The following is a 57,671-nucleotide window of genomic DNA, read 5'->3' on the forward strand; positions in this document are numbered from 1 at the left end:
ATAATACACGACGTGAGCCTATAGGCAAACTATTAGGTGATATTTATTCTATGAATTCAAGCGATGCATTAAGCTATTTTAATATTCAAAAAGTATATAAGATAAGATGCAAAATAGTGCATGAGGGCAAGCTTATTAATCTAGATTCAGCCATTTTGTTATATCTACAAGACTTATATGTTGATTTGTTATTTCATATAATTGGCATTCAGTCTGAATTTAAAGCAAAGAAACATATAGTAAATGGATTAGATGTATTATTATACTTAAAATAATAACACAGTTTACTATAATTAATACCATGTCGCTCATAAATTAAAATACCGTAGTATTCGAAATTGGATTTTACGGTATTTTTACGTCGTATTTCAAATATAGTTTGTCATAACCAACTGTAAGAGTTATTAGATTGTTTGTACAGGTTGTGTCTAAAATGTGAAGGTGAATTTGTTAAAAGGAAAGGAGTAAATAAATTATGTGGATTGATAATGCATCAAAAATTGATATGTTAGCATATTATCCTTATTCAGAACTTTTGATGGATATAATTCGTGATGAACGAATGCAACCATTAACAGTAGGCTTATTTGGGAGCTGGGGCATTGGTAAATCAACATTGCTTCAAATACTAGAAAATAATATAAAAGTTGATTCAGATGATAAAGGGCTATTTTGTGTAAATCTAAATGCATGGATTTTTGAAAGCTACGATGATGCAAAAACATCAATAATGGAAAGCTTACTTAAGGAACTTCAGGAAAATAAGAATTTTGTAAAGAAAGCTGGAACGGAAATAATTAATTTATTAAAGAGAATTGATTATATGAAACTTGCTGCCAGTGCTGTTAAAACAGGAATTCCATTAGCAATAAGTTTAGCAACTGCAAATCCAGCGCCAATAATGCTTAGTTTATCTAAAACAGCTTGGGATTCCATTATTAAAAAACCGAAGGAGTCTATAGGTAAGATTTTTGACGAGGCATCTTCGTTTAAAAGTACTTATGTAAAAGATGCAGAATCGAATAGTATAGTAGATAATGTAAGATTATTTCGAAATGAATTTGCAAAAATGATTGAAAAAATAGAAGTTAAGAATCTTGTTATTCTAATAGATGATTTAGATCGCTGCAATCCGGATAGAATAATTGAGATTTTAGAAGCAATAAAATTGTTTCTTTCAGTTGAAAAAACTACATTTATTATTGCTGTTGATGAAAGAGTAGTAAAGTATGCGATCAAAGAAAAATATCCATTGCAATCAGATGACTCTACAGATATCTCAAAAGATTATATTGAAAAAATAATTCAATTGCCAATACGGTTGCCTGAACTATCTTCAATTGATGTAGAAAATTATTTAATGCTATTAGTTTATGAAATGTACTTGGGGGACAAATTCCAAAATATTGTTAATAAGCTATACGAAGATGGTGTTTTATTTAATCAGCAACGTATTACATCAGAGAAGATTGAGGATTATTGTAAAGATATTAATTATATATCAGATGAACTAATTCAGCTTAGGAATACAATAGTAAATATTAAAAATGTAGTGGCGGATTCATTAAAAGGAAATCCTAGACAAGCAAAAAGATTTTTGAATATGTTTTTAGTTCGCAAGAAGCTTGCGTTCATATATTTTAAAGGGACAAATGCTATAAAAGACGAAGTACTAGCAAAGTTAATGTCTTTAGAATACATAAATAAAGATAAATTTCAAGAGTTATATAATTGGTATCAGGAGTCCACGGTTGGTATAGAAAAACTAGAAAAGTTGTATGGCATTGTATCAGCAGACAAAATACCAGAGAATGAATTCTCTTCATGGAATGATGAACAACTTAAAAGGTGGGTAATGTCAGAACCAAAAGATATTTATAATATGGATTTATCCAAGTACTTTTACATAAGTAGGGATGTATTGAAAGAAAAAACATATAGTTTAGATATGCTAACTGCAGAAGATAAAGAAACTATAGAACATTTAATAAAAAATAGAGAAGATGCAGCTATACAGAAGGGAATTATTTCTAAGATGATATTACTTGAAAGAGATCGGAAAAATAATTTGGTTAAAGCCATTTATGAGCTATTCAAGAAAAATACATTGGGATTAGTTACTCTGGCTATACTATTTGATCTCGATAGCTCAATTAGATATGACATAGCTAAAACAGTTATACGAGCTGATACTAAGACGATAAATGCTGCAGAAGTGGGGTTCTTACAATCAATGTATAGAAAAGATGTAGATAGTATGAAGCCATGTATTGTAGAATTAAAAAGTAAAGGGAAGATTAATGATGCAAAATATAATAAAATTATAGAATAGGCGGTGAAATAATATGGGAACATCAAAAGGATATCAACCACCAACTACTCCAGAGTGGAGTAGAGCAAAAGGATCTTTGACAAGATATCTCAATAGTAATGGTGACAGTGGAAATAGAAGGAAGGCTGTTCTTGATTATGCTGCGGCGCATATGCAAACTTCTTCTTTTCAAGGAATGGCATCTGCTGGAGCAAAAATTGCTCAATTATATCATTTAATTGCTAGCATAGGAGCAGAAAAAGCATTTGAAGAACTTGGATTAGACCACTTAATTGGTAAAAGCTCAGATGAGGTTTTTAACGGCATTATTGATTATTTCAGTGATGGTAGCGGTGAAATAGAAGATGGAATTGTGAAAAGTACTATATCACAATTGTTAATTGATTTGAAGATAGATGATTTAAAAGACTTACAAAATTATTCTTTTGATTATTTCTTTATGAAATTTGTAATTACATATATCGAAGTAGATTTTAAGACTATGTACTACGAAAAGATAATGTCAGATAGAACTCCAGATCAAGCGAAAGCTCTTATTGATAATATTAATTCTTTTATTGCATATTCAATAAGTGATCAGTATGAAACTAAGGAACTAGCTAATATTAATTGGAGATCTGTGGAAGGACAAGCTATTATAGAGAGCAAATGTAAAGAGTGTTATGAATTACTAATGGCAACAGAGGAGGAGTAATATTGAGAATATGGATAAATAAACAGGAAACCGAGGAAATACCAGTTGCTTATAATAATTCTCTTGTATTCAATATGTTACAGGAGAATAATCTTTCAAATCTGAAAAGCGATATTGAAAAGCTTTGGAGAAGTTGTGGAAATACAGAATTATCAAGCATTAATGAAGATTTATTAGTTTTATCGATAGCGGTTTTTGCAGCAGATAAGAGAGTGAATCGTTCTAAAAGTATTGATGCATGGACAAGAGATATAGAACTGAATGTACCTGTATTAGAATATGAGAAGTGGTATGCAACTAAAGAGCGTCTTAACTCATTACTCGGTTTTTTAAGTGGAGATAGATGGAATGTACAATTTAGAAAAACACATTTGCATTATAGGAACAATTCAAGCAGAAAAAAGTATAACCAAGTTGACAAACACAACATTGAAATGGTTTCGTTATTTTCAGGTGGATTGGATTCTTTCTCCGGAGCGATAAAGTTACTTGAAGAAGGAAAAAAGGTATGCTTTGTTGGATTTAGAGAATATGGTCACTTGGAGATAAGGCAAAATAAAATATTTAGTATATTAGAAAACAACTACCCTAATGTTCAAAAAGATTTGATTGTGTTTAACAGTAACCCGTATTGTCCATTAGACATTTATGGAAATAAGTTACTAAACAATGGAGAAAACACAAGTAGAAGTAGATCTTTTATGTTTTTAGCTGGGGCATTGGCTGTAGCTTCTCAAATTGGAAGCACGATTCCAATAATGATACCGGAAAATGGTTTCATTGGAATTAATGTACCTCTTACTGATAGTAGGCGAGGTAGCTGTAGTACAAGAACAACACATCCTTATTTTATTAAGAAATTAAATGAACTATTGATTGAACTAGATATTAAGAATCCGATTGAGAATATGTATGCATATAGAACGAAAGGAGAAATTGTTGAAGAGTTGGAAAGTGTAACAGCATTTAAAGAAGGATATGATTTAACAATATCATGCTCACACCCTTGCCAAGCAAGGATGAACCAAAAAACTATACCTATGAATTGTGGATATTGTTACCCATGTATTATAAGAAAGGCTTCACTGAATCAAATTAATATTAAAGATGAAAACTATGATTATAATAACGTATTAAGTATGGAGTTTGTTAAAAAGCAGGGAGTATTTAAGGCTAAGAAATATAACCCAGATGACTTGAAAGCGATTTTATCGAGCATATATAGATTTAAGCATTTGAGTGAAAAAGCAGTAAAGGTATTAATTATGCAGACAGGAAAAATAAGTATTGATGAAGTTAATATGGCATATAGAGTCTATTCAAAAACTATGTTGGAGATTGAAAAATTAGTAGTTAAATCGGTTAGTAAATATGGTGGCGAGATAGCTAATTATGCTGGGATAGGCGAACATGAATAGCTTGATTGATACTCATGTTCATCTTTCAGATTTTAAGCAAACTGAAGAAATAATAAAAAAATTAGTTGATATTAGACAATATGCTTTGTGTGTAAGTAATTCACCGGAAGAGTATGTAAGCTTAGTAAAACGCAAATATCAAAACAGGTATGTAAAATTAGCCATTGGGTTTCATCCACAGTACAGTACAATAATGAAATTTAATAGTTTTTTGTTTATGAAAAATATATCCACAACTAAATATATAGGAGAGGTTGGATTGGATTTTTCTAAGAAATACATAGGGAAAAAGATAGAACAAAAAAAAATATTTGAATTTATATGCGATGTCGCATCTAGAAACAATAAACTATTAAATATTCATTGTGTACAGGCAGAAGAAGATTTGTTTGACATATTGGATAAAACAAATGTTACACATGCTATTATACATTGGTATAGCGGTAAAATTGAAGATGTATTTAATTTTATAAACCAAGGATATTATTTTAGTATAAATAGTAAAATGATAAAAACTAAAAAATTCAATGAACTTATAAGAATTATACCCCAAAATAAAGTCTTGGTTGAATCTGATGCACCATTTACTATTAAAGCGGAGGAGCAATATTTTAAAGCTATGAATTTAACATATGATGAACTTGAAAAATATGGAATAACACGCAAAATGATATATAATAATTATAGAAACTTGCTTAACGGAGTCAATAATATTTGCGATTAGAAATATAATAAAATTCATGTTTTTGCACAGTAAAAAAGGGCTTCATATAAAACAACTACACATTATCCCTATACCAATTAGGCTAATAATGGGCAGTTGAAAAAATGAATGCTTAATTGATGAGTGCAGTGAAAATGAATAACTTGGATATGGCGAACTAGTATAAAAATGTACATATACAATAAGTAAAACATCTCAATAAATAGTAATTTGTGATGATAAAGTAGAACTAGCAGAGTATGTGTAATTTAAAAGCTGTTCAATAGAAATTTAAGGAGGGATAGAATATTATGTATGATTGCTCGAAAGAATTTAATAAGTTTTATCGTACAGAAGTTGTACTTCCAGAAACGGAGCAGAGTGAACTTCGGGAAAAACGAAAGCTGAATATAAAGAGATTGAGGGATGGCTTATTAGAATATAATGAGGAAAAAGGCAAAGGCTATAAGATCGCAGAGAACAGAATCCAAGGCAGTATGGCTATGCACACCACTGTCCAAAATGACAAAAATGATTATGATATAGATGTTGGTATAGTATTTGAGTCAGATAATCTTAATGGAATGGGACCTCTTGCCACGAGGAATATGGTTGCAGGTGCACTAAAGAGAAAGACAAAACAATTTGCAGAAGATCCAGATGTAAAGACAAGTTGTGTTCGTTTGAAGTATGCATCGACAGGTTACCATGTGGACTTTGCAATTTTCAAGAGATATAAGGAAGATTCAGATGACAAGGACTATATTTATGAACATGCAGGCGCTGAATGGTCAGTTAGACATCTGAAGGCACTGGAAGAGTGGTTCAATGGAGAAATAAAGGATAAGAGTGATAATCTCCGAAAGGTTATACGACTATCTAAAATGTTTTGTAAATCACGAGAAACTTGGAAGAATATGCCAAGTGGTTTGATTCAGACAGTTCTATGTGATGAAAAGCTTACTACAGATTACTCACGTCTAGATGAACTATTTTATCATACTATGCAAGCAATTGTTAATCGAATTAATGACAGTACTGAGGTTGCGGCTCCGGTTGACAATGGGAGAGCATTGGTAACTCGTGATGTTGATCGCCAAAGAATGAATAATTGGAAAAACCGTCTTGAGTCTAGTCTCAAGGAGTTAAACATATTGTTCGAGTCGGACTGCAACTGCACTTATAGTAAGGCGGTAAAAGCATGGAACAAATTCTTTAATCACCCATATTGGACAAACTTGGAGATGGCGGTGGCTAGTGAAAGCTTTAGTATTCATAAATCACAAAAATTTGCTGATACAGAAGAATTTATTGAAGATTTATACCCTGTATATGAGCAATATGATGTAACGATTGACTGCAAAGTATCTGGTAATGGTTTTACATTAATGCCAATTTTAGAATATCTGGATAAATACGCGGCACGTTTTAAAAAGTATATTCCATATAACCTTTCTGTAAAATGCAAGATTGGATATACTAACTGTCCGTCTTATGATAAGGTTCTATGGAAGGTACTAAATGTGGGAGCTGAATCTGAGCGACGCAATGATATCCGTGGTCAAATTCAAGATAGGGGAAAGGAAATAACAGAGAATTCAAAATTCTTTGGACCACATTATATTGAATGTTACCTGATAAAGAATGGAGTATGTGTGGGGATAGGTCATGTAAATATTCCCATTGGAGTAAGTTGAGAGGGGAGACGATTGAAAATGAAAATAACAAAGATGTTTCTTTTGCTTCTAATTTCAGTTACATCTGCAATAGGTGCAATTTACTGTGAACTAAAGTCAATTTCCGTAGGACCTATGCTTGGCAGTTTGATTGCTGGCATATCAATTCCATATCTTATTTTAAGCATTATTGATTTAACTGATAATGAGAATTGGAAATCATCTCAACGAAAGTTGAAAAGGGCTGGTATCCTGCAAAAAGATACTTTTATCAGGATTTCATTTGCATATTTGTTTAGAATAAAAGTTGATGGAAAGTACTTCTTAGTACTGAATACTCGAACAAAGAAATATCAGCCAGTAGGCGGGGCATACAAATTTAACAAAGAAGAGGCAGACTATCTGAGAGATAATATTCCAGTTGAAAATGATGATAGAATTCCAGTAGATATAATCACAAAGCGCGATTATAGATTGTTGGTTAAAAATGAATACTTGAGGAAGTTTGTTAGGAGGTTTAATAAGACGCAGTATCGGGAGAATATATCAGATCTTTGTAGGGAGTTCGCTGAAGAGATATTTTCAACGAATATTTTGGATAGAAGTGGATTTGGTGCGTTATCGTACAAATATTGTGGAAGGCATATGACTAACGTTGAGTATGGTAGTGTGTTTGGTCATTATGAATTGCTTTTGGCGGATATTATTGAAGTTCAATTGTCAGACACACAGGAACAATTATTCAGAAATCTCATGGGGACAGATTGTAAAAAGTATCGTTTTGCAACTTCTGATGAAATCAAATCACTTGGTGTGAGGTTTAATACAAATGAGCTTGCAGACGATATTGCTAATCACACGCCTAAAATTCTGAATGAAAACACGGATAAATTAATGAGGCGAAACAAACACAAAGAGACAATAACAGTTCAGCCATAGAGGTTAATTTAATCATAAACATAAATTCCAATTTGTGTTAGTGAACAAAATGGGCATAATGATTTTACAGTAAAGATTTAAACTTCTAATTTGTAAGCGTCAAAAATTCTCCGTATGTATTTTCAGGAAATTCTTTGATAAACTAAATCCAGTAGTAAGCAGCAAGTGCTTTTCTACTGGATTTTATTTTAATCTTTTTTGCCATGAAGATTCCTATTTTGAAGTTTTACGGTTTCAGGTAATTCCTTGGACCAAGGCATGTATTTTAATAGCGTATTGTTATCCTTGTTTTCTAAATTACACAACACATCCATTAAATACACTAAATACTTTTCTACCACTAACCCATTTGCCTTAGCCGTTTCTACTACGCTATATATTGTTGCACTTGCTCTTGCTCCCTTAGGAGTATTACACATAAGCCAGTTTTTTCTACCAATAACGAAAGGTTTTATTGATCTTTCGGATGCATTATTATCGATTTCTAAGGATCCATCAGTTAAAAAAATTCTGAAGCTCGGTAATAGCTTTCGGCTATATTCTAAGGCTGCGCCCAATGGACTTCTTGGCAATGCACTATTTATTTCTATATCCACATACTTTATAAATTCTTCAATAATTGGTGTTGATTTTTCAAGTCTTGTTTCATAGCGCTTTTCGTAGTAATCATCTTCACCAGCATAGTTCTCTCTTAAATCTTTTTCGATTTTATAAAGTTGCTCGCAAAAATTAAACCCTATAACTGCTCGAGAATTTTTTAGGGCTTCTTTATCTAGCTTTGTAACTATATCAAAGTATTTTCTCCTAATATGAGCCAAACAGTACAGCCTTTTTACATTCTCTACAGAATTATAGCCGGCGTAGCCATCTGTTTGGATTATCCCAGAAAATCCCTTTAAAAATCCTTTAGGGCAGGAGCTTGATCTTGTCTTTTGATAGTCATACAAAATAATTGGATCTTTATATTCACCAGTTTTGTATAACCACATATATTTTTTAGCCTTGGAATCTTCTCCTTTAGAGTCCACAACTACTACAGTGGTTTCATCAGCCTGGATATAATGGCTTTTTAATAGTTCTTCCTTCATCATGTCGTAGACAGGTTCAAACTCTTTTGCAGCACCGATTATCCAATTGGACAATGTTTGCCTAGAAAGATTTGCACCAAGCATATCAAAATACGTTTCCTGTCTATAAAGCGGTAGCGCATATTGATATTTAAGATTTATTACATGGCTTATTAATTCGTTAGATGCCATACTTTTATATAGCAAGCTGTTAGGCGCTTTTGTAGTAATTATATTTGCTTTACCTTCAGCTTCTTCACAGGATTTACAAGCGTAGCTATAGGTTACATGTTCCTCTATATATAGCTCTGCTGGTTTATATTTTAGAATTTCTTTTGATTTTGATCCTATAACAACAAATTGCCCATTGCACTTATCGCAATTAGCCTTATCCTCGTCCAATTTATGCTCGATAATTACTCTTTCCAAATTAGCTAGATTATCTTTCTTTCCTACATAAGAAGAGGCCTTTTTTCTCTTATATGTTATTTCTTCAATGGTTGGCTCCGCCACTTTTGAATCACAAAACTTTTCTGCTTCGTCAAAAAGAGATATTTGGTTGCTATCCATCTGCTCGCTAGACTTACCGAATATTTTTTTATTCTTATTAAGAACTTGATTTTTTAAAAATGAAAGTTCATTTTTAAGCTCTCTAATTTCTTTATCCTTTAATTCTATCTCTTTTTCCATCTTAGAAATTATGTTTTTTGTTTTATAATCTAATTGTTCTTCAATATTTAAGTCATTCATTTCAATTACCTCTTCTAAAGTTTTTATACTTATATTATAGCAGAAAACCCTTGATTTATCAAGGGTCAAGAGGTTTTTTTATGTGGTTTTAATAGTAGTTTTTTTCCTTAATCGGCTTGAATTTTGAGGTTGTTCTTACCTCATAACCTTTTAGTAGCCAACCTAGTTCTTCTATATTTACTTTTAAGGCTTCCGCCTTTGTCATTGGCCATTTAAACCTACTTTTTTCTAATCTATAATAATATAACCAAAATCCATTATCAAAATGTAGTATTTTAAGCTTATTCATTTGTTTATTGCAAAACACAAATAATGCTTTTTCAAAGGGGTCTAATTTTAAGTCTGTTTGTACTACCATTGATAATCCATCTATGCTTCTTCTTAAATCTGTTACGCCGCAAGCTAAATATACAGTGTTAACCTTATCAATATTTAGCATGATTTACTTAGTTCCTTAAGTATATTTGATAATAGTTCTAGTTCATTTGCAGGTATAAATATATTAATTTTACCGATCTCGATTCTTATATCACTACATCCTTTTACACTTTTGTTTACTGCTTTGGGGTTGGATTTTTCATTATTAATTGCTATAGCATGAAATGTTGGCTTATTTGATTGTTTAAATTTATTTTTATAATAGTAGAACTGACTCTTGCTAATATTATTTTCTTTACAAAAGCTGGTTACAGTCCCTTCATAAGAAGAAAACTTTTCTAAAAATCCTCTCCAGGTTATATCATTATTTTTTTTTGCCATTACAGATAACCTCCTATTCTTACTATCTGTAATTTTAGCAAAGGTAACTTTAACTATCTAGGCGTCAATTCTTTTACGCTTACTCTAATTTGGCTAATAATTGCAAGTTTAGATAACCAGTTAAATAATAAAGATAAGGATGATGCATATGTAATTGCATCATTTACAAATCTTTCGAGCAGAAGATAAATAGTAATTTATCGAGTTGGTTAATATTAAATTATGAAGAAAATTTATAAACAATGAAATGTACAAATCAGAATTTATAAGATTGGAGAAAAAGCCGTGGAGTCTATCGAAAATAAGCATTACTTATACAAAGAATACAAGGATAAAGTTATAAATGTATATAAGGACGAGAGATTAGAGTATTATTACCATCCTAAAATACAAGAATTTTTGCAAAGTATCTGTTCTCACTATGAAAAAGTAATTAATGTTGGTGAAAATAAACAAAGAAATGGTATACATGCTAAGGCTAGGAGCGCATATGCGGACAATGGTGGGTTGCAGGATCTTATTATTGTTCCAAACAGTTATTCGTATGAGAATCCTACAAAACCATATGTAACTGTTGAAGTAAAAATACCAGATATCGATATTGAAATTGAAAAGGATACAATCACTAGATATAACAAATTAAAGGTTGAAAATCATATAGGACAATTGAACGAACAGTTTAAGAAAACATCATATATTATTTTTACAGATTGTATAACCTGGTATTTGTTAATTGCTCATGGTAACAGTATATCAACAAAGGAGGAGCTATCTTTAGTTGAGTTATCTCAAGAGGAATGGATATGGAAAAGAGAAATATACAAGTTTTCGGGTGAAGATAAGGAATTTTTCAAGAAAATTGGATTTGATTATGTAGGGGAACATGAAATCGAAAACGAGCCAATCGATTGGAAAGAACTGATAGAAAAATTAACAGAATTTCTAGAGAAATCAAAAAAAAATTATTAGACGTAGTACAAATTCTAATTTGTCTTAGCGAACAAAATGGGCATACTGATGCTGAAGTAAAGATTTAAACTTCTAATTAGGCTAATAATGGGCAGTTCGACCAATTAGCACTTAGTTTAAATACCGTAGTTAGCAGAAAGAATATTTATTAGAAGTTTATATTCTGTTTCATTTCATCAAATTTTTAATTATTAGGGGTAAAGACTCATAGCCATCAAGCTAAGCCACATTAAATAATATTGGACTATCACCAGCTACAATATTTTACCATTAATTTTTCTTTTGTGAATTTGAATGGTGTATTTTAAGTGCATATTAGTATTCAAATAATTTCATGTCACGCCAAAAAAACCACTATATAGTGGGAATATTCGCAATTTTATTAAATTGGTCTATGCTGCAACTTTAACCTGTGTTGATGTTAGTTTATAACAAACTCCGAGAATATCAAAAACAGTTTTCTTATCCTTTTTATGAGATTTCAGACCATTCCTAACTACATTTTCAAATATTAATTTTAACGTATTAAAAACTTTATTAGGAAATTTGATAAGCTCAAAATATATCCCATCAATATATTCATGAACTATTTCACAAGTCTTAATTTCACTGGCTTCAAGCCCTTTATTTTCTAAGGCTAAAGTCCTCATTTTAAACATTATAGCAGAGCTTATGAGTAGCAAAATAAGTTTCCCATAAAGCTGACATTGAAACCGTTCTATTTTAACTAACTTTACAACCTGTATACTAAATATGGATTTCCATGTTTTAAAAATTATTTCCACCTGCCATCTTAAGCTGTAAAATTCATGAACCTGTTTTGCACTTAAAACTTCTTCTGTAATATTGGTTATATAAATAGATATCCCTAATAATTCAATAGTATTATCACTTTTTTCTATACCCTTTTTCTTAGCGTTCTTCACAGATTTTTCTGTTCTTTTTTTCAATTGATCATTTGTTAGTTTATATAAAATAAGCCTTGTTTTTAGTGTCTTTTCCTTACCTACATAGACATCCTTAATTTCATAACGGTCCCCCTCTCCCATCTGTTTCATTATGTCAGAAATATAGATTCTTTTAAAAAGGCTTGATTTTTTGGGGGCGCCATTCTTATAGTACTCTATATCCTCATTGTCTATATATACAGCTATATTAGGTTTGAGTCTTGATATGAAAAAGGCTTCTCTATTTTCTATGTCCAAAAAATCTTCAAAGTTGAAATATCCAAGATCCCTTAAAATAAGATCCCCAGATTTGATAGTATCTCTTATTTTGCTCCCAAAAGTATTGTCGCTTCCAGAGCCAGCTCCTACTTGTATATTAAGAAGATTTCCAGATTTCAATTCATATTCTAGTTGTATTTTTACACCTGAAGCTTGAGAACAGCCACCAGATCCAGGGTAAATATCTTTATAGCTTTCTGGTACTTGAAAAGCAGTAGAATCAAGTATTCTTATTCGTTTGAAATGTTCATCCCATACACTTGGTATACAAGTATTATTTGTTATTGTTTGGCGCAACAGATTCTCAAAAATTTTCTTTAAAAATTCCACGCATTTTTCATTTAAACGTTGATCTAATGCTTGATTAGAAATAACTATTCCTATTTTGGCACTAAGTTTTGTACATAAGGTAACAAGTGTATTATTCGCAACCTCTGCATCCATAAAGCAGCATAAGCAAACGAATTCCCATGCGCGAATTTTACCTTTTCTTTTCACAAAACCTGTTTCTCTTGCTATTGCTTCAAGCTCCTCTTTTGAAAAACAACTTTTAAGTTCAGCTGCAAAAAGTTTCATATCTTTATCCAATTTTAAGTTTTCTTCTATCATTTGTAAATTACCCCCATTGATGTGTTTTTATTATCTTTCAAATAATAACATTTTCACAAATGGGGGGCTTTATTTTTATAGAATTTTCTTAGCTTGATGGCTATGGGGTAAAGACTATGGATAAAAATATAAGAGATATAACTAAATTAAGATATTACGAGGTATCACAAAAAAATCCCATAGAAATGAAATTAGGAAAAACCACAAGAAAAAAATTATATCATTATACAACTAGTGCTGGAGCAAAGGGAATATTAGAAAGTAATACTTTATTTGCAACACAGAGTAATTACTTAGATGATGTAACCGAAATAAGATATATTTCTACTGTTTTAAAAGGCGTGGTAATGTATTTAAAACAAAACGAAAAACTTTACGATAAAGGGGTTGCAGGTTACTCTATTATTTATGAAGCTATTATTGAAACATTTGAAGGACTAAGTGAAATATATAAATATGGAGCTCCCATTAGTGGATCAAGTCTTTATTTATTATCATTAACAGAAAATAAAAACAACAAATACTTATATGAAAATTATTGCAGAAAGGATGGACATAACGGGGCCGTACTTGAATTTAGAAATAACGTTGATGATATGTTTAAACACAACAAGCATGTAATGTGTATAGGTTCAGCAAGGGTAGAATATCACCTTAAAAGGCAGATGACATCAATATTAAAAGATATTAATGAATTTTATGCAGAGATCTTAACTACTTTAGTTAATGAAGAAACAATAGTTGATTATGTTGCAGCTATAGAAACGGTTAGGCGTGTAATTGAAATGAAAGTGATGAACTATTCTTTTTTCTTTAAACATGTGAATTACGCCAAAGAAGAAGAGTATAGAGCGGTATTTTTAATAGATGATCCTGATAATATATTTGTAAAACATAGAACAATATTAGGTATAAAAAAACCTTACATAGAATTAAACTTCAAGCCAGAAAGTTTAATTAAGACAAAATACATAGACTAATTTTTAATTCGAAATATTCATAAAGTGTGTCACACTGGTAAAAAATAACGTAGCAATTTTTTTAATTGATAATTTAATATACGTTAATTATCAAATGATTGTATGATTTGGAGGAATAAAAATGTTTGAATCAAGGTGTGGCGTATGCTGCAGTCGTTGTGTACAGAAGGAAAAAGTTAATTGTAAGGGGTGTCTCAATATGTCTGCTCCTTTTTGGGGCGGAGTGTGTGGTGTAAAAACTTGTAGTGAATTAAAAGGATGTCAAGCATTTTTGAAAATGTCCTCAAATATTTAAAACATTAGCACCAGTTTTTCTGGTGCTTTTATTAATTTGGGTTACTTAATGAATATTGCACAAAGTGGCTATAAGATTATTTAATTACTTTGAAATTTTCCTAAAATCTTTTCTAAATATCTTTTAGCCGTAGGCTTATAATTGGGGGTCCATTAAAGCTTAAAGGTCATTTTTGAAAATGTGTATGAATCCTTCTATTTATATTAGCGTAGCTAATGGATGAGAATCCATTTCTTTTTATTAATTTGATTTTATTATTTATGACTTCCATTGGTCAGTTTCTTAATCTATTATCAAAGTATATTTTGGGTTCACTTAATAAACCTTTGAAGATTGTCTTTTTCAAAGATCTAAAATGAACAGATTTTTAGTGTTTCTATGCTACATTATTGTTCCGGTGAGCCTGTTTCTTTAGATACCGCTCAAACGAATCTTGTTTCCAAGGGTGATTCATTGGTGGTATGTAGCGTTTGCTAGGTTGGGTATTGGGAACTGCTAAATCAAAGTTTTTGGAGGAGAGTTCATGTCCAGGTAATAAATCTAGCGCATAAACTTTCTCATCTACACACAAGAAAATCTCGCCATTAAATGATTGAATTACCGTTCCAACTGTTCCTTTGCGATAATGTACAGGATATCCATTGCAATCAACAGGCAAATAATAATTCTTTTTAAATTTGATACAACTTCCGTTATCCACCTTCCTACTGGTCAATACGGCAAGAGTTAAGTTGATTTTTTCAATATCTGGTTGCATTTCAAAGACAGATTTGATATTATCAACAGGTAATGCAAACTGAGCATTGAATTCTTTTATGTAGGAGTTTAAGAATTCGTTTGCTTGCTCAATTGTGTTTATACCACTTATCCGCATTTCCAAGGGGAGGCGTGATTGTAACGTCTGAAACATTCTTTCTACGCGTCCCTTGGCTTGTGGAACACTACTGGTTTTAATTTCAATACCTAATTGTTTGCATGCATAGCTAAATTGTGTAAATGTGTCCTCTTCAACTGAAGGGGAATTTTTTTGTTTATATTCAAAGACCGTACGCCTATCAGTGAATAACATGTAGGGAATACCATAGTTAGTAAGTACTTGGTGTAGTACATGATAGTACCCATTTAAAGTTTCTTGCGGATCGAAATAAGCACCCACAATAGCACCAGTAGCATCATCTACTGCGATATGCAACTGACTTTTATCGTTACCGAACCAAAGATGTACCGAAGCATCCATTTGAAGCATTTCGCCTGCATAAGCACATCTTGGACGTCTAGGATGTGCATCCTCGGCAGCAATTATGGAACTTTGAATTTTAGCAATTTCTTTTATAGAATTAGTTGCTTTTTGCAGTTCTTTTAATTCAGCCTTAATCCTTTTTCTTGTAGCACGCTTCGCCTTAGGGGACAGGATGAAATCTTGCATAAGGATAGAACGAATGGTGCTAGTAGAAACCGTTATATTCTCGTGCTTTTTTAGCAATTCGCAAAAATGGGTAATATTAGCTTCAGGGTATTTGGTGCAATATAAATCTAGGATTAACTGCTTGGTATTAGCATCAAGAGCATGTGCGGGCTTTCGCCCTCGATTACCATGAATAAAGAATTCCTTTCCACTTTCTTTATACCCCTTAATCATTCTGTTAATATGCCTAACCGAACAATTGAGAGCAATAGCTGCTCGCTTTTTATTGGCATCTGTTTCTATTAATTTTTTTATAGTAGAGTACTTATCCATTTCTTCCATAGTTAAATTCACCTTTCTTATTATCAGCACCTCATTTCTAGTCATGAGGTTTATTATACAATGTTTTCATATTTGGGACATAATCAAATGTGGTATAGTAAGACATTATCATAAACGGATCATAGTAAAAACTTGTAGTGAATTAAAAGGATTGAACCATTGTGGTGAATGTGATATATTCCCATGTGATATGTTAAGAAATATGGGAAAAGATCAAGGCTTTGACCCGTTACCTAAAATTGAGCAATGTAGGAAATGGATGATTGAACAAGTTTATGAGGAAAATCCAAAATAGTTTTATTAACATTTTTCTTAAATTGTTCATCAATTATAAATCTAAGGTTGATGAACAATCGTATTTTAAGATGAAGTAAGGATTATTTTTATAACAGAATCAAAAATAAGGAGTTGCTTTAATGATATATTTAAAAAAATTTAAATTACCTTCCTTTTCACAAGAAGAAGACAACAATTTAACGCCTCATGCATATCCATATGGCATATTCCCATTTAAAGAATTTGAAGATATTGGTTTTAAACCAATTACTATTTTTTATGGTGGCAACGGTTCTGGGAAATCTACGCTTTTAAATTTAATTTCGGGAAGATTGAATTTACCAAGAACAACTCCGTTTAATTCTAGTGAACTTTTCAGTGAATATATAAAAACAAAATGTGATTACGCAACTGATTTTGATGAGGATGGATTGCCTTTAGAAATACCATTAGGCAGCAAAATAATTACAAGTGAGGATGTTTTTAATCATATTCTTACAGTTAGAAATGAAAATTGTCGTATAGATAAAGCTAAGACTTTGCAGCAGCAACAATATTATGAAGCAAAGTACAGTAAAATTCAATTCAATTCAATGAACGATTATGAACAATTAAAAATGCAAAATACAGTTAGGAATCAAACTTGTAGCCGTTTTGTAAGAGATCGCACTGACCAAAGTATCGAGCAATTTTCAAATGGTGAAACAGCCCTTTCATATTTTGATAATAAATTTGAATCAGGCAATTTATATCTTTTAGATGAGCCAGAAAACAGCTTGTCACCAAAATTTCAATTGCAACTTGCTAAATTGATTATTGATTGTGCATATTATTGTAATTGTCAATTCATTATTGCTACGCATTCGCCATTCATACTATCGATAGATGGAGCACAAATTTACGATTTGGATTCCACACCTGTTAGAGTTAGAAACTGGCATGACCTAGAAAATGTAAGAATCTATTATGAATTCTTCAAAGAATACAATAATCTTTTTGAATAAACAAAACGAGAATAATCCGTAGGCGTAGACAAACCAGTAGCAAACATAAGTTGTCTATTTTATTTCCAACTTATGTCAGCATCTCCGAGGTGCTTCAAGAAATTGGAACTTAGTGAAGATTTCTTGTTATAAGTCGCCTAATATTGTACCGTAGCCGTCACACAAAAAAACTCATTACTTTTGTGACAGCTTGCATAATCTAATGGTATAATATTCCTATGAGTTACGTCAGATTTGTAAAATAGAACTAAACCGCTAAAAACGGTGGCAGACGAGTACTAATGCGCTTAATTTAATTTTTACATAAATAAAATATAAAGAAGTATCCTATTTACTAAGATACTTCTTTATTATAATACACACTTCCTATAAACTTTTATTGTCGAAATAAAAAATAAGGAAGTGTTATTATTTATGTCAGAATTAAGAGAAAAAATGAAAATGGATATGGAACTAAGGGGTTATAGTCCAACGACTATAAAAAGCTATATTAATCACGTTAGTAACTTTGCTAAATTTTACAACAAATCACCAAAGTATTTAGGTGAAAAAGAAATTTGTGAATATCTACATTATTGTATCATTATAAAGAAATTAAGTGAAGGAACAGTTAATTATATTAATTCAAGCCTTAAATTTTTTTATACTAAAACTCTGAATAGATACTGGAATTCGGACAAAATCGCAAGGATGAAAGAACCATCAAAATTACCTGCTGTATTATCCCCAGATGAGGTTAAGTCTATCTTTGATGTTACTGAAAACCTTAAGCATAAGGCAATTCTCATGACGGTTTACTCCGCAGGCTTAAGGGTTAGTGAAGTTTGCAATTTAAAAATAACGGATATTGATAGTAAAAACATGCAAATATTAATTAGAGAGGGCAAGGGTAAAAAAGATAGATATTCATTGTTGTCAAAAGCAAATTTAGAAATCCTTAGAGAGTATTGGATAAAATATCATCCTACGGAATATTTATTTTCTGGAAAGGGTCGTACAGATTCTATAAGTCCACGTAGTGTTCAGAAAATGCTCGAGAAATCTATAAAAAAAACTAAAATCACTAAGCATGCAACTGTCCATACGCTTCGTCATAGCTTTGCAACTCACTTATTGGATGCTGGTACAGATATCTGCTACATTCAAAGACTTTTAGGACATACCAGAATAACTACTACCACTATTTATTTACATCTTAGAAGAATGGATTTACTTAATATAAAGAGTCCATTGGATGTGCTCTTAGGAGAAAAAGATGATTGAGATTCAAGATATATTTAATCAGTATGGCGATGAATATAGGAGAAATCATCAGCTTCCGCTGCACATTTTGAAAACTATGATTGATATTGAAGCTTGTAGAACAGAAGAGCTTGGTGGTCATATAGATGAATGTGATGAATGTGGGCATATTAGAGTTTCTTATAATTCCTGCCGAAACAGACATTGTCCTAAATGCCAAACTTTAGCAAAGGAAAGATGGCTTGAAAAAAGAAAAGAGGATTTATTACCCGTAGGGTATTTTCATGTAGTTTTCACTATACCTCAAGAACTTAACTATATAACTCTTACAAACCAAAAGGAAATGTATTCTATCCTCTTTAATGCTGTTTCAGAAACATTATTTGAACTTTCAAGAGATAAAAAATATTTAGGAGCCGAAATTGGATTTATGTCAATTTTACATACGTGGGGTCAAAACTTAATGAATCACCCTCACATGCATTGTATAGTTCCAAGTGGTGGTTTAACTTTTGATGGTACAAAATGGATAAATTCTAAAAAGAATTTTTTTATTCCAGTGAAAGTTTTATCAAGAATATTTAGAGGAAAATTCTTATTTTATCTTAAAAAAGCTTATTATAGTAATGCTCTTAAATATACTACTGGAATTGAGGAATTAACAGAAAAACACATATTCCAAAGCTTTGTAGGTAAGTTATATAAAAAAGAATGGGTTGTATACTGCAAACCCCCTTTCGGGAGTGCGGAGTACGTACTTGAATACCTTGGCAGATACACTCATAGAGTAGCGATATCTAATCATCGAATTGTAAATTTAGAAAATGGATATGTAACATTTAAGTGGAGAGATTATAAAGACCATAATAAAGAAAAATTTATGACTCTTGCGGTAGATGAATTTATTAGAAGATTTCTCATGCATGTTCTACCAAGAAAATTTGTAAAAATTAGACACTATGGGATATTAAGCAATAGAAATAGGTCAACTAAACTTCAAAAGTGCAAAGAACTTACAGGTGCAGTACAAAGTAAAGGTGAAAATTCAGATGTTAAGTTAAGTGCAGCGGAGCTTCTTTTAAAGATGACAGGAATAGATATAAATACATGTTCTTGCTGTGGTAAAGGTAAAATGATTATAAAAGAGAAGTTGAATCGCCAAAATTTTTCTCCACCTTGTGAAAAAAAATGGAATAGCGTCTCGTAGAGTGTTTATTTTGGGGAGGGGGAAAGTACGTCTATTTTTAGAAAATAATCAAAATTTAGAAGAGTTTAAGATACATTTATGGAAATTAAAGTGATTAATCTTAGTGTTAAAGCAAATTTCAGAAAGAGGGGAAAGATTGAATCTCCATAGTAGTGGAAACGCGGCATCGTTCTTTTGCTTGTTTCAGAAATTGAGCAGTTTTAGTGGCTATCATCATTTAAGTATATACTTATGGTGATAGTTTTTATCGGCTCAACATCTGAATCCAAACCTATACAAACTGCGTAGTAAGGATTATTTATATTTTGTGTGCAAGGAGGGATTATTATGAAAGATAATATGAAAAGTTCAAAAGTAGGAATAATCATTTCTGTATTTACAATTATTATTGCTTTAATAACCTTTGTATATGCAAGAATTAAACGAATGCCAAGTTGGACTGAGGGTATTATATTAGTTTCTGTTACTATCATTTTTTGTAGTAATATTTCAAACTATAAATCGCATAAAAATAAAGACAACAATTCTAAAAAGAATATTTAATTTGTACAAAATATTCTTTTGTTTTTAAACATTTAATTTTTGAACAATTTATAATCAAAAATTAAAAGGAGGTTTTAATAGTGGTATATTTTAGTCTATTTGGGGCATCTGTTTTTATGATTATTGGAAGCTTTAAAGTTAAAAGACAGGATATGAAAGTAGTTAAATATATATTACTAACAAGTGGCTGCGTAATGTTTGTTTTAACTATATTAATTAAATTACATTTATTCTAACATCCTTATCTATTTCAATTCAAAATGGATTACTACTTATTTTGAATTGAAATATGAATTAGGTTACTTCGAAATCTTCATAAGTTGCGTCACAACTGTTTAAAAATGCGGCTTATGAACGATGTAAACAACTCAATAAATAGTAAGTTGAAAGGAAGTTCTATTATGGGAGAACTATCAAAACTACCTAATATCGGAAAAGAAGTTGAAAGTCAGTTGAATAAAGTAGGTATATTTACTTATGATGAATTAAAAGATATTGGTGCAGAACAATTGTGGCTGAAAATACAAGAAATTGATACTTCTGCATGTATTCATAGATTGTTAGCACTGGAAGGTGCAATTCATGGTGTTAAGAAAATAGCATTGCCACAGGAACGTAAAGCAGAACTAAAAGATTTTTATAATTGGCATAAAAGTAAATAGGGATTTGTATTGAAGATTTAAAAGGAGGAGGAAATGGCTTGAATTATGTATGGACAATTCAAAAAAAGTCAGTAGTTGATATTAGTAATAGCAAGGGGGGGTACTATCCAAACTTTCGATATGACCAGAAAAAGTGCAATAAAGCCTATCAATTTGTGTTGGATAGTTTCAATCAAGTAAATGAGAGCGATTATGCTGGGTTAGTATTTGGTTTTGCCAAAAAAGGTGTAGCACAATATTTTGAAAATATAGATGAACTCTATGAATATTACATGGATAATCCGCTTGTTACCGATGCATTTCATTTATGGGATAACACGTATGTTATATTGCAATTACAATATAATGAAGGTTTCAATAAGATTCCAGTTGATTTTAATGATTTCATACAAATAATGCCTCCAGTTTGGAATAATAATGCATACAATATTATTAGTTCTCGTATAAAACAAGGAACCTATTTAGGTGGATATACACTACCAAGTTTTACACAAATCCATATTCCTTTTATAAAAAAAGAGAACATTGTTAAAGTGTATGGTAACTTTGATAAGGTTAACAGTGACCGTACAGGTATGTTAACTACATTCTCATTTGAGTAACACAAATACCTAATTATTTAATTAAAACACCAAATATAGGAGCACTGCAATCGAATCAATCAATTCGAATGATAGTGTGTTATTCTATGTGGTGAAGAGAGAATGTAGCGAGGGGGTATAATAATATGTCGGCTAAACGATGTGCATTATGTGGTCAAACAAGGGAATTGGAATTAAGCCATATTGTTCCTAAATTCGTAATCAGATACTTAAAAAAAACCTCACCAGGAGCTATCAGGAACAAAGAAAATATTAATAAAGTGGTGCAAGATGGAGAAAAGCATTATTTGCTTTGTGGAGATTGTGAGGATTTATTTAGTATATATGAGACTAAATTTGCAAATAAATTTTTCTATCCGTATATGAAGGATAATGTAAAAGAGTTTAGTTATGATAGTGATTTATATTATTTTTTAACTTCTGTGAGTTGGCGAAGTTTGTATTTAGATATTTTAGATTTTGTTGAGCATTCAGAGGAAGTAGGGATAGACTTACAAATTTTAAATTGTCTTATTGAGAAAGAAAGGGGCATGAGAGACTATCTTTTAAAAATACAACCTAATGTAAATGGTATAGAAAATCACATACTCTTCTTTGAAGATATAAAAAGCATCTCTAATGAGTTAGTAAGCACAAGACCGCACACTACTTTTCACAGGAGTGTAACAAGCTATACTTTCTTTTACAAAAAGTTAAAAACATATGCAACTTTAACCAATATGATGGGTATTATTCTCTTTACACTTTACAATAAAGGTGAAAATGAGAGATGGGAAAATACTGAAATTACTAATGGAGTAGGTCTAATAAAAGCTGAAAAACAAATAATAGAGAGTGCTTGTGCAGATGAGTTGATGCTAATACTTAAATCTGCAGAGAAAGACGCAACTAAAATAAGTGAAAAGCAACAAGAGTTAATTAATAAAAAATTGAAAGATAGACCTGAGGAATTTATTAAATCAAAAGTATTTGAAGATTTGAAAAAGGATTTTGAATTAAAAAAGGATGACATTGATAAAAAAAATTAGTAGTAGAGTGCATCTAGGATGTAATAGAGCACTCGCTTTTACTCACAGTCTGAAAACTGTTATTTGAATATATTTAGATCTAGGTCAAATGATAATAGTAAGATATCTGCAAATTCAGTACCTAAAAAACTTTAGGTAATTATTAGTAGTGCTTAAGTACTTTAAACTAAATTTATAGATGTAAATCATTAAGATTTCTAATATTATGGGTGCAGTGGTTCTGGTTTTAAGTAGTTAAAGGTTTGAAAACTACTTAAGATTAGGTCCATATACAGTATATAAATTGAGTGTAGCTATACAAATATATTTCAAGCTCATGGGGTAGTTGGGTATTAAAAGGTATATAGAGTCTTAAATTATGTTGTTTCATTTAGAGATAATAAATTACATATTAAGAAAGTACAGACTTAAAATCAGATATTCTTTAAGTTTAAACTCTGGGGTAATCTTGGAGTTTTAAATTTTTACCTATTTCTATAAATATTGCAGGGGAAAGTAGCTTTATGTTGAACTAATGTATTATAAAGTATGAAGTGAATGGAGATACATACTTAATGGAAAGTAGGCAAGTATATAGTATGAATGTGGAAAAATGAGCACTTAATTGATGAAATAACGGGTCTATGGTTAACTTGTAAAAAGACCGTGTAAGGTTATTTATATAATATGCAGATAAATAGTAATTTGTTTATGTGAAGCTGAATGAGTGAATGGGGGATATAGATGATTATGCCTAATATGATTTACGATATTCGCACAAATGAATATGCTCAACGGACATTAACCAATCTCACTGGCATACCAATCTCAGTGTGGAAACAATATCTTCGTCACGAGCGCGAATATGAATATACGGATTATCTTGTGGCAGATGCGATCAACTCTCATGGATATCTACCACGTAGCTACAGAGATTTCCAATTTGTATACTTTCATGTGACGACAAGTGCTAATGGATGCGCATCTTTTCGGAAGCATGGAATATTAGATTTAAAACAATCTTATTCGTGCCATGACTCTGAGCTGAGATTGTTCTTGGAAAAACGCGATATCCATATCAATTTAGATGAGAGAATACTGATATATCGGGAACAAGAATTCGATATTACCTTCGGAGCTTGCCCAAGACAAGACACAGAGGCTTATAAATATTGGTCCATAGGGAGAAAGTTTTATTTCGATTACACTACATGTGGGTTCTTATCGGTGAGGGAACGAAGCTCTTATGGTGGACAAGTTCATCGTCGACCAGAAATTTTAATGAATATTGACGATCTTCTTGGATTGAATTTATCCAGAGAATGGATGTCTACTCATGATTCTTATGAGATAGTGGCTAAGGTTAGCGGTGAAAAGGTTATCTATGATAGTGATTACGATCAAAGTGATGAGGATAAGGTTCTGAATTATTTGACTAAGGCATATTGGACTGCCTTTGGTGAACCGAGTGAAAATATACTTCTGATTAAAAACCATATACAGATCCAGCCTATGGATATTCTTGAAATAAAGCCAATGGAGCATTGGAAAGATTGTTGATGTTTTATGTATTGAAGCGTAATACTTTCATAGAATTAAAAGTAAAGCAACAAATTCCAATTGTGCGCCCAGCTAAGGGTAATTAACCTAGCAGGTGGAAATCCTGTCTGAGTAAGGTCTAGCCAACCAACAGTAGCGAGTCTTGAGTTGTCATCAGTAATGGTGGGAGCTAAGCGTAGACAGCGAGAAAGTAGGGTTGAAAAGCTATTGAGCCTCGAAATTTTGTATATCAGAGGGCTGACGTCTTAATTGGTGCGGAAAGCAAAATCACATAGGTCGTAAAGGCAAGAACTATGTGGCACTGCGGGGTCAAAGGGCCAATCATGCTTTACATTATGGTTAATTGTCAACTGGGGAGAGCCTGTCGTTTCTTAGAAATAAGTATGACAAACAACAATAAAACGTAGAATGTCAAATGGACGACAGGCAGTCGGATAGTCCCATAGTACTGTTGAGACTGGGTAATGCCAGTGGAGGGAAGGGGACTACGTAATAACAATCTTTCTGAGGACACATCATCTGTACTCAGGGACGGGAGAAATGATGGGAACAAAATTAGAAAGAATAGCAGAAATATCAGCAAATACACGCAAACCAGAATTTACTTCACTATATCATCATATTAATGATGATATGCTTAGACAGTGCCACAAAGAGCTAGATGGAAATAAGGCAGTTGGCATTGACAGAGTTACAAAAGCAGAATACGGAGTAAATCTGGAAGAAAATATATCTAATTTAGTAAAACGGTTAAAGAACAAGGCATATAAGCCATTACCATCATTAAGGGTATTTATACCAAAAGGAAATGGTAAAACGCGACCGTTAGGAATTGCGTCCTATGAAGATAAAATAGTACAACTAGCAGTAAAGAAGATACTAGAAGCAATCTATGAACCAAGATTTTTGGGAAATATGCATGGTTTCAGACCGAAATGTAGTTGTCATGATGCTATCAAAGAAGTTTATAACAGAATGTATCAAGGAAAAATAAACTATATTGTTGATGCGGACATCAAAGGCTTCTTTGACAACATGAGTCATGAATGGATAATGAAATTTTTGGGGGTATACATAAAAGACCCAAATCTCCTATGGCTTATTAATAAATACTTGAAAGCTGGAGTAATAACTGACGGAGTATTTGATGAAAGTACAGGCGGCTCTGCACAAGGAAATATCATAAGTCCAATAATAGCCAATATTTATATGCATAACGCTTTGATGTTGTGGTATAAGGTTGTTTTTACAAAAGGTATAAAGGGAGATAACTTTTTGACAGTTTATGCAGATGATTGTGCGCCACGAAAGCGTGGTAAGCAACTCGTAAGAGTGGCTTAATATAGCTGTGCTATACAGATGATGGAGGAGGGCCCTCCGAAATCGCCATGCAGGTGGAGATTTCAAACTACCTTAAGGTGCTGTAATCAAAAGTTATGGTGCTTAGCGTTAAGGAAAAGGCAGAGGTAAATCTGTCAAGTATGTACTAAAGAGATGAATGAGCATGTGAATCACTTACGAAAATGTCGAAAGCGTAGAGACTCCATCAAAACCAGGGGGTAGTCGTTAACTTGGGATAAGCCTAGAAGAAACCTGTTTACTGACTAGGCGGTGGGCGGCATAAAGGTGACATGAATTTAGTACAGGCATTTGTATGGAACGTGGGAACCTACGGCTTGATGTTAAGAGAGTATTTCAAGCAGAAGAACTGTGAGAAAAGAGTATCGATGCAAGCATAGGGGCAGATTGAGTCGTAGTAGTGAAGAAACTTCTGCAATGGAAGTGGAGCGAAGGACTTCGAGTTATTCAGTTTCAGAAATAAGTCAACTTTGAAAAGGAGGAGGAACTTATGACAGAAACAAAGCCGTTTAATATTTCTAAAAGAGCTGTAGTTACAGCTTATGAGAAAGTTAAAGCAAACAAAGGAACGTATGGAGTTGATGAACAGTCAATCGAAGATTTTGAAAAGAATTTGAAAAATAATCTATACAAAATCTGGAATAGGATGTCATCAGGAAGTTACTTTCCTCAACCTGTAAAAGCTGTTGCAATTCCAAAGAAAAGTGGAGGAACTAGATTACTAGGGATACCGACTGTTGAGGATAGAATTGCACAGATGGTAGTTAAATTATATTTTGAACCAGAAGTGGAGCCTATGTTTTACGAAGATTCCTACGGATATAGACCTAATAAATCTGCAATACAAGCACTTGTAGTTACAAGAGTAAGGTGTTGGAGAAAAGATTGGGTTCTCGAATTCGATATAAAAGGACTATTCGATAATATCAAACATGATATTCTAATGAAAATGGTAAGGAAACATACAAATGAAGAATGGATTATTCTATATATTCAAAGGTGGTTGACTGCACCATTTCAAATGGAAAACGGAGAATTAGTACCAAGAACCTCTGGCACTCCGCAAGGGGGTGTCATAAGTCCAGTACTTTCGAATCTGTTTCTACATTATGTGTTTGATGACTTTATGACAAAAGAATTTAGAGCAATTCCGTGGGCAAGATATGCAGATGATGGAATAGCACACTGTGTATCACTAAAACAGGCTAAATATCTACAAAGACGATTGCAAGAAAGATTCGAAGAATATGGATTGCAGTTGAACCTTGATAAAACAAAGATTGTATACTGTAAAGATGATGATAGAAAGGGAGATTATCCAAATATATCATTTGATTTTTTAGGATACACATTTAAACCTAGAGGTGCTAAGAGTAAATTCGGCAAATATTTTACAGGCTTCTTACCAGCCATAGCAGATAATGCAAAGAAAAGAATTCGAAAAGAAGTAAGAAGTTGGAGAATACAGTTGAAAGTAGATAAAGATTTGTGGGATATATCAAGTATGTTTAATAAAAAGATACAGGGTTGGATTAACTATTATACACATTTCTATAAAACAGAAATGTATGCAGTATTAAGATATATCAATAATGCTTTAGTAAAATGGGTTCGAAGAAAGTATAAGAAAAGAAAACACAGACGAAGAGCAGAATATTGGTTAGGATGTATTGCAAAAAGAGATAGAAATTTGTTTGCACACTGGAAAATGGGAATATTACCAACAGCCGAATAATGGGAGCCGTATGAGCCGAGAGGTTCACGTACGGTTCTGAGAGAAACTAAGGGTGAAGTTCCCTTGGTTTACTTACTTTATAGCAGGATTCCAGTATAAATGGGAAGCTGAGAAATACTATGATGAACTCAAGGAAAGAATGGGAAAGTTCAACCTAGAACTGGAGGAGAGCAAAAGCAGATTACTGGAGTTCGGTAAATTTGCAGAAAGTAATCGGAAAGCAAGGGGAGAAGGTAAACCAGAAACATTTGATTTCTTAGGCTTTACGTTTTATTGTGGGAAAAGTCGCAGAGGGTATCCATGTGTCATGTTACAAACAAGTAGCAAGAAATTTAGACAAAAACTAAAAGACACTAAAAAGTGGCTCTATGAGAATAGAACTATGCGAGTTAAGGAAATGATAAAGTCATTAAATCTCAAATTGGTTGGACATTATAGGTACTATGGAGCATCTTTCAATGGTAAGATGCTAACAAACTTTCTGCATAGAGTACAGCAATTTATATTTAAGACACTGAATAGACGAAGTGATATGAAAAGCTATAGCTGGGATGGCTATTTAGAAATGCTGAAATATTATCCTTTAGCGAAACCAAAGATATATTTTAAGTTGTTTTAACTGTGAATGTTATTATGAGGAGCCGTATGCGGGAAAGCCGCACGTACGGATTCTGTGAGGGGCTTACATTGTGAGGTGTAAGTCTACTCGACTGTAGAGTTGAATTAACATAATTTTAGACACAGTTATTTCGTATCTTTCTAAACGGACGACACAACCAACTGTTACAATTACTAAAGTAATGGAGTAATTCTGCGTTTTTTATATATTCTTCAGCTTCCCATTATTCTTATTATAGGTAGTTGAAGTTACTAAGAATATGGAATGTTAGTAATAGAGGTAAAATTAAAAATGATACTAGAGGATCTAAGAATAAAGATTTAGTTGATGACAAATGCGAGTGCAAAAATAATAAGATTAATATTGTTGAGGAAAATAAAAAAGGTGTGCAAACTGTCCAAGTGGAAGTTGTAGAAAAAAATGAAGGGAATAACGATTTTAAAATATTTATAGGGCGTAGATCAACAACAGGTGAATTGGTGTTTTATGACCCTAAAAGAGAAGGCTCAAAGTTATCAAATATGAATATAATGATAACAGGTAGTTCAGGGAAAGGGAAAACTCAATTATTGAAATCAATGATAATTCAAGGTAGAAAAAAAGGAGCTAATTATTTGATTTTTGATTTTAAAAATGATTTTGGCGACGATGAATTTTTAATTGGTGCAGATTTAGAATATGTTGATCTAGAGTTTAAATCATTACCTTACAACCCATTAATACCTCCCAAAAAAAATAATATGGGCAAGAAGTTTATTAATATTGGAGCACATGTGTATGAAATTGCAGGTGTATTTAAAGATGTTTATAAATTAGGTCCACAACAAGAAGCAGCATTAAAAGATGTTCTTAGAGAAATTTATAAAAAGCATGGATTTAATGTAAATAGTAAAAATATTGAGTTTAACAATGACTTGCAATTTCCTATTCTTGATGAGGTGGGTGATTTGATTAAAGAGAAAGATATAAAAGCTTATAATAGATTAGAACCAGTCTTTAATTATGGGTTGTTTTCAAATGAATCTAGACAGATAGCTTTATCAGATATTTTGAGCAAATCTTATGTTTTGAGTCTAAATTCTATAACAAACGATGAAATTAAAAGGGCAATATCTAAATTAATAGTCGTGAGTGCTCATCAGTATTTAAATACTTTAGAGCATAGTGAAAAAATAAAAAATGTTTTTGTATTTGATGAAGCTCATAGATTTTTAAAAGAACCTAGACTTAATACTTTAATAAGAGAATGTAGAGCATATGGATTAGCAATTTGGTTATCATCGCAATATCCAAAAGATTATATTAAAGAAATAAGTGGAAACTTAGAAACAAAAATTGTACATGGGAATGATAATAGTGATGAGAATGTAAATGCCATTAAAGAAGTAACAGGATTTGATGGACCAACAGAAAAAATTATAAACTTGGGGCTTTTTGACTCGATTGTTGTTAATGGTCAATATAATAAAGCATTCGTTGAAACTTTATCTTATCCCCATGCTTTAATATTGCTTGAAATTTTAAAAAATGGCTCAATTGATTCTGATTCTATAATTGCAGGGGTTAGAGTTGAAATGAAAAATGAGTTGTTAATGCATCTAGAGAAAATGGAATTCATATCATTATCAATTAACAATAGATATATACTAACAGAATCAGGAGAATTAGTTGTAAAGTATTTCTTATAGCAACACCAGTTCCTTTGAATAATTAAGAACGTTAAAATAGCGCTTAATAAATTATTATAGAACAAAAATTGTTCACTACGTTTCAAAGTGGGGGGGTACCTGTGAAAACTCCCAAAAGTAATCAGTCAAACATTAGTTATAACATCTGCTGTGCTTTAAGATATAAATAATTAAATCTATGGTATATTTGAATTTGAAGTAGATACTTTTTCCGAGTACGTTTCACCAATTATACTTTTATCTAACAAAATTAAAACATTAGAAAGCCCTCGACTAATTAGTCGAGGGTTAGTTTATTTAGTATTATTTTATAAATGCTTATTAAGAATATCCATCGCATTAGTAACAGCATCTTTATTAATAGAACTTTTATATTCTTTCATATTTAGTACTTGAACCTCATTATCTTCATCATCACTTGAATTATTATGGTCATTATAATTTGTTTCTAAATTAATATTAGGAGCTATCACATTATCATTAGAATCGATAAGATTACAATTAGCTAAAAGTATACTTAGGTTTTCTTCATCCAAAGACCTTATAAGTCCTTGGTCTTTTAAGTATTTCAACATTACACCTTTCTCACTAAATTTTTTAAATTTTTCTAGTTTATTAGATTGTGTTTTAGTAGCATTATTAACATGCATCAAATCTTTGAGTTTTTCATTTAGCTGCTTATTTTCATTATCTAATTTGCTTATTTTAGCTTCGTATTTAAGTTTTAATGTTTGAAGGTCTAAAACTTGTCTATTAAGGTTTTCATATTTATCGGAGAATCGTCTTAGTACTATTTTCATCATTTTAGGATCATTTTTGTATACCTCTAAAAACCTATCAGGGTTGAACGCTACTAAAGTATTTTCATTTTTTGTTGTTTGATCAAATTCATAGATATTATTTGTTTCATGTATCCTAGATTTGATTTTTTCATTCCTGTTAAAATGGTAGTACTTAATACCTTCAATTCCTAGTGTTTTTTCTGCATATTCAGCGATTTTTGTTGCAGTAGTTTGCCCATAGATTTTATTATTATCAGGATCAAAATAAGAGTCTAATATACTTTTAAGTACTTCATAAGTGAAACGCTGCTTTCTTCCAACTTTTTTTTCGCTCATAACTTAATTGCCACCTTTTACTATTACTATTATTATTAACTATTCAGCTCCATTTATTATATAGTCGCTAATCATCTCTGCTTTATTTAATACCTTGGAGTGTATTTTATTTAAGGATACATTATATTCATTTTTGGAATTTTTTATTGTCTTATAATTTTGTGCCAAATATTTTAGTGTTGATATTTCAGAACTTATTTCATCAGATATTGTCACGAATTCTTTTTTTATCGTTGGTAGGGAATTGTCATATGGAATAAAAAATTTGCATCTTCTATGATTTCCCCTAAGAATTTTACAAGGCATTAAATCTGATTTTTGATATGAGCAATACCCCTCATCTAGCTCCAAGAATTTATATTTCTTATTTATTTTTTTAGCTTTGACCATGTTATATCTTGTATTTCCGTCGCCTTCATTACCTAATATAGACTCGAAAGACATATCCAATATGTCTAACTTAAATGCAGAATTTTTAGCAAAAGCCATTTGTTTCGCAATAGAAATAATGTAGCAATTTGTAAAAAGTTCCACATGGTTGTAATAAGAATAGGATGTTTGTATATTTTTATGGCCTACAATTCTTTGAATGGTAGATGGCTCATAGCCCATATAAACCATGTTCATTATTGCAAAATGTCTTGTATCCATTAAAGAGATATCATTAATACTGTCACCGAATAGTGCATTAGTAGGATCATAATATGTTTTTCCTTTAGGAACGATATCTATTTCAAGTTCAATTAAAAACCTTTTTAATAACTTGTTAAGTTGTGAAGAAGATAAATAATCTAAAGTATATTTGTTAGCGATATATCTATCTTTGTTCCTATTAAATTTATAATAACTTCTAGCAGATAGCAAGAATTGTCTATCTATTACATCCCCCACGCCGTCGGCATAGTAGTTTTCTGAAGAATCATATGTGGACACAATGTTTTTATATTCATTTATCAAATCTTTTATTTCGTTGGTAATAGGATGGGGTGAAAGTTTATAAATAGAATTAAAGTCATGATTATATATTTTATTATGATTTCCTTTGATAGTACTTCTATATACATTTATATACCACTTGTTTTTAATAAGTACCAAGCAATCTTTGGGAATTAAAGTAAACTCTCTACTCCTAAGTGGTAATATACTTGTGATTTTCCACCATAGTATAAGTGGAAAAAATTTTTCCCTTTCAGCACCTTTTGATTTTTCAATAAAATCGTTCATAATATCATTAAATTTGAACATGGTATTAAATGTTGGTAAAGCTCTTTTACTGATTTGATTAGTTACTTTCATAATATCTCTATAGTCCATATAGTCATCCATTAATGCATCCAATACCTCATCATTAAAAGAGAACATTTCATAATACGTAAAAAAGTCCAATACCAAAGGAGCATAGTCCATTAAAGTATTTTTCTTTTTTACATTTGTAGAAAGTTTGTTTTTAGATGTAAATTCAGTTTGTAACATAACAGATTTTAATATATTAACATATTGCCTCAAAGTAGATGTAGAATATGAACTTAATTGGTATAAATAAAAACTTTTAACAGCTAATATAAAATCTACATATTTTAAAGATATTCTTTGTTTTTTAATCATCTTTAAAAACATAGGCTCACTAAAATCAAATAACACACCAAACCAATCAGCGCCTCTTTTAGTCAACCATTTAACATCATAAAATTGAGAGTTTTTATTGATTAAATTATCTTGTTTTAATTTATTGAACATTGTCATGTATTCTTCAATATTATCTGGTGAGAATTCTACAATTGTTGTCGTTGCTATAGGGGTACCATCAATGTATTTCCTAATTGCAATCATAATTAACTCCTTTCAAATTTTAGGCATATTTTATTTTCTTTCTGTAATGAATTTAAATTGTGATGTATACTTGCTACATCAATAAAAATATTAATAGTTTCATTACCTAAAACCTCTTGTGCTTCATAGAGAATGGGCAAATAAGCGCTAAATATTATAGTGCTATACATATAACGTTCATAATTGCTATTGCATATTCCAAGAGACGTAATAGCATCTTGTATGACCTCATTAAGCTCATACAAGAAATACAGTTCACCTATTAACATTGGGCAACCAAAACAACTATCATATTCTGGCATTAAGCAAGTACTTAAAGCTTTATAATCTTTGAGAGTATCTAAGGATTCTTTTTTTAGAGAATCATCTACAGCGCTATTTAATATAGCCTTTAAAAGGCACTTGGTATATTTGTGTTTTGCTGCCGTTTTTCCGAAATTCAATTCTTTGAATATCAATTTTAATTGGGTAGGTTCTGTTATCATTTTAACTAGAAGTTTTGATACAATTTCACGTTGTATAAAAACATTTTTAATAATTAACTCAGATTCAGAAGGGGAGAGCGATAATTGCATCATTAGTTCCGTTTGTGTTGATGAATCCTTTTCCCCAAAAGAGTTGTTACTTAATGATAAAAAATTAAATTTAGTAAAAGCAAAAGTACCCATTTCAAATAATTTGCTTTCTATTGCTTCAATAGTCCCATCTACTTGTCTTGTTTCATATATTGGTGTTGTATTAGAGATACCCTGGATATTTACTACATGCCCTCTCATAATAGATAAAATATGACCACCTAAACCATCTCCATTATCTTCACTATAGTCTATGGTGTAGTCAGTAAAAGATTTATTTGCTCTAAGGTTAGAAAATACTGTATTTCCCATAATATTGACATATTTATCACCGAATAATTTGAAATAGTTTAGATAAACACATTCCACACCTGTAAATAAAACATTAGCATTTACTAATGTTTTTTTATTTGTTATTTTTTTTTCTAGAGCTATTTCCCTATGAGCTTCACAAAGTGCAAGTAGTAAGCCAAGGCCTCTAGACATAAGGAGACTAGGTTCAAACTCCAAAGGCTGCTTATTTTTAGACGATTTTATAAAAAGTGAATCTATTTTTCTTTTTACGCCATCACATATTTTGAGTCCCATTTCAATAGAAAAAATATTAGATGGGTCTTTAATCCATTTCATAAAAGCATGTGCATTATTAAAACCTATAATCTCTAGGTTCGGTAAAGCAATATTGCTTATAGAACTAGCTCTCCAAAATATAACATAATGCAAATACATATACAACCAAACCGTAGCACAAGATCTAGATTTTATAGCTATATCAAGATAAAATTTATCATCTAAATTAGTATATAATAAGCCGAATAAATTGAGAAACTGAATTTTTGTATATGCACTGGTATCTCTTGTTGATTCACGGATATCAGTTTTAGATATAAAAAGTTTTTGTTTATCTTTTATATTATATTTTTTCAACAAATAATTATAGAAATAAATAAACTCAAGCTTAATTTCTTGATAATATTCACTGTTGTATATAATAGACATTATCCTATCAATATCTTCAGCAGAATATTCAATTAAATCTTTACTTATAGTATTGATAATGAGTTCATATGTTTTAGATAAGGTAATAGAAAGATCAGGGGATTTTACTTTATGGAATCTATCATAAATAAAATCATCATTAAAATCGCTTAAAGTTTTTAATATTGATGTTTTATTGTTTGGAATAATAGATATTAAAAGCCTATATTTTTCGTATCTGTTTGTTTCACCCAACAGATTACTTCTAAAATTGACTTTATTTTTGATTTTTTCTACATCACTTAAATATACTAAATCTAAATCACAAAAGGGATGTTTAGATGCAGGAATAATTTGTATTTTTTCGTTTTTAAATATTGTTTTTAATGCACATTTCCCTATGTCTACATCAAACTTCTTTATTAGTTCAGGTATACTTATAGTTTTGTTTTTTAAATCAACTAAGTATTCAATATTTTTTTTGGAATAATAAATTTTGCCATTAATTTTGTATTCAGTTGTGTATTTAGATAGATAGCGACTATAACATGTTAAATCGAGTTGTAAGTGGTAAACTAAAACCATGAGATTTAGGAAAATAAGAACCCGGAATAATTTCCAAATAACCACAAAAACAAACACCTTTTCTGTACAATAGAATTGAAGAGGTGATGAGAATTGAAAAGATTGAAGGGCTGGAAATTGTTTGGTGAAATTAAAGAAATGAAGGAGAGAGGATTTAATAAATCTCAGACATCAAGAAACTTATTGATTGATTTTGAAACGGTATCAAATTATTGGAATATGACACCTGATGAATATGCTAAATTACTGGAAAAGAGAAAAAGTAGAGTTAAAAAGCTAGACCAATATGAGGAAGAAATTATATCGTGGTTGAGGGATTATCCAGATATGAGTACTTCGCAAATATTTGACTGGTTGGAAGAAAAGTATGGAAGTATGGATTGCACTGATAGGAGTGCTAGAAACTTTTTAAGCTGCATAAGGACTGAATATAAGATTCCAAAAATAAAGCATATACGGCAGTATGAAGCGGTTGCTGATCTCCCAATGGGATATCAAGCACAGGTAGATTTTGGACAAATATGGCTTAAGACAGATAAGGGCAATAGAATTAAACTTTACTGTTTCACGATGGTTCTTTCCCATTCTAGATACAAATTTGCATTATGGATGGATAGGCCATTTACAAGCATAGATTTTGTACAAGCTCATGATATGGCTTTTAAACACTTAGGAGGTATGCCTATTGAAATTGTGTATGACCAAGACAGAATTCTAGCGGTGAATGAAAATTATGGTGATATCATATTTACTGAAGAATTTCAAAAATACATAGACATAATGAAATTCAAAGTATACTTATGCAGAGGATTTGATCCAGCTAGTAAGGGCCGAATTGAGGCCGTGGTTAAATTTGTTAAATATAACTTTGCTGAACATAGAATATTTTCTGACATCGCTACATTTAACGAAGAATGCCAATCATGGCTTGAAAGGACAGGAAATGGAAAGATACATGGAACAACAAAAAAGATACCAAGAGAAGTGTTTGCTCTAGAAAAGGAACATCTTCTTCCGATACCTAATGTGGTTAATGAATTAACATCTAATACAAGTTTAACCTATGTTGTAAGGAAAGACAATACTATTTTGTACAAACAAAACAGGTATGGTGTTCCTAAAGGGACCTACTCACCAGGCAAAAGCGTTAAGCTTGAAATAGATAGTGATTTAGTAATAATCACTGATATAGAAACAAAAATATTGATTACAAAACATAAATTAAGCAAAGAAAAAGGCAAGCTGATAAAGATAACTCATCCAGAAAGAGAGAGGGATACAAAGCTTGAAGATATGTATAAAGAGGTTTTAGTTCTACTTGGCAGTGGTGATGATTCAATACAGTTTTTAAATAGCATAAAAGAGCTAAAACCTAGATATATGAGGGATCAACTAAGTGTTATTAAAAAATCTGTTGCAGCTACTTCCGCAGCAATAATAAGGGACTCTTTGGATTACTGTATTAAAAGAAATCTATTTAGCGCTACTCTTTTTAATGACACAATATTATTTATGAAGGATAAACAAACTACCTCTGAACATGTTAAACAGCCTCAAAGTAATCCTATACCTGAAAAGTACAGAAATATTAAGACACAGGTTAGAGATACCAATGAATACAAACAGGCAATGGAGGGATAAAAAATGAGCAAAATAGAGGATTTAAAGCAGCAGGGACAAACACTTAAGCTTTACAATCTATGCGAGTGTGTAGAGGCATTAATAAAGGATGCGGAGCTTAAGGATAGCTCTTACCAAGAGTTTTTGGAAACAGTGCTTGAAGGGGAAATAAAGACTAAAGAAAAGAGGGCACAAGAGATACGTTTAAAGAATGCCTGTTTCCCAACTATAAAGACTTTGGATAATTTTGACTTTGATTTTCAAAAATCAATCTCTAAGAAAAAAATCAATAGACTTCTTGATATGGATTGGATAGATGACATCTTTAATTTGATTTTTTTAGGGCCGCCAGGCGTTGGTAAAACTCACATTTGTCTTGCTCTTGGATACAAAGCTATTGAGATGGGATATAGAGTTACGTACACTACGATGGATCATCTAATGTACGCGCTGAAGACCTCTGATATATCAAGGAAAAGTAAGAGCAAAGTAAATAAAATTCATTCCTCAGAACTCGTAATTATTGACGAAGTCGGGTATCTCCCTATAACACGTGATGAAGCCAATCTGTTTTTTAAACTTGTATCAGAGCTCTACGAGCAAACATCCATAATTATCACATCAAATAAAGGATTTGAAGACTGGAATGAATTATTAGGTGACCCTGCTTTAACCACTGCAATACTAGATAGACTGACTTATAAATGTGAACTTTTCAACATTACTGGCAAGAGTTATAGATTGGAACATAGACAATTATTGATTTAAATGGGAATTATTAACTGGAAATTATTCAAGGAAATTATTTTCCTAAATTTCACGGAAAGTACTTGCCATTTACACGAGTATTTTTAATGTTTCTTTATAAGAAATATACTCACTCTTATCATTTAGATTGGGATGATCTTTATAATATTCATCCTTTATAGATTGCAAGTATTTTACATTAAAGAAAGTTTCTGTACCGAAAGGATGCTCGTTACAGTAAATAAGTTTAATTCCGTGTCTTATTAAGAAATTTTTTACATCAGAATTGTTTTTAACATTTAAAATAGTACGTAACTCTTTTAGTGGAGCTAATTGTTTCTTCCACTCAAGCATTTTTTCTATATCTTCTTTTTTATATAGAACATTTTTATCTTTATTATAATGTGGAATAAAATCTTCTAATTTTATTTTGGTATATAGTCCAAGTAATTTATATGCATAATTTCTAGTGTAATAAATTTCATTATCAATTGTCAATTTGATAATTTTCCCTGATTTAATATCATCATATTTGTCAATTTTCATCTTAATAGATTCTAAGTCTTTTATGTAAAATAATGCCTCACCACCAAAGGGATGGTTACTAGAACAAACAACATCAAAACCATATGACTTTAAAGCTTTTATTCTTGGTCTGTTAGATGTGTACCCTAAAACAGATGATAAATCAGAAATTAGTGCCAATTGATTTTTCCATGTTAATATTAATTCTACATCCTTTTTCTTGAAATATGTGTGTATCGTTCTAGTATAACTAGGAATGTATCTATTTAATGGAGTGGAACTTGTAGGGCTTGTACCTAGTAACTTGCAAGAAAAGCTATTACTATAATAATCATCTAAAGAATCAGAATCCAATAAAGGCTGAGATACTACATTTTCTTTTAATTTAAACACGTTCACTCCTCCTATAAAGTAAGCCCAGTAAGGTTATGATATGAATCTGCAAAACTGTCCTGCAATTTATGAATATACTTGACCTTATGAGCAGAATCCTTTAGATAGGTTAAGGCTGTATTCATATTTAAATCACCTCTGTACATTGCAAGAGTATGAGTAGGTTCTCTTTGTGCAACATATTGAGTAAAAAAGTATCTATTTGAGTGTGGCGTCATTCTGTAGTTTAATAGTAAATCTTTATCTAAAGTAGCTTGGTAATTTCCCTTATTAGCCATATCTAAAATTCTATTCATTAAGCGATGAATTAAATTGTCAAACCTTACAGCATACCTATTTGTTTGCATAGATTTACCATTGTCACCAATAATCATAGCTCCATACTTATTTGTATCATATCCTCGTTGTTTTAAAATAACTAGATGGTCTCTGAATAACTTGTCTAAGTAAGGTAGAAAGGCTTCATAAACCAATTGGATTCTAGGTCGTTTAATCATTCCGGTTCTTACGCCATCATCTCTCAACATTAATTCTTCCTGTAAATCAATGCAGAAACATATAGACCTACCAAAAGGTTGAGTGTTTATAATTCTTTGTCTAGCCATTTGGCATACCTCCCCACGCCTCATACCAGCGAAAGCCTGCAAAGCAATAGGGAATGCTAACATTGGGTCAAATTGTTTTGCTACTTCAATTAAAGTTAAAATTAAAAATTCACTTGGCTTTTTTAACTTTGCTTTTTCTACTTTATCAGGATATTCTACTGTGAAAATACTATCCAAACATTTCTTCTCAATTCTAATATTAGTATTTAAACCCCTGTTAACATAAGTTACCGTCTTAATAACGAACATGTCTTTTCTTATATTTTTTAATTTATACTTAGGTTGATTATTCAACCAGTAATAAAAGGATGTTAAACTATTTTCTGCTTTCATTATCGTATCATTGGATTTAATAATATTCCGACCAATATCTCCATATACGTATAAGTTTAAGAATTCTTTACCAATATCTAAACTTATATCTTCAATAGATTTAAGTTGGTTATCTCTATTAAAGAAAATATAATTTAAATACAAAAGAAGAATAGTACCATAATTATTTTTCTTTGTATTAATGCTCTTATTTAATCTATCTTTATGATAAAAGAAGTCAGTAAATTCAGATGTTACTATTTCTAAAGTTTCTTGATTCTCTAACATTAAAAAATTATACCATTTAACATTTTTGTTTTTTACAAATGTAAGTTCTCTTTGAACATATTTATAACACAATGGATTATTCAAAATTAACTCTTTATCGCTTAACATAGGTAATACCTCCAATGATTTTATTAGTTTTAAAACCTCCTATCGTTTGTCCCTTCACCGAATGTTTATTACCCTTCTGCTACTATGACCTGTGCTGACTTCTTAGATTTCAACTTTACATCACTGTAAAGATTACTATTTCAAAATTCATTTCTATAACATATACCTAAGATCTCTCCAGGTAAGAACGCAATCCTACACTTCATCTATCTGCTAAATTTACACCGCCTGTTTCGAATGGTTTAGGGTTTCGTTTTATATTGCAAATTTACTCATAGACATATGCATTATATGTAATTCCTGTTCGTCAGACCAGAGTTTTGACGCCGACTTCCTTCAGATTCCACGCCACTATGGACACCTTGTCATAAGCTAGGCACTTGGCACTATTAACCCATGCTATGGACTTTCACACTTTGGATTGCGCCCATGCTTGGCGCACAATAATAAAAGTTTATGACGAAATGTTACACACCTTTTGATCCATCTATATTAAACTATTCTTGTTTATCCTCCACCTCAGAGTTTACAAAGTATTTATTTGTTGAATCTATACTTCTGTGACCTGCTATTGCTGCTATTGTCTTTATATCTATACCATTCACAACCATATTATTTATTGCAGTATGTCTGAACATATATGGTGTTACCAGTCTAATATTGCATTGGCTACTATAATTCACTAACAATTTATTAATAGCAATTCTAGTAAGTAAACCCCTTTGTCCATGCAATAACCTACTATCATTGCTCAAAGGACGTACCTTCATGTATTCAATAAAAGCATTTACTACGTCACTGTTTAATGGTATTTCTCTATTCGTATTGCATTTATTTACTCTTAAATCAATATATGAATACTCGTGCTTGCCATTCATAACATTCAAATGTATATCATCTATTTCAATATGTATCAACTCACTAGATCTGATTCCAGTATTTAGAAGTAACTCATATATTAATATGTCACGCTTATTTTCACTAGCGTATATTGTTCTCTTCAATTTATATAAATCTTGTTTTTCTATAATCTTAAACCCTACATCTTCAACACGCTTTTGTTTAACCTCACCGGTATTAATTATAATATTGGATACGTTAGTATTATTAAGGAATTTAGTAAATTGAACTACTGATTTTACTTTCCTATTAATTGTACTGACTGCCCTCTTTTGAGTTATATTCATATATTCCACATATTGATTTATGTCAACCAGTGTAATGCTATCAGTATTAGTACCTATGGTTTCATATAACCACTCTTTAAACTGCTCTATATCTGTTTTATATGCTGCTATGGTATTATCTGATTTACCCAACCTGATTAATTCATTTATAAATTCATCTAAATTATTCATAATAACACCTCTTTCATAAATATTATACAACTGTATACATAACTTGTATACAAAATTATTAGTTATGTATACAGTTATTAGTAAACTATCATTTTGAATATATTTAAAAATCAAGAGAATACGATATGCCTTTAAACGTTTATTATTATCTAAAACTAAAAACTCCCAGAACATCCGAGAGTTTTTAGAACTAATAGAACATTTATTTTTATTGAACCAACTCAAACATTAAAAGGATGTCAACAACGCATTTCACATTAAATTTTAAAATTTTATTGGTCATTTTGGTGTTAGTATAATATTGTAGACACGGAAAGCCGAACACATTAAAATATAAATAAGATAAGGATGTGTTTAATATGGCAAGAGGTCAAAACCAATATACAAAAGAAGTGTTAGCAAGGAAAGAAGGGATTATGTCATATTAGTAAAGCAAATTTACAAAAGAAGTAAGTCTTCCATGTTATCAGCTTACCACGTTCCAATAACCTTATCTTTATATATATCTTTAGGCAACTCCTATGAGCCTGTGTGCTTGATACTACCACCTTTAATAGTATATGGTTTTTCATAACGAGAATTTTTACTAAATCTACCCGACAAAAAAAGAAGAACTATTTTAAACCTTCTTCTTATTCTATAACTTTTCTATAAACTATATCTTTATTCTTAATAGCACTTTAGGTATTTTTCACCATAGAGATTTTTGATCCCTTTTTTATATGTAGTTATTTTTTTATGAGAATTCATTTCGTTTATAATTATATATTATTATTAAAATCACACTCTTTAAATATGTTTATTTCGTTTATACAAAAATATTTAAATTTTATACTGTAAAGACTATATAGACTAGCTTTATATAAATTTATATATGGATATAGAATACGTTTGCTTACAGTAACTCCCCCACTATTTTTCTACAGCAGCTTGGAAGAGGTTTAAGAAAATATAAGGACAAGAAATATGTAAACATTCTAGACTTTATAGGTAATTATAAAAAGGCACATTTGATTCCATTCTTTTTAAGTGGGGATTTAAAAGATATTGAAAGGAAAGCTAAAGGTGGTAAATTACCTATAGAAGAAGAATATCCAGAGGATTGCATAGTAGATTTTGACGTTGAAATAATTGATATATCCAAGAAGATGGTAGAGCAGCAAAAGAACATATTTGATCTAGTAGTAGATGAGTTTAATAGAATAAAAGAAGACTTAAAAACTAGACCAAGTAGGCTTCAAATGTATACTTACATGGATGACGATCTTTATAATGTAATAAGATCCAGAGCAGAGTTAAATATCTTTAATGATTATTTAGGATTTCTAAATAAAATAAATGAACTTTTAGAAGAAGAGAAGTCATTTTTAAACACGAAGGCTTATGGATTCTTAAATAATATTGAAAAAACTTCAATGACCAAGACTTATAAAATGCCATTACTTTTAGCTTTTTATAATAATGGTAAGATAAATTTAAAAATAGATGAAGAATGTATTTTCCAAAGCTTTAGGGATTTTTATACTAAACCTTCTAATGCAGTGGATCTTTTGAGACATGATGCAACTAAAGACTATAAGAGCTTTGATAAAAAGGATTATCTAAGAATTGCAGAAAATCCAATAAAGGCATTTTTAAATTCCGGAGAAGCTTTCTTTTATAGGGATAAATCATATTTTTGTTTAAATGATGATTTAGGTGAACTTAGTGAAAGTGCCGTATTTGTAGCTCAGTTTAAAGATGTTATTGATTATAGGACTAGAAGATTCTATAAAGAAAGACTTGAGAAGTTAGAAAAATAAATATGATGAATTAACCCTCCATAGAGAAATGATATGGAGGGTTTTGTCTATTCGTATACTTTTTCAAGGACTATGCCTTTTTCAAAGCCGCCTCTTTCTTCTTTTTTTGCATTTCTCTTGTTAATTAAATCTTCCTCTGAATATCCAAGAGCATTTGCAAGACCAAATAAAACTTCCATAACATCAGCAAGTTCTTCTAGGTTTTTATCTTCGAGGTATTCGGATACTTCTTCATTTAATTTGCTATCAAGTAAGGGAAAGAGTTCTTCTTTTTTAGCATAGTGAATATCAAAGTTTTTGCCAGTAGCTTTGATGATTTCAGGGATTTTGTCGCGGACTAGTTTTTTGTAGGTTTTCATATGGGGCCTCCTTTGGGTTATAGTATGGGTTTATTATAGCATAGGTGTTGGTAATGTGTTGTTTATAATGTAATAGGGGCAAAGCCATTTTTAGTAGGTAAGAAATTGGAATTATAATACCCACCTATGAATTTACTAGGAAGTTTATTAGAAGCATCTCAAATTATTTATAATGACTTTAGTGATTTATATGATATAGCATTATTTGTATATGAGGATGTTAAAGAAGAAATTATCTAAGCATAAGGGAACTTACTATAACGGATAGGCATTTACTGTTTATCTGTTATATTTTTTATCAATTGCTAAGATTAAAGTGCTTTTGGAAAAGAATTGCTTTAGTGTTTTTTAATTTACAATATGACAGCATTCGCCTAATTTAGCAATGTTAATGTGATAGTATGGGATTATTGGGATTTTTAAAAATAAAAATGTAAAATCTTGAAGTGAGATAGATATGGTTAAGAATAAGAAATGCCACTTGCCACGTGGGTGGCAGCAATGAGAAGAGTGGAAAAATGTAATTGAAATAGAGGAAGAGACTTGGCATAATCGTTCTAACACCTTACGACTTTGGGCTACTCCAGCGAGAAGCGATGTTGAAGATATATTAGATCAGTTCACAAGCTGGATATAAAAACAGCAGTAGAAAGTGGAGAGTTAGTGCCTACTAAATGTATAAGAGTTAAACCAAATGTGGATTTATCTTCTGTTAGAATTGGCGGAATAAAATATAATTCACAAGACTCAGAAAGTAAGCTATCTGTACTTAAAGAGAAATAATCTCTTGGTAGATACTTATATACAATATGTAAAAGAAAAAAAGACTGTAGTTTTTTTGTGCTTTAGTATTTCGTAAAGAGAAAATAGTGGATAAGGGAGTGGTGTGTGGAGAGGTTAAGGGGGTATTATAATAAATTAGGCTGAAAGGGTACTTCTAATTATGTATACAATTGGAAGTTGGGCGAAAATAAAAATTTATACTTATGAATAGACTTAATAATGGTTTGTCGATTCACTAGATAAATGGCGCTACTATACTAGTATAAAAAAATATAAGATGAAATTAATGAGGTGTTAATATGCAATTATCAATAATATATCGTGATAATACTGGAATCAATAATAATATAAATAAGGATATACCTTATTTAGCATTAATTAAGCATATGGCTATAGCTGGACAAGGATATTTACCATTAGTTGCAAATCTAAAACGTTGTAGTGGAATGTTTTTGAATTATTCAAATTACCTACAGTCAGATGCATTTAAGGAGGATCATTTTAGCACACCACAAGGTTATGCTTACGATCCAACAGAAAAAAGTCATTTCTCTAATTTAATTGGGAAAGCTGTAGCAGATTATTTATCTAAACAAATAAGTGGTGGAAAAATAACATTTAATTATGAGGCTGCAATGAAAAAAGGCGGGTTTAAAATTAAAGGTGAAAGACCTGACTTATTGTGTGTGAATAAGAACCAAACGTTCTCTATTGAAGCAAAGGGATATTCAAAAAAAACAGTATCTGAGAATGAAATGAAAGAACATAAATATCAATCTAAAACAGGACCTATAGCAGTGAAGTTTTCGATTGCATCAGTTGCATATAATATTTTCTCAAAGGTAGAAGTGAAGTATTATGATCCTAGTAACGAGAAATATGAGCATAACACTAATCTTATTAAAGAGCTTTCTAAGCAATACTATTCTGGCCTTTTTCAGTATATAAATAAAGATTTATTTGATATTCAGGAAAAAGAAATTAATAATAAGAATTATTATGTAATCAATATAGATTATGGCAGGCAATTAACTTCTTATATGTGCTGTATGTGCGGACCTAAATTATCATTATTACTTGATACCAGAATAAAGAATTTTAAAGAAAATGGGTTTGATGATTTTGACTCAAAACAATATAGTGAAAAAAACATTTATATAGATACTGATGGAGTGGGTATTATGATAGAGGCATAGTTTAACACTGATTTTTTGTTAAGTTATTGATATGAACAAATTAAAATTTATAAGCGGTCGTGGTCATATTAATTGACCCGGGCTAAAATGAAATAAATATGGTTAATTAAACCATGTTATTATCCGGTTAAATAAGAAACAAAAATAAATTAGCTTCTAATTATTAATATAATGGCAAATATTCAATTCTTAAACACGAAGCATACAAATCCAGTTGTGAATTTTGTTCGGATTAACTTTAAAATTAGGAAGAGGGTAAAACATGGGATTGTTAGATTTGATTTTTGGAAAGAAAAGAAACAATAATAAAAACACTTCATTAGCTGTGCTAAATAAAGGTATTGAAAAAAATACAACAGACGGTTTATTTATTCATCAAGATCTTGAAGATTTAATATGGGTAGCAGATGGTATAAGAAAGAACTATACAAGTGATAAAAAACAAGATGTGTATGAGTTTGGAGGCGTTAAAATCACTTTTTCATCAATGCAACAAGATGAACCTAGTTTAATTTATACTAAATTACCCTTGGCACAGCTTGATAATATTACAGATGTAGAACGTCCATCATATTATCCAACCTATTCACAGTTAACACCACAGCAAAAGGGAGTATATTGGAAACTTTTGTTCAATCCATATAATTCTAAGATTGACATAGGATTTGTGTTCATTCTTTACTATGGGTTAGAAAGGCATTTGCTAAATGGTAATTATGAAAAAGCATTTAGGATAATACTGAAACTTCGTGGTATTCATACAAATAAATCATTTCAACAGTACTCAGCTAACGCGTTAATACTAACTTGCTTGTGTAAACAAAGATCTGATTTGGCATTTGAATTTATACAGTCACTTAATAACGCTTACGAATTACAATTTTCCGATAATTTGTTTATACTTTGCAAGTATAATTTAGATATTCCATTAACCTCAAAAGATATAATGAGATTGGCAAAATCGTTTGAGTTTAGTAATACAAACTACATAAAGAACTACCCTGAAATATTTGAAGAAATATTGTTAGAAAATATAAAAAATAAATGTAGATCTGATAGTGTACTTATAAGAAATTTTATTACACAAACTGAAAATAAAAAAGCAAGGAAACAAAGTGTTGCTATTTTTGCAAATATGTCAATTATTGATAAAAGTATAGAAGTTCCTATGTTGATAGAGAACTTTAAATTTAAAAAAGCAATGCATGATTTGATTGAAACAACTCACAATCAAGTAAAAACAAAGATTGCTGAACTGAGAAAAAGTGGGGAATTAGAATCAAAAGAAAAGAAATCTGAAAAAGTTGTTGAGATTTTAAGTTTTGATGAAAAGGCTGAAAGAGGGCTTTTATTAGATTTAGATAAAATAAAAAATGATTTTTTGCATAGACACTTTGCTTTGATTAGTTTACAAGATTTCTATTATGAGTATCGAGATATAGATAACAAATATTTAGAAAAATGCATAGAGTGTTGCTATATAGATATTAATTCGTTGGGACAAATGCAAAGATCACATTATGACAATGAAATAAAACAAATAAAGCAACTTGCGAATATCTATAGCAAAAAGGAAACAGACAAGCAAATTTCAGAGATTACCAAATTTAACGGCAATATTCCTGCTTTCAAGAGATTGGCTATAATATTTGAAAAGAAAAAGGATTTCCAAAAGGCAATTGAAATTTGTGATACTTCAATTAATTATTATAAAAGTTTACAGATGCAGTCAAGTGTGACGGAATTTGAAACAAGAAAAAATAAGTTGCGAAGTAAAGTGAAATGAAAGATGGAATTGTAGGCGATAAATTCACATTATCCATAAAATTGGACATGGTATGTCTAAAATGAGAAGTGTGCGCCTTGTTTCCGAACAATATATATAGAAATATATAATAAAATCGGACTACTAGTGAAAGATAAAAGCAAGTAGAACTCGTCATTTGAATCGGTAGGGGAAGTACCTGCCTGACCCCGTGTGAGGGGTTACAAAATTTCTAATACTCCGACGTGCCCAAACAATATAATGTTTGATGTGCGAAGCTCGGTGAAGTTGTGGAAAATGTTATCTGTGATGATAATAAGTACGCTGGAAGCTAAAAAACAGTCATGCTTAGAATGTCTTAAAGACTGACGAATACCCAAAAGTACGGCTCGTAAATTTTAGGGTTTCAAAATGAGAAGAAACTCGCCCCATGTGGGGTACTGTCGTTGAATTACATATACTTCGGTGGAATTCAACTGAAAACCGTAAAGGTCCAAGGCTTTCAATATAGAAATCACACTGATTGAAAGTGGCAGTTGGGTTAAAGGGTGGAGCTAAAACTGTTATGCAAAGCTAAAGCGATGGGAACAAGGGAACTGCAATAGGATACGTAAGATAGCGTAATGGGTGATATATCAGTCCTAACCAATAGGAAATGATTGGTGAAATTGTAGGGCAGCAGCCTGTAGTAGTGATGAAGCTTCTGTAATGGAGGTAGAGCGAAGGGGCATAGTTTGTACAGTAAAACATGTGACCAGTCTGTTAAGGAAGCCGTAGGCAAAACTGACTAAAACCATAAATACCAAATCCAAAGGAGGCGGTGATTGTGGCACAAAAATTTGACTACCTAAAATCTGAAACAAGATTGCGAAAAATACTAGATGAGTTATATAATACTTCAAAATTGGCGAAATTAGAAGCTAAAAGACCCTCGATTAGAGGGCTAGTTGAAATCATGGCATCAGAAATAACAATAGTTACTGCTATACACAATATTAAATCCAACAAAGGTAGTAAAACACCTGGGATTGATTCGAAGACAATGCAAAAGGATTACTTGGAAAAACCCTATGAATGGGTTATAGAAGATATTCAAAGTGCGTTTATAAGATTCGCTCCACAGAAAATTAGACGTGAGTATATTGATAAACCAGGAAAAGCAGAAAAACGACCATTGGGTATCCCTTCTATAAGAGATAGGATTGTACAAGAGTGTATAAGGATAGTGCTTGAACCAATTCTTGAAGCACAATTTTTTAATCACTCATATGGTTTTAGACCTATGAGAGATGCGCAAATGGCAACGCAACGATTGACTGATTTAGTTCATAAAACAGGATATTATTGGGTAGTAGAAGGGGATATAAGTAAATGTTTTGATAAAATTAATCATGGCATATTACTCAAACGCTTATATCACATGGGTATTAAAGATATACGAAATACGCCAAATCATTAAAGCTATGCTTAAAGCAGGTATTGTGGGTGAATGTGAGGTCAATAAAGATGGAACTCAACAGGGGGGTGTCATTAGTTCGGTACTTGCGAATCTGTTTCTACACTATGTATTTGACGACTTTATGACAAAACAATTCAAAACAATTCCGTGGGCAAGATATGCAGATGATGGTGCGCCACGAAATCGTATTAAGCAACTCGTAAGAGTGGCTTAATATAGCTATACTATACAGATGATGGAGGAGGGCCCTCCGAAATCGCCATGCAGGTAGAGATTTCAAACTACCTTAAGGTGCTGTAATCAAAAGTTATGGTATTGAGCGTTAAGGAAAAGGCAGAGGTAAATCTGTCAAGTGTGTACTAAAGAGATGAATGAGCATGTGAACCACTTACGAAAATGTCGAAAGCGTAGAGATTCCATCAAAACCAGGGGGTTGTCGTTAACTTGGGATGAGCCTAGAGGAAACCTGTTTACTGATTAGGCGGTGGACGGCATACAGGTGGCATGAATTTAGTACAGGCATTTGTATGGAACGTGGGAACCTACGGCTTGATGTTAAGAGAGTATTTCAAGCAGAAGAACTGTGAGAAAAGAGTATCGATGCAAGCATAGGGGCAGATTGAGTCGTAGTAGTGAAGAAACTTCTGCAATGGAAGTGGAGCGAAGGACTTCGAGTTATTCAGTTTCAGAAATAAGTCAACTTTGAAAAGGAGGAGGAACTTATGACAGAAACAAAGCCGTTTAATATTTCTAAAAGAGCTGTAGTTACAGCTTATGAGAAAGTTAAAGCAAACAAAGGAACGTATGGAGTTGATGAACAGTCAATCGAAGATTTTGAAAAGAATTTGAAAAACAATTTATACAAAATTTGGAATAGAATGTCGTCAGGAAGTTACATTCCTAAGCCTGTAAGAGCTGTTGCAATTCCAAAGAAAAGTGGAGGAACTAGATTACTAGGAATACCTACTATTGAAGATAGAATTGCTCAGACGGTAGTTAAACTATATTTTGAACCAGAAGTTGAGCCGATGTTTTATGAGGATTCTTACGGATATAGACCTAATAAATCTCCAATACAAGCACTTGAAATCACAAGGAAAAGGTGTTGGAGAAAAGATTGGGTTCTCGAATTCGATATAAAGGGACTATTCGATAATATCAGACATGACATTCTAATGAAAATGGTAAGGAAACATACAAATGAAGAATGGATTATTCTATATATTCAAAGGTGGTTGACTGCACCATTTCAAATGGAAAATGGAGAATTAGTTCCAAGGAGTTCCGGTACCCCGCAAGGGGGTGTCATTAGTTCGGTACTTGCGAATCTGTTTCTGCACTATGTATTCGATGACTTTATAACAAAAGAATTTAAAACGATTCCTTGGGCAAGATATGCAGATGATGCAGTAACACACTGTGTATCTTTGAAACAGGCAAAATATCTACAAAGAAGATTTCAGGAGAGATTTGAAGAATACGGATTGCAACTAAACCTTGAGAAAACAAAAATTGTATACTGCAAAGATGATGATAGAAAAGGAAATTATCCTAATATATCATTTGATTTTCTAAGATACACATTTAAACCTAGAGGTGCTAAGAATAAATACGGCAAATATTTTACAAGTTTCTTACCAGCGGTAGCCGGTAAGGCAAAGGAATCAATTCGTAAAGAAGTAAGACGGTGGAAATTGCAACTAAAGGTAGATAAAGACTTATGGGATATATCGAAGATGTTTAACAAAAAGATACAGGGGTGGATTAACTATTATACACATTTCTATAAATCTGAAATGTATGCAGTATTAAGATATATCAATAATGCCTTAGTAAAGTGGGTTCGTCGAAAGTATAAGAAGCGAAAACACAGACGGAGGGCAGAGTATTGGTTAGGAAGTATTGCGGAAAGAGATAGTGGAAAATGGGAATATTACCAACAGCTGAATAATGGGGGCCGTATGAGCTGAGGGGTTCACGTACGGTTCTGAGAGAAACTAAGGGGGAAGTGCCCTTGGTTTACTTACTTTGTGGTAATGTGCAATACCCCAAAAGATGCAGAGGATGTCTATGAATTATTAAAACCATATTTAGATAAAAGAGGTCTGGAGTTATCTAAAGAAAAAACAAGAGTGGTAACGATAGATGAAGGTTTTAATTTTCTGGGCCTTAATGTTAGAATGTATCAAACGTGTCAAGGTGAAAAACTGCTGATAAAACCATCAAAGAAGAGTAAGACCTGGATAATAAATAGATACTACAAACCAGATATAGCGGGACAAAGCAAAAACAAATCGATACTGACTGACCCTAAAAAGAATAAGCAACTCACAAAAATGTCATGGATACCAATAGTCAGGCATAGGCTCATTGAATTTAGAGCAACTCCATATGATAGTAGCCTTAAAGGATATTTCAATAGTAGGGATGAAAAGGAATTTAATAGAAACTGTGTTAAAAGCAAACAGAAAATGGCTAAAATACAGAATTATAAATGCCCTATATGCAATAAGAGTATTACAGATTTTACAGAAAGGTTGGAAGTACAAGAAAAGGTGCCAGTGATACACGGCGGAACAAGGAAATATAACAATTTACAATTGGTACATAGATATTGTAACAAACAATATTATAAAATATTTCTGTTAAAAGGTGAACTTCCAACAAAATAGCAAAAACAAAAGGGATACAAAATCATAAGACAACTAAGGCTTGCAGAAATATTATAAAGACAATAGGATAAATGAGAGCTTGAGCTGTATGTCGCGAAAGTGACACGTACAGTTCTTAGGCGAGAAGGAGGGAGTAATTCCTCCGACTTAGCCGACAGTTTAGATAGCCGGTTAAATAATAAAGATAAGCATAATATATAGGGAATTGCATCATTTGCAAATCTTTCAAGCATAAAATAAATAGTAATTTGTAGGGGGAGGAAAATATGTTGAAAGTTGATATAAGGCATTGCTTTCTTAATGATGAAATAGGTGAGGCGGCTGATAGTACATAATGATGATTATGACAAAAGAAAACTAAATGGAAAAAGTATAGGGATTCTGATAGTGTATTTTTTAACTGAAAACTCCCTCATATTATAATCGAAAAATTCCCCCACCCTTATATCAATTGATAACTAATGTGGGTTGCCATTGACATTGAGCCTCTGTGCATATTGTTATATGCCATTAAGCAAGGCATTGTAAACAATGCCTTAGCAATAGGTATAGGCTACCACATGCACTCTCAATGTAAATGGTACGCTTCGCCAACCCACACTAAAATTATCAATTGCAAATTAGGTGGGGGAATAATTCAATTATAAAGTGGGGGAGTTTTCAACTAGTATATACATTTATAGCTCCGTCAGTATATTGGGCTAATAAGGTTGGATTCGAAGATCCTGAGATTGGTGAATATATAGTAAAAGCTAGAAAAATAGGAGGGCATTCATAAAAAAGTATCCATATCCAATGGTTCCCAATAATAAAAAGGAATATCAAATAATGGTCAAAGGAAATTTACATGATATCTGTGAACGAAATATTAAGATAAATGGAAAAACAAATTTCAATTTGTTGGATTAAATAAAACTAGAAAAATGTGCGGTCTTTAATGCACATTTTAAAAATTTGTGACATTATCTGAATAGGGATGTAGATAATAGCCATACTTATTAGCTTCCTGCTCATATAAGATGAAGCTAATGATTTGTTTCTAAATAATCAGTATAGTACTATACAATATAATTGGTTCGGGTTAGTAAAGTGAGAATACATTGCAAACTGACTTAGAATTATATTTAAGGAAGGTAATTAAGCTTTATAGTACAAATCGTATTAGTTGTATAGTGGAAAAAGATTCAAGGAGGTACTAAATGATAAAAATAAATGATTATAGTTCAATTTCATTTGCACAATGGGTAATAAATCGCCATAGCTTTAGTAATTTGAATAATTTCAACGAAAATGAGATTAATGAATTAGTGGAAATTTATCTAAAAGAAAATGCTCAAAAGTGGAATTTAAGGTTGTTTTTTAAACTATTTCAGGATTATTTAATTAGATTTGATACCCAAATTTATGAAACGAGCGATTTAATATTTGTTTTTAAAGATTTCTGCAAGAATACGAGAAGTCTAGAGTTTATAGACTCTAATTCTATAGAAAGAAAAGTGTACTTATACCCTTTATTACACTACTTTTGCAACTATGCTAATATTCGCACAGCAAAACAAATAGATAATAAGTTAAAGCAAATTGCTTGCATATCATATAAAAACCGAAATGGGCTTTTGGAGTGGTTTAACGAGGGCATAAAGTTATTTAGTGAAGATCTATTATATTTATTTAGAGAGTATATGCATAATTTATTTAGTTATGACTTTGATATATTTTTAGAGTGGATTTATAAAAATAAAAAAGGAAGTTATTATTTCGAACCAACTAATTTAGATGAACTTAGTTTTGATTATAGGAAATACCAACTAATTGAGAAAATTAAAAATGGAATAGTTGATGATAATATACAGCTAAGAATTGAAAGAGGTATAGAAAGACATATACCTCTTCAATATATTACATATATTGAAGAGTATAATCTACTGGATTTTGTTAATTACCTTGAGAAAAAAAGTATAAATATTTTTAAGGAAGTGCCTAAAGAAATCCTTGAAGGACTGGCTGAAGAATATGTAAGTCAATTCCCCTACGCTAGCAAGAAGAAAATTTATAATTTTATAAGAGAAATTAGAGATAATAAAACACTTTTTAGTAGATTTACAGATAAATTCAGAAAAAAATATGGAAATAATTTTAGTTTAGATAGGTATATTTCTTGTAAATACCATGGAGTTTTTTTATTTAGAAAGAATGATAATTTATCAGAATTTCTAAGAGTTTTCTGGCCTGATATCCATGCTGGAACTGGAAATACTATTGATTTTTATTTTACGGATCAAGATATAAAAAGTGATTACCATTGCAAGTTTTGGATGGAGAAATATACCAACATAGAGATGAATGTAAAAGAGTTTCCATCAATTTTTTTGTGGCAAATAGGAAGCATCAACAAAAATCATATTTTATTAAAAGGACTATCACATAAAGAAATTTATGAGGTTATTGAATATTTAACTGCTCAATTGGAAAATACAAGCTTTAAACAGAGTATTTCTGAAACTAATATTAAAGTAAAACAAATTATAGATAACAAGAAAACAATTAATAATATTTACATTGCTAATAATAGTCAAATAGGAGCATTTGGTGAAAAAGCTTCTTCAAATAATAATACTTTTACAAAATAGGGAGGATTACAAATGAAAGATTATAAGGCAGAAAACTGCCAAATAGGAGCATTTGGTGAAAATGCTACTTCAAACGGTAATAAGTTTGAACTAAAAAATGGAATGATTTTTAATGAAGATATTAACCTCGAAGAGTTACGTAAAGAACTTGAAACTTTATTAAGTAAAATTAATTATAAGCAAAATAAAAACAGTGAAGAGTACCACTTTCTTGCAAACATAATGGAGATATATGAAACTTCGAAAAAAAATAGTAAAAAAGATATAATCGATAAAATTCAAAAATATGCTACCAATTTATTTTATACTATGTCAACTGGTGTAGGTGCTGGAATAATTGCTAATATAGTCTTCAAAGCACTTGTTACAAAGTAGTAAAGTTACTCGATAAGATATAAGAATTAAAGCATAATGCTGTTTTAATGAGGATATTCATAGCAAGTGGGTCGGCTTCACACCCCTCCTAAGGTAACTGTGAGAGCGCCAAGATAAGGGCGTATCATATAGCGGGCGGGAACCTCGCTGACAAAGGTCTAACAAACCACTCATAGCGAGTCTTGGACATCATAGGGTAACTTATGATGTTAAGCGTAGACAGTTAGATAGTAGGCGTAAAGCGTAAAGTTGAAGGGAGTGAGCCTCGAAATACCTATCGGGAAGGCTGATACTGTTCACAGAGTAGAAAGCAATATTCGTATATTCGATAAGTGAGAATATGCGGGCTTCCTCGGGGTCGGAGACCTTCGCATGCTCTATATAATATTGATCAAATTATTGATGAGATAGAAAGAATTTTCAATACATAAGAGCCTCACTCTCTAGGGTTAAATATCTTTTAATAATACCAGAGATTTAAGTGGGCAGGTTACTGAGATTTTAAAGTAGCAAGTGGGCTGCAGGCATTCCACTAGGGTAACTGTGACTTGGGAAAAACAGTAAATTATAATGCAGTAGAGAACATTAAAAATACCCCCTTTGCTTCTTACAAATTAGAAGAAAGGGGGGCTTTTTTCAATCTAGGTCTTATTTTTCTTTATATTTTCCCCAAAAAATTAGCCCCTGGTACATAAGGTACATTTAAATTATGACCCTTTTTATTTAGTAGCTGTGCTTTTATAATTGCAAGATCTGTATGAACACCTAGAGTACAAGCTATTTGAGAATAAGTAAAGTTCTGCGTTACTAGCTCTAAAAATTTGTCATCGCGCATAAGAAACTCTGCAGCAAAGTAGTTTGCTTGTATTTCAATTGTAGATGGTTTTAAGGATATACAGGTTTCATCCTGATACATATTAATGCCAAGCCCTCTATGAAAACGGTCATGACCAATCTCATGAGCACAAATGGTACTAGCGCTTATCTCATCTATACTATTATTAATAACAATATATCTATTTCTTAGTATATAAGTATAAAACCCTTTTAAATGGTGGAGCTTTTCATATTTCAAATCAATTCCAAGATATTCAGCTATTTTAAAAGGGTTATTCGTTTCATAAGTTTTTACTAGATTATTAGCACATTTAGAAATCATTGAACAATTCATTCGCACACTCCCCACAGGTGTTTAGTAGAAAAGTTATTTGTCTTTTTTCTTCCTACCGTATTTCTCCTTATTTTTCTTTTTTGCATCAAAATAAAGTTCTGAAATTATTCTAAAAACTTCATCTTTATCATCCTCTATGAGTTCACCGCCAGCGAACAGTGTTTCTACACTCTTTAGTACTCCCTGTGCTTGCATGTGACCTATAGCACCATATTTTTCACCAGAATCTTGCAAAAACGAACCATCGCTGCCAAGAAGATAGTCAATAGAAACCTTGAATACTTCCGCAAATTTTGCAATGACTTCCTGTTTTCTAGGGAATCTTTCATTGGCTTCATAGTATCCTAAAACTCTATCGGAAACTCCAATTAACTTACCAAGTTCAGCTTGGGTCAAACCTGCACTGTCTCTAAGTTGTTTAATTCTATCGCCAAATAACATAAGATTCGCCTCCATTTTCTAATTTTATCATAGCAAATTGTTCCATTTGTGTCAATATGTCGAAAACATTATTAAAAAAACTTTTTGTTCGATTTACATTGAACAATTCATTCGATATAATTAACATATATAGTAAATATATACAATAAATCTATAGAGAGGGAGTCAAAAATTATGAAAAATATGGTGTTTGTTAGGCAGCGAGAACTTAAAGGTATGTCTCAAGTAAAGCTTGCAAGTCAGCTTGGAATTTGTAAGGACTATGTGAATATGATTGAAAATAACAGAAGAATGCCAGGATTTAGCCTTGCTAAAAGAATTGCAGATTTATTTGGAATTACAGTGGATCAGTTATTTTTTTGTTCTAATAGTGAACAAAATTTACAATAAAGGAGGAAGATCATGCATATTAACATTGATATTAATATAAAAGCTTCAGAGGAGATAACAAACTCTCTGTTAACTCTTGCTGCAGTTCTTCACAATGCATTTCCTATTTTTAATGTAAATCCAAAAGCAATAGAGCTTAAGGATGAGCGACCTATGAAAAATCAAGAAGTACTAGCACCAAATGATAAGGTAGAAACATCACAACCAGAAGTTAAAGAAGTAACTCTACAGGAAGTTAGAGGAACCCTTGCAAGGCTTTCAAAAAATGGTAAGCAAGAACAAGTTAAAGCACTTATAAAAAGATTTGGTGCTACAAAGCTCACAGAGATTCCAAAAGAAAAGTATGGTGAACTTTTGAGTGAAGCAAATTCTATTAATTAGAGGAGGGTGTATTCATGAAAATAATTACTGGGAAAGTGAGATTTAGTTATGCAAATGTGTGGGAACCAAAGAGTATTAATGGTAGTGAGCCTAAATATTCCGTTTGTATCATAATTTCCAAAACAGATGTGGAAACACTAAGAAAAGTAAATGCAGCAATTGCTCTTGCTAAAAAGGAGGGCCTATCAAAGTTTGGGGCGGGCATACCTTATAATTTTAAAACCCCGCTTCGTGATGGGGATGTAGATAGATTTGATGACAAGGCCTATGCAGGCAGCTATTTTATTAACGCAAATAGCAATATAAAGCCTGGAATAGTTAACAAAAGTCTGCGAGCTATAGTAGATCAAAGTGAATTTTATAGTGGGTGTTATGGAAGAGCCAGCATTGTATTTTATGTGTATAGTTCAGAGGAAAATAAAGGCATAGCCTGTGGACTACAAAACCTTCAAAAGCTGGAAGAAGGAGAAATGCTGGGTAATCGTAGTAGCGCAGAAGAAGATTTTGCTACGCAGGACGAGGACTTTTTAAATTAAGGAGCTGATTATTTGCTTGCTATTGATATAGAGACCTATTCCAGTATTGATATTACAAAATGTGGAGTTTATGCATATACCCAGGCGAAGGATTTTGAAATATTATTATTTGCCTATGCTTATGATGATGAGGAAGTAAAGCTTATAGACCTAGCTTCTGGAGAGAAATTACCACAAAATATTATAGAGGATTTAACAAGTCCACGAGTTATAAAAACTGCTTTTAATGCCTCCTTTGAGAGAACCTGTCTTGCTAAATACTTAAATAAACCTATGATTCCGACTCAGTGGAGATGTAGTGCTGCTTATTCCTTAAGTTTAGGACTTCCGTTAACTTTAGAGGGAGTTTCAAAGTGCTTAAATTTGCAGCAGCAGAAAATGAGAGAGGGAAAAGCTCTTATTAGATATTTTTCTATGCCTTGCAAAGGTAGTATTGATCCTGGGAGAAGACCTTATAATTTAACAGAGTCAGATGCCGCTAAATGGGAGATATTTAAAACATATTGCAAACAAGATGTTGAGGTTGAAAGAGCTATAAGGGGGCGACTTGAACAGTTTCCATTGACAGATAAAGAGCGGGAGCTTTGGGAACTAGACCAAAAAATAAATGATGGTGGAGTTAGGGTAGATAAAGTATTAGTCCATAATGCTATAAATTGTGATGAAGCTTATGAAAAGAAGATTACAGTGGAGGCTGCAAATTTAACGGAGCTTCAAAATCCAAACAGTCCAGCTCAATTAAAAATTTGGCTTCAAGGTAAAGGGCTAAAGGTTGAAAGTTTATCTAAAGAAAAGGTGAAGGAATTACTAGAAGAAGTAGAAGATGCTACTGTCAAAAGAGTACTTGAGCTTAGGCAAGAATTATCTAAAACCTCTGTTAAGAAATATGAAGCTATGGAAAGAGCAATATGCGGGGACCATAGGTTGCGAGGACTTATGCAGTTTTACGGTGCAAACAGAACGGGGCGCTGGGCAGGAAGACTTGTTCAAATTCATAATCT

Annotated in this window: 50 protein-coding genes and 1 pseudogene (2 of these 51 cut by a window edge); 37 read left to right on the forward strand and 14 right to left on the reverse strand. The window is 31.5% G+C overall.

Going from position 1 to position 57,671, the window contains the following annotated elements:
* The 7 genes from G9F70_RS10130 to G9F70_RS10160 all read left to right on the forward strand — a co-directional run.
* Positions 1–275, forward strand: partial view of a HEPN domain-containing protein gene (locus tag G9F70_RS10130; RefSeq protein ID WP_164947933.1) — the 3' end only. It extends 658 nt beyond the left edge of the window; 275 of the gene's 933 nt are visible here — the last part of the coding sequence; its start codon lies off the left edge, out of view; it ends in the stop codon at positions 273–275.
* Positions 276–475: 200 nt separating this feature from the next.
* The gene (locus G9F70_RS10135; protein WP_164947934.1) at positions 476–2,332 is read left to right on the forward strand and encodes a P-loop NTPase fold protein; all 1,857 of its coding nucleotides are present in this window, start codon (positions 476–478) and stop codon (positions 2,330–2,332) included.
* 13 nt (positions 2,333–2,345) lie between these two features.
* A complete protein-coding gene (locus tag G9F70_RS10140; protein WP_164947935.1) occupies positions 2,346–3,026 on the forward strand; it encodes a hypothetical protein in 681 nt (226 codons plus the stop codon).
* Positions 3,027–3,028: 2 nt separating this feature from the next.
* Positions 3,029–4,444, forward strand: coding sequence for a Qat anti-phage system QueC-like protein QatC (gene qatC, locus G9F70_RS10145; RefSeq protein WP_164947936.1), 1,416 nt, complete (start codon positions 3,029–3,031; stop codon positions 4,442–4,444).
* Entirely contained in the window at positions 4,437–5,168 is a 732-nt protein-coding gene (locus G9F70_RS10150; protein ID WP_164947937.1) for a TatD family hydrolase, read from the forward strand. The genes qatC and G9F70_RS10150 overlap by 8 nt, the downstream gene beginning before the upstream one ends.
* A gap of 290 nt (positions 5,169–5,458) precedes the next feature.
* A complete protein-coding gene (locus G9F70_RS10155) occupies positions 5,459–6,844 on the forward strand; it encodes a nucleotidyltransferase (protein ID WP_164947938.1) in 1,386 nt (461 codons plus the stop codon).
* 18 nt (positions 6,845–6,862) lie between these two features.
* Positions 6,863–7,762: a hypothetical protein gene (locus G9F70_RS10160; protein ID WP_164947939.1), complete on the forward strand. Its 900-nt coding sequence runs from the start codon at positions 6,863–6,865 to the stop codon at positions 7,760–7,762.
* Positions 7,763–7,950: 188 nt separating this feature from the next.
* On the opposite strand, the gene tnpC is transcribed toward G9F70_RS10160, so the two are convergent.
* The 3 genes from tnpC to tnpA form a co-directional block, all read right to left on the reverse strand.
* Positions 7,951–9,579 carry an IS66 family transposase gene (gene tnpC / locus G9F70_RS10165; RefSeq protein WP_164948087.1) on the reverse strand — a complete coding sequence of 543 codons (1,629 nt, stop codon included), beginning with the start codon at positions 9,577–9,579 and terminating at the stop codon, positions 7,951–7,953.
* Between the two features lie 88 nt (positions 9,580–9,667).
* A complete protein-coding gene (gene tnpB / locus G9F70_RS10170) occupies positions 9,668–10,018 on the reverse strand; it encodes an IS66 family insertion sequence element accessory protein TnpB (protein ID WP_164948086.1) in 351 nt (116 codons plus the stop codon).
* Positions 10,012–10,338: an IS66 family insertion sequence element accessory protein TnpA gene (tnpA, locus tag G9F70_RS10175; protein ID WP_164948085.1), complete on the reverse strand. Its 327-nt coding sequence runs from the start codon at positions 10,336–10,338 to the stop codon at positions 10,012–10,014. Before tnpA ends, tnpB begins: the two co-directional genes overlap by 7 nt.
* 285 nt (positions 10,339–10,623) lie before the next feature.
* Between tnpA and G9F70_RS10180 the strand changes: the two genes are divergently transcribed.
* The gene (locus tag G9F70_RS10180; RefSeq protein WP_164948121.1) at positions 10,624–11,307 is read left to right on the forward strand and encodes a hypothetical protein; all 684 of its coding nucleotides are present in this window, start codon (positions 10,624–10,626) and stop codon (positions 11,305–11,307) included.
* A gap of 392 nt (positions 11,308–11,699) precedes the next feature.
* Here the strand turns inward: G9F70_RS10180 and G9F70_RS10185 are convergent, their stop codons facing one another.
* Positions 11,700–13,142: an IS4 family transposase gene (locus G9F70_RS10185; protein WP_224617501.1), complete on the reverse strand. Its 1,443-nt coding sequence runs from the start codon at positions 13,140–13,142 to the stop codon at positions 11,700–11,702.
* Positions 13,143–13,258: 116 nt separating this feature from the next.
* Between G9F70_RS10185 and G9F70_RS10190 the strand changes: the two genes are divergently transcribed.
* Positions 13,259–14,122 carry a DUF2971 domain-containing protein gene (locus tag G9F70_RS10190; RefSeq protein ID WP_164948119.1) on the forward strand — a complete coding sequence of 288 codons (864 nt, stop codon included), beginning with the start codon at positions 13,259–13,261 and terminating at the stop codon, positions 14,120–14,122.
* Between the two features lie 121 nt (positions 14,123–14,243).
* Positions 14,244–14,417 carry a hypothetical protein gene (locus G9F70_RS10195; RefSeq protein WP_411955998.1) on the forward strand — a complete coding sequence of 58 codons (174 nt, stop codon included), beginning with the start codon at positions 14,244–14,246 and terminating at the stop codon, positions 14,415–14,417.
* Between the two features lie 376 nt (positions 14,418–14,793).
* On the opposite strand, the gene G9F70_RS10200 is transcribed toward G9F70_RS10195, so the two are convergent.
* Positions 14,794–16,164: an ISNCY family transposase gene (locus G9F70_RS10200; RefSeq protein ID WP_164948111.1), complete on the reverse strand. Its 1,371-nt coding sequence runs from the start codon at positions 16,162–16,164 to the stop codon at positions 14,794–14,796.
* A 416-nt stretch (positions 16,165–16,580) separates the two neighbouring features.
* On the opposite strand from G9F70_RS10200, the gene G9F70_RS10210 reads away from it, so the two are divergent.
* From G9F70_RS10210 to G9F70_RS10270, 13 genes and pseudogenes are all read left to right on the forward strand, one after another.
* Positions 16,581–17,444: an AAA family ATPase gene (locus G9F70_RS10210; protein WP_164948108.1), complete on the forward strand. Its 864-nt coding sequence runs from the start codon at positions 16,581–16,583 to the stop codon at positions 17,442–17,444.
* Positions 17,445–17,858: 414 nt separating this feature from the next.
* The gene (locus G9F70_RS10215) at positions 17,859–18,707 is read left to right on the forward strand and encodes a site-specific integrase (RefSeq protein WP_220322476.1); all 849 of its coding nucleotides are present in this window, start codon (positions 17,859–17,861) and stop codon (positions 18,705–18,707) included.
* Positions 18,700–19,893, forward strand: a complete 1,194-nt coding sequence (locus G9F70_RS10220) for an IS91 family transposase (RefSeq protein ID WP_224617502.1) — start codon at positions 18,700–18,702, stop codon at positions 19,891–19,893. Before G9F70_RS10215 ends, G9F70_RS10220 begins: the two co-directional genes overlap by 8 nt.
* Before the next feature lie 327 nt (positions 19,894–20,220).
* Positions 20,221–20,436: a solute carrier family 23 protein gene (locus G9F70_RS10225; RefSeq protein WP_164947810.1), complete on the forward strand. Its 216-nt coding sequence runs from the start codon at positions 20,221–20,223 to the stop codon at positions 20,434–20,436.
* 80 nt (positions 20,437–20,516) lie between these two features.
* On the forward strand, positions 20,517–20,672 hold the full coding sequence (locus G9F70_RS10230; protein WP_164947809.1) for a hypothetical protein: 156 nt from the start codon (positions 20,517–20,519) through the stop codon (positions 20,670–20,672).
* A 165-nt stretch (positions 20,673–20,837) separates the two neighbouring features.
* Positions 20,838–21,098: a TfoX/Sxy family protein gene (locus tag G9F70_RS10235; protein WP_164947808.1), complete on the forward strand. Its 261-nt coding sequence runs from the start codon at positions 20,838–20,840 to the stop codon at positions 21,096–21,098.
* A 38-nt stretch (positions 21,099–21,136) separates the two neighbouring features.
* Positions 21,137–21,700 carry a hypothetical protein gene (locus tag G9F70_RS10240; protein ID WP_164947807.1) on the forward strand — a complete coding sequence of 188 codons (564 nt, stop codon included), beginning with the start codon at positions 21,137–21,139 and terminating at the stop codon, positions 21,698–21,700.
* Between the two features lie 125 nt (positions 21,701–21,825).
* Complete coding sequence (locus tag G9F70_RS10245; protein ID WP_164947806.1) at positions 21,826–22,728, forward strand: hypothetical protein; 903 nt, start codon at positions 21,826–21,828, stop codon at positions 22,726–22,728.
* Positions 22,729–23,763: 1,035 nt separating this feature from the next.
* A complete protein-coding gene (locus G9F70_RS10250; protein WP_164947805.1) occupies positions 23,764–24,267 on the forward strand; it encodes a hypothetical protein in 504 nt (167 codons plus the stop codon).
* Between the two features lie 543 nt (positions 24,268–24,810).
* A pseudogene (locus G9F70_RS10255) lies at positions 24,811–25,563 on the forward strand (reverse transcriptase domain-containing protein); the annotation flags it as partial.
* A gap of 553 nt (positions 25,564–26,116) precedes the next feature.
* Positions 26,117–27,361, forward strand: coding sequence for a group II intron reverse transcriptase/maturase (gene ltrA / locus G9F70_RS10260; RefSeq protein WP_164947804.1), 1,245 nt, complete (start codon positions 26,117–26,119; stop codon positions 27,359–27,361).
* Between the two features lie 52 nt (positions 27,362–27,413).
* Positions 27,414–27,980, forward strand: a complete 567-nt coding sequence (locus G9F70_RS10265) for a hypothetical protein (RefSeq protein WP_411955999.1) — start codon at positions 27,414–27,416, stop codon at positions 27,978–27,980.
* A 242-nt stretch (positions 27,981–28,222) separates the two neighbouring features.
* On the forward strand, positions 28,223–29,668 hold the full coding sequence (locus tag G9F70_RS10270) for an ATP-binding protein (RefSeq protein ID WP_164947803.1): 1,446 nt from the start codon (positions 28,223–28,225) through the stop codon (positions 29,666–29,668).
* Positions 29,669–29,976: 308 nt separating this feature from the next.
* Here G9F70_RS10270 and G9F70_RS10275 read toward each other — a convergent pair whose 3' ends face one another.
* Genes G9F70_RS10275 through G9F70_RS10285 form a run of 3 tightly spaced genes read right to left on the reverse strand, consistent with a single transcriptional unit; the run spans position 29,977 to position 34,754 of the window.
* Positions 29,977–30,786, reverse strand: a complete 810-nt coding sequence (locus G9F70_RS10275; RefSeq protein WP_164947802.1) for a hypothetical protein — start codon at positions 30,784–30,786, stop codon at positions 29,977–29,979.
* 39 nt (positions 30,787–30,825) lie between these two features.
* Complete coding sequence (locus G9F70_RS10280) at positions 30,826–32,616, reverse strand: tyrosine-type recombinase/integrase (protein ID WP_164947801.1); 1,791 nt, start codon at positions 32,614–32,616, stop codon at positions 30,826–30,828.
* A gap of 2 nt (positions 32,617–32,618) precedes the next feature.
* Positions 32,619–34,754: a hypothetical protein gene (locus G9F70_RS10285; RefSeq protein WP_224617504.1), complete on the reverse strand. Its 2,136-nt coding sequence runs from the start codon at positions 34,752–34,754 to the stop codon at positions 32,619–32,621.
* A gap of 93 nt (positions 34,755–34,847) precedes the next feature.
* Here G9F70_RS10285 and istA point away from each other — a divergent pair, with 93 nt between their 5' ends.
* Together istA and istB are read left to right on the forward strand one after the other, a co-directional pair.
* On the forward strand, positions 34,848–36,395 hold the full coding sequence (gene istA, locus G9F70_RS10290; protein WP_224617433.1) for an IS21 family transposase: 1,548 nt from the start codon (positions 34,848–34,850) through the stop codon (positions 36,393–36,395).
* Positions 36,396–36,398: 3 nt separating this feature from the next.
* Positions 36,399–37,142 carry an IS21-like element helper ATPase IstB gene (gene istB / locus G9F70_RS10295; RefSeq protein ID WP_164948088.1) on the forward strand — a complete coding sequence of 248 codons (744 nt, stop codon included), beginning with the start codon at positions 36,399–36,401 and terminating at the stop codon, positions 37,140–37,142.
* A gap of 69 nt (positions 37,143–37,211) precedes the next feature.
* Here istB and G9F70_RS10300 read toward each other — a convergent pair whose 3' ends face one another.
* From G9F70_RS10300 to G9F70_RS10310, 3 genes are all read right to left on the reverse strand, one after another.
* Positions 37,212–38,039, reverse strand: a complete 828-nt coding sequence (locus G9F70_RS10300) for a hypothetical protein (protein ID WP_164947124.1) — start codon at positions 38,037–38,039, stop codon at positions 37,212–37,214.
* Positions 38,040–38,050: 11 nt separating this feature from the next.
* Positions 38,051–39,352, reverse strand: coding sequence for a hypothetical protein (locus G9F70_RS10305; RefSeq protein WP_164947125.1), 1,302 nt, complete (start codon positions 39,350–39,352; stop codon positions 38,051–38,053).
* A gap of 497 nt (positions 39,353–39,849) precedes the next feature.
* Complete coding sequence (locus G9F70_RS10310; protein WP_164947126.1) at positions 39,850–40,710, reverse strand: tyrosine-type recombinase/integrase; 861 nt, start codon at positions 40,708–40,710, stop codon at positions 39,850–39,852.
* Between the two features lie 1,010 nt (positions 40,711–41,720).
* Between G9F70_RS10310 and G9F70_RS10315 the strand changes: the two genes are divergently transcribed.
* Positions 41,721–42,512 (forward strand): hypothetical protein, encoded by a 792-nt coding sequence (locus G9F70_RS10315; protein ID WP_164947127.1) that lies wholly within the window; start codon positions 41,721–41,723, stop codon positions 42,510–42,512.
* 47 nt (positions 42,513–42,559) lie between these two features.
* Here the strand turns inward: G9F70_RS10315 and G9F70_RS10320 are convergent, their stop codons facing one another.
* Positions 42,560–42,871 (reverse strand): nucleoside triphosphate pyrophosphohydrolase, encoded by a 312-nt coding sequence (locus G9F70_RS10320; RefSeq protein WP_164947128.1) that lies wholly within the window; start codon positions 42,869–42,871, stop codon positions 42,560–42,562.
* 1,082 nt (positions 42,872–43,953) lie between these two features.
* Here G9F70_RS10320 and G9F70_RS10325 point away from each other — a divergent pair.
* The 7 genes from G9F70_RS10325 to G9F70_RS10355 all read left to right on the forward strand — a co-directional run bounded on the left by G9F70_RS10325 (position 43,954) and on the right by G9F70_RS10355 (position 53,751).
* A complete protein-coding gene (locus G9F70_RS10325) occupies positions 43,954–44,850 on the forward strand; it encodes a hypothetical protein (RefSeq protein ID WP_164947129.1) in 897 nt (298 codons plus the stop codon).
* Positions 44,851–45,112: 262 nt separating this feature from the next.
* Entirely contained in the window at positions 45,113–46,636 is a 1,524-nt protein-coding gene (locus G9F70_RS10330) for a TerB N-terminal domain-containing protein (RefSeq protein ID WP_164947130.1), read from the forward strand.
* 805 nt (positions 46,637–47,441) lie between these two features.
* Positions 47,442–48,074, forward strand: coding sequence for a reverse transcriptase domain-containing protein (locus G9F70_RS10335; protein ID WP_224617505.1), 633 nt, complete (start codon positions 47,442–47,444; stop codon positions 48,072–48,074).
* A 722-nt stretch (positions 48,075–48,796) separates the two neighbouring features.
* Positions 48,797–50,044, forward strand: a complete 1,248-nt coding sequence (gene ltrA, locus G9F70_RS10340) for a group II intron reverse transcriptase/maturase (RefSeq protein ID WP_164947131.1) — start codon at positions 48,797–48,799, stop codon at positions 50,042–50,044.
* A gap of 66 nt (positions 50,045–50,110) precedes the next feature.
* Complete coding sequence (locus tag G9F70_RS10345; protein ID WP_224617506.1) at positions 50,111–50,746, forward strand: HNH endonuclease signature motif containing protein; 636 nt, start codon at positions 50,111–50,113, stop codon at positions 50,744–50,746.
* A gap of 1,199 nt (positions 50,747–51,945) precedes the next feature.
* Positions 51,946–53,376, forward strand: coding sequence for a hypothetical protein (locus G9F70_RS10350; protein ID WP_164947132.1), 1,431 nt, complete (start codon positions 51,946–51,948; stop codon positions 53,374–53,376).
* Between the two features lie 12 nt (positions 53,377–53,388).
* Positions 53,389–53,751: a hypothetical protein gene (locus G9F70_RS10355; RefSeq protein ID WP_164947133.1), complete on the forward strand. Its 363-nt coding sequence runs from the start codon at positions 53,389–53,391 to the stop codon at positions 53,749–53,751.
* 658 nt (positions 53,752–54,409) lie between these two features.
* Here the strand turns inward: G9F70_RS10355 and G9F70_RS10360 are convergent.
* Entirely contained in the window at positions 54,410–54,922 is a 513-nt protein-coding gene (locus G9F70_RS10360; RefSeq protein ID WP_164947134.1) for an ImmA/IrrE family metallo-endopeptidase, read from the reverse strand.
* Positions 54,923–54,955: 33 nt separating this feature from the next.
* Complete coding sequence (locus tag G9F70_RS10365; protein ID WP_164947135.1) at positions 54,956–55,363, reverse strand: helix-turn-helix domain-containing protein; 408 nt, start codon at positions 55,361–55,363, stop codon at positions 54,956–54,958.
* Positions 55,364–55,537: 174 nt separating this feature from the next.
* On the opposite strand from G9F70_RS10365, the gene G9F70_RS10370 reads away from it, so the two are divergent.
* The 4 genes in view from G9F70_RS10370 to G9F70_RS10385 are tightly spaced (at most 14 nt apart) and all read left to right on the forward strand, a layout consistent with a single transcriptional unit that may run on beyond the window.
* Complete coding sequence (locus tag G9F70_RS10370; RefSeq protein WP_164947136.1) at positions 55,538–55,753, forward strand: helix-turn-helix transcriptional regulator; 216 nt, start codon at positions 55,538–55,540, stop codon at positions 55,751–55,753.
* A 12-nt stretch (positions 55,754–55,765) separates the two neighbouring features.
* Positions 55,766–56,134 (forward strand): rRNA biogenesis protein rrp5, encoded by a 369-nt coding sequence (locus tag G9F70_RS10375; protein WP_164947137.1) that lies wholly within the window; start codon positions 55,766–55,768, stop codon positions 56,132–56,134.
* A 14-nt stretch (positions 56,135–56,148) separates the two neighbouring features.
* Positions 56,149–56,670 carry a DUF2815 family protein gene (locus G9F70_RS10380; RefSeq protein ID WP_164947138.1) on the forward strand — a complete coding sequence of 174 codons (522 nt, stop codon included), beginning with the start codon at positions 56,149–56,151 and terminating at the stop codon, positions 56,668–56,670.
* A gap of 12 nt (positions 56,671–56,682) precedes the next feature.
* Positions 56,683–57,671 carry the 5' portion of a DNA polymerase gene (locus G9F70_RS10385; protein WP_164947139.1) on the forward strand. 964 nt of this gene lie beyond the right edge of the window, so only the first 989 of its 1,953 coding nucleotides appear in the window; its start codon is at positions 56,683–56,685; its stop codon lies off the right edge, out of view.

The organism is Clostridium sp. FP1 (assembly GCF_011065975.2).
Taxonomy (GTDB): Bacteria; Bacillota; Clostridia; order Clostridiales; family Clostridiaceae; genus Clostridium_AD; species Clostridium_AD tagluense.

Coding starts and splice junctions, on each gene's coding strand:
- G9F70_RS10350 (WP_164947132.1), top strand. CDS start 51,946: ATGATAAAAATAAATGATTATAGTTCAATTTCATTTGCACAATGGGTA.
- tnpB (WP_164948086.1), bottom strand. CDS start 10,018: ATGCTAAATATTGATAAGGTTAACACTGTATATTTAGCTTGCGGCGTA.
- G9F70_RS10365 (WP_164947135.1), bottom strand. CDS start 55,363: ATGTTATTTGGCGATAGAATTAAACAACTTAGAGACAGTGCAGGTTTG.
- G9F70_RS10285 (WP_224617504.1), bottom strand. CDS start 34,754: ATGGTTTTAGTTTACCACTTACAACTCGATTTAACATGTTATAGTCGC.
- G9F70_RS10200 (WP_164948111.1), bottom strand. CDS start 16,164: ATGGAAGAAATGGATAAGTACTCTACTATAAAAAAATTAATAGAAACA.
- G9F70_RS10135 (WP_164947934.1), top strand. CDS start 476: ATGTGGATTGATAATGCATCAAAAATTGATATGTTAGCATATTATCCT.
- G9F70_RS10280 (WP_164947801.1), bottom strand. CDS start 32,616: ATGATTGCAATTAGGAAATACATTGATGGTACCCCTATAGCAACGACA.
- G9F70_RS10310 (WP_164947126.1), bottom strand. CDS start 40,710: ATGAATAATTTAGATGAATTTATAAATGAATTAATCAGGTTGGGTAAA.
- G9F70_RS10360 (WP_164947134.1), bottom strand. CDS start 54,922: ATGAATTGTTCAATGATTTCTAAATGTGCTAATAATCTAGTAAAAACT.
- G9F70_RS10305 (WP_164947125.1), bottom strand. CDS start 39,352: ATGTTAAGCGATAAAGAGTTAATTTTGAATAATCCATTGTGTTATAAA.
- G9F70_RS10190 (WP_164948119.1), top strand. CDS start 13,259: ATGGATAAAAATATAAGAGATATAACTAAATTAAGATATTACGAGGTA.
- G9F70_RS10330 (WP_164947130.1), top strand. CDS start 45,113: ATGGGATTGTTAGATTTGATTTTTGGAAAGAAAAGAAACAATAATAAA.
- G9F70_RS10345 (WP_224617506.1), top strand. CDS start 50,111: ATGTGCAATACCCCAAAAGATGCAGAGGATGTCTATGAATTATTAAAA.
- G9F70_RS10185 (WP_224617501.1), bottom strand. CDS start 13,142: ATGATAGAAGAAAACTTAAAATTGGATAAAGATATGAAACTTTTTGCA.
- G9F70_RS10140 (WP_164947935.1), top strand. CDS start 2,346: ATGGGAACATCAAAAGGATATCAACCACCAACTACTCCAGAGTGGAGT.
- G9F70_RS10215 (WP_220322476.1), top strand. CDS start 17,859: ATGTCAGAATTAAGAGAAAAAATGAAAATGGATATGGAACTAAGGGGT.
- G9F70_RS10150 (WP_164947937.1), top strand. CDS start 4,437: ATGAATAGCTTGATTGATACTCATGTTCATCTTTCAGATTTTAAGCAA.
- G9F70_RS10160 (WP_164947939.1), top strand. CDS start 6,863: ATGAAAATAACAAAGATGTTTCTTTTGCTTCTAATTTCAGTTACATCT.
- G9F70_RS10275 (WP_164947802.1), bottom strand. CDS start 30,786: ATGAGCGAAAAAAAAGTTGGAAGAAAGCAGCGTTTCACTTATGAAGTA.
- tnpC (WP_164948087.1), bottom strand. CDS start 9,579: ATGAATGACTTAAATATTGAAGAACAATTAGATTATAAAACAAAAAAC.
- G9F70_RS10355 (WP_164947133.1), top strand. CDS start 53,389: ATGAAAGATTATAAGGCAGAAAACTGCCAAATAGGAGCATTTGGTGAA.
- G9F70_RS10245 (WP_164947806.1), top strand. CDS start 21,826: ATGTCGGCTAAACGATGTGCATTATGTGGTCAAACAAGGGAATTGGAA.
- tnpA (WP_164948085.1), bottom strand. CDS start 10,338: ATGGCAAAAAAAAATAATGATATAACCTGGAGAGGATTTTTAGAAAAG.
- G9F70_RS10195 (WP_411955998.1), top strand. CDS start 14,244: ATGTTTGAATCAAGGTGTGGCGTATGCTGCAGTCGTTGTGTACAGAAG.
- G9F70_RS10375 (WP_164947137.1), top strand. CDS start 55,766: ATGCATATTAACATTGATATTAATATAAAAGCTTCAGAGGAGATAACA.
- G9F70_RS10380 (WP_164947138.1), top strand. CDS start 56,149: ATGAAAATAATTACTGGGAAAGTGAGATTTAGTTATGCAAATGTGTGG.
- G9F70_RS10225 (WP_164947810.1), top strand. CDS start 20,221: ATGAAAGATAATATGAAAAGTTCAAAAGTAGGAATAATCATTTCTGTA.
- G9F70_RS10325 (WP_164947129.1), top strand. CDS start 43,954: ATGCAATTATCAATAATATATCGTGATAATACTGGAATCAATAATAAT.
- G9F70_RS10370 (WP_164947136.1), top strand. CDS start 55,538: ATGAAAAATATGGTGTTTGTTAGGCAGCGAGAACTTAAAGGTATGTCT.
- ltrA (WP_164947804.1), top strand. CDS start 26,117: ATGACAGAAACAAAGCCGTTTAATATTTCTAAAAGAGCTGTAGTTACA.
- G9F70_RS10320 (WP_164947128.1), bottom strand. CDS start 42,871: ATGAAAACCTACAAAAAACTAGTCCGCGACAAAATCCCTGAAATCATC.
- G9F70_RS10210 (WP_164948108.1), top strand. CDS start 16,581: ATGATATATTTAAAAAAATTTAAATTACCTTCCTTTTCACAAGAAGAA.
- istB (WP_164948088.1), top strand. CDS start 36,399: ATGAGCAAAATAGAGGATTTAAAGCAGCAGGGACAAACACTTAAGCTT.
- G9F70_RS10220 (WP_224617502.1), top strand. CDS start 18,700: ATGATTGAGATTCAAGATATATTTAATCAGTATGGCGATGAATATAGG.
- G9F70_RS10155 (WP_164947938.1), top strand. CDS start 5,459: ATGTATGATTGCTCGAAAGAATTTAATAAGTTTTATCGTACAGAAGTT.
- G9F70_RS10235 (WP_164947808.1), top strand. CDS start 20,838: ATGGGAGAACTATCAAAACTACCTAATATCGGAAAAGAAGTTGAAAGT.
- ltrA (WP_164947131.1), top strand. CDS start 48,797: ATGACAGAAACAAAGCCGTTTAATATTTCTAAAAGAGCTGTAGTTACA.